Origin of the sequence: Pseudomonas sp. FW305-25 (genome assembly GCF_017351415.1) — a bacterium.
GTDB lineage: Bacteria > Pseudomonadota > Gammaproteobacteria > Pseudomonadales > Pseudomonadaceae > Aquipseudomonas > Aquipseudomonas chlororaphis.
This window is the reverse complement of record NZ_JACNDE010000001.1, coordinates 284,971-342,641: the sequence shown is the minus strand read 5'-3', so window position 1 is coordinate 342,641 and position 57,671 is coordinate 284,971. Positions and strand designations below refer to the sequence as shown.

Below are 57,671 nucleotides of genomic sequence, written 5' to 3'. Positions count from 1 at the left end.
AGCTCATGCAGCAACTGGCCCTTGTTGATCAAGACAAAACGCACGGTTTCGCCAGCCTTGATGTCCAGGCTCTTGGGGGTGTAGGACATGTCGTTCATGACCACTTCCACCGTACGCGTGGCCTTGGCCGCCGAGGCCGCCTGACCGAAATCGTAGGTCTGCGCCGGCGATGCCCAGGCCGGCGCACCCAATGCCAGCAAACACGCGGCCAGCGTCAACGAACGAGGTAAAACACCCTTGGACAAAAACATAATCGCACTCCAACAAGATGAGGTTCAGCTTGTGTGAAACTCTAAGGCCGCAGCGCTGCCAGCCAGCTGACTGCTAGATTACAACTTTGTCAGCTTGTGCCCTGCGGCCGTCACCCAGGGTATAAAGCCCGCGTTCCATTTGCCATGAGCCGCCCATGAAACTGCTGATCGTCGAAGACCAACCGAAAACCGGCCACTACCTGCGCCAGGGCCTGAGCGAGGCAGGCTTCAACGCCGAACTGGTGGCCGATGGCACCACCGGCCAACACCTGGCGTTGACCGGCGACTATTCCCTGTTGATTCTCGACGTGATGCTGCCGGGCCGCGATGGCTGGCAGATCCTGCAAGCCGTGCGCGGCGCCGGGCTGGAGATACCGGTGCTGTTCCTGACCGCGCGCGATGCCGTGGAAGACCGGGTCCACGGCCTGGAGCTGGGCGCCGACGATTACCTGGTCAAGCCTTTCGCCTTCTCCGAACTGCTGGCCCGGGTCCGCAGCCTGCTGCGTCGCGGCAGCTCCACGCCCCAGGAAACCACCCTGCAACTGGCGGACCTGCGCCTGGACCTGATTCGCCGACGGGTCGAACGCAACGGCCAGCGCATCGACCTCACCGCCAAGGAATTCTCGTTGCTGGAAATGCTCCTGCGGCGCCAGGGTGAAGTGCTGCCCAAGACGCTGATCGCCTCCCAGGTCTGGGACATGAACTTCGACAGCGACACCAACGTCATCGAGGTGGCGATCCGCCGCTTGCGCCTGAAGATCGATGACGATTACCCGAACAAACTGATCCACACCGTGCGTGGCATGGGCTACGTGCTCGAAGAGCGCCAGGCCTGATGCGCCGCTTGTCCCTGAGCGGCCGCCTGGCCTTGTTGTTCGCCGGCTGCACCGCGGTGGTTTCGTTGCTCGCCGGGGTGCTGTTCAGCCGCGCCAGCGAGGCGCACTTCATCGAACTCGACCAGCAACTGCTGGAGGGCAAGCTCATCGCCATGCGCAGTGCGCTGGAGGGCGCCGACACCCCGCAACGCTTTGCCGAACGCAAGGCGCAGTTGCAGGATGAACTCAGCCATCAACCGGACCTGACGCTGCGGGTCACAGGGGCGGACAGCGCCGTCTGGTTCGACAGCGCCAAGGCACTGCCGGCCACTTCGGCCCAGCCGAGCGGACTGCACAGTCTGCAACATGACGGCACCGCCTACCGTGTCTACAGTGCGGCCCTGGAGCCTGGCCAGGCCGGCTCGCCAGAGCTGACCCTGATGCTCGACATCACCCACCACCAGCACTTTCTGCAGCGTATGCAGCACCTGATCTGGCTGACCGTCGGCCTCTCGGCCCTGGCCACCGCGCTGCTCGGGGCCTGGGCCGCGCGCAGCGGCTTGCGTCCGCTGCGGCGGATGAGCGAGGTCGCCGCGGGCGTGTCCGCCAGCTCCCTGACCCAGCGCCTGCCGGAGCAGCAGATGCCCGGCGAACTGGCCGAACTGGCCCATGCCTTCAATGCCATGCTCGGGCGCCTGGACGACTCCTTCCAGCGCCTCTCCGCGTTCTCGGCAGACATCGCCCATGAACTGCGCACCCCGCTGTCGAACCTGCTGACCCATACCCAGGTCACCCTCACCCGCCCACGGGCGCTGGAAGACTATCGCGAAGCCCTGCACAGCAACCTCGAAGAGCTGCAATGGATGGCCCAGTTGGTCAACGACATGCTCTACCTGGCCAAGGCCGACCACGGCCTGCTGACGCCGAAACGCGAAGCCCTGGAGCTGGGAGAGGAAACCGACATGCTGCTGGAGTTCTATACGCCGCTGGCCGAAGACGCCGGTATCGCCCTGGGGCGCGAAGGTAGTGCGAAGATCCAGGGCGACCGCAGCATGTTGCGCCGCGCCCTTGCCAACCTGCTGGACAATGCCCTGCGCTTCACCCCGGCCGGCGGCGAAGTGCGGGTGCGACTTGGCGAGACCGCCAAGGGTTCATACCTGCGGGTGGAAAACACCGGCGAAGGCATTGCGCCTGAACGCTTGCCACGGCTGTTCGACCGCTTCTACCGCGTCGACCCGGCGCGCCATGAAGGCAGCAGTGAACATGCGGGCTTGGGACTGGCCATCACCCAATCGATCATCCGTGCCCATGGCGGGCAGATTCATTGCGAATCGGCGCAGGGCCGGACGAGCTTTGTGATTGAGTTGCCGAGGCAGGAATAGCGCAGGGCTGGCGAGCAAGCTCCCCCCATAGGAGCGAACTTGCTCGCGATAGCGAGATTACGAATAACGCAATGCAGTCGCCGGCTCGACCTTCGCCGCGCGCCAGGCTGGATACAGGGTCGCCAGGAAGCTCAGGACAAAACCCGCGGTGCAGATCAGGGCCACGTCGCCGCCCTGCAGCTCGGAAGGCAGGTTGCTGACGAAGTACACGTCGGAACTGAAGATGTGCTGGCCGCTGACCCGCTCCAGCCAACCCACCAGCGCACTGACGTTCAACGCCGCGATCACCCCCAGCACGCCGCCGATCAAGGTGCCGACGATACCGATCACCGTACCCTGGACCATGAAGATCGCCATGATCTGCCGTGGCGTGGCGCCGATGGTGCGCAGGATCGCGATGTCCGCACCCTTGTCATTCACCACCATGATCAGCGTGGCGATGATGTTGAACGCGGCCACGGCCACGATCATCAAGAGCAACAGGCCGATCATGGTCTTTTCCATCTTCATCGCACTGAACAGGCTGCCCTGGGTGTGGGTCCAGTCATCGGCCTTGAAGCCAGCGCCCAGGCTGGCCGCGATATCGCCGGAAACCTTGGGCGCGGCGTACAGGTCCTTGACCGCCAGGCGCACGCTCTGCACCTGGTTCGGCTGCCAGTGCTGCATCTCGGCGGCATCGGCCACATGGATCAGGCCCATGGAACCGTCGAGCTCGGCCCCGACCTTGAACACGCCGACTACGTTCAAGCGCTGCATGCGCGGGGTGATGCCGCCCGGCGCGGAGCTGATTTCCGGCACGATCAGGGTCAGCTTGTCGCCAACATTCAGGCGGAAACGCCGTGCCGTGATCTCACCGATCACCACCCCGAACTCGCCCGGCTTCAAGGCATCCAGACGGCCCTGGACGATGTGCTGGGCAACGATGGACACCTTGCCTTCCTGGGCCGGGTCGATGCCGCTGATCTGGATCGGCTGCATCGAGCCCTTGTAGGAGAGCATGCCTTCCATCTCGGTGAACGGCACCGCGGCCGTCACCTCGGGATTTTTCATCGCTGCGGCGGCCACCGGCTGCCAGTCGTCGATCGGTTTGACGCCGACGATGGTGGCGTGGGGCACCATGCCGAGGATGCGCGAGCTCATTTCGCGCTGGAAACCGTTCATCACCGACAACACCACGATCATCGCCAGCACGCCCAGGGCGAGGCCGATCATCGAGGTCATGGAGATGAAAGAAACAAAGCGATTGCGGCGCTTGGCGCGGGTATAGCGCGTGCCGATAAAGATCGATAACGGTCTGAACATTCGCTGGGGCACCGTATGGAAATTAAAGACCCGGCACCTGTTTCAGGCGCCGGGTTGCGACCAATCAGATGGGCGTCAGGAAACCTTCCTGCAGGTGCAGGACGCGGTCCATCTGGCGAGCCAGGTTCATGTCGTGGGTCACCACCAGGAACGCGGTACGCATCGAGGTGCTGAGTTCCAGCATCAAGTCCTGGATGCCTTGCGCGGTGTGGGAGTCGAGGTTGCCGGTCGGCTCGTCGAGCATCACCAGCCCTGGCTTGTTGACCAGGGCACGGGCGATAGCCACACGCTGGCGCTCACCACCGGACAGTTCCGCCGGCTTGTGTTCCAGGCGATGGGCCAGCCCTACCCGCTCCAGCAAGGCGGTGGCCCGCTGACGAGCTTCCGGGATCGCGGTCTTGCCGATCAGCAGCGGCATGCAGACGTTTTCCAGGGCGGTGAATTCCGGCAGCAGGTGGTGGAACTGGTAGACAAAGCCGAGGGCGCGGTTGCGCAGCAGGCCGCGGCCCTTCTCGCTCAGCGCCGAAAGCTCCTCGCCGTCGAGCCAGACGCTGCCCTTGGTCGGCGTGTCGAGGCCACCCAGCAGGTTGAGCAAGGTACTTTTGCCCGAACCTGAGGTACCGACGATCGCCACCCGCTCGCCCGGGTGCAACTCCAGTTGCAGGCCGGACAACACCACCACCGATTCCGGACCTTCCTCGTAGGACTTGCCCAGGTCGCGGCAGCTCAGAATTGCTTTTTCACTCATGCCCAACTCACTCATAACGTAGCGCCTCCGCCGGCTGGGTGCGCGCGGCACGCCAGGCTGGATACAGGGTGGCGAGGAAACTCAGGACCAGTGCCGCGCCGCAGACCATCAACACATCCTCGGCCATCAGTTGCGATGGCAGGTAGTCGATGAAGTACACGTCGGCATTGAGGAATTTGTGCCCGATCAAGCCTTCGAGGGCGGAGATCGCCGCGCTCACGTTCAACGCCGCGAACATCCCGACCACGGCGCCGATCAAGGTACCGATCACGCCGATCACCGTGCCCTGGACCATGAAGGTCGCCATGATGCTGGCCGGCGTCGCACCCAGGGTACGGAGGATCGCGATATCGCCCTTCTTGTCGTTCACCACCATCACCAGGGTGGAGATGATGTTGAAGGCGGCCACGGCGACGATCAGCAGCAACAGCAGGCCGATCATGGCTTTTTCCATGCGGATGGCCTGGTACAGGTTGCCGTGGGTACGGGTCCAATCACGGGCGTAGTACTGGTTCTCGCCCAGTTGCTCGGCAATTTCCCAGGCGGTGCGTGGCGCCAGGAACAGGTCGTCGAACTTCAGGCGCAGGCCCTGCACCTGGTCCGGTTTCCAGCGGTGCAGGCGGCCCAGGTCGTCGAGGTTGGTCAGGCCCAGATAGCCGTCCAGCTCGCCGGCGCCGACATGGAAGATGCCGACCACGGTAAAACGCTTCATGCGCGGGAACATCCCGGCCGGGGTCACCGTGACCTCGGGCGCGACAAAGGTCAGCTTGTCGCCCAGGCCAACCCCCAGCTTGGTCGCGGCCTTGTCGCCGATCACGATGCCGAAGCTGCCGGGGGCCAGGTCGTCCAGCTTGCCCTGCTTCATGAAGTTATCGATGATCGAAACCTGGCGTTCCTTGGCCGGATCGATGGCGTTGAGCAGGACTTTCTGCACCTGGCCGTTATTGGTCAGCAACCCCTGCATCTGGGTGAACGGCGCAACCGCCAGCACCTTGGGGTTCTGCTTGACCTTGTCGGCCAGGCCTTGCCAGTCGCTGATCGGCTCACCGGATTCGATGGTCGCGTGGGGCACCATGCCCAGCACGCGGGTGCGCATCTCATGGTCGAAGCCGTTCATCACCGACAGCACGACGATCATCACGACCACGCCAAGGGCGAGTCCGATCATCGAGGTCAGGGAAATGAATGACACGAAATGATTGCGGCGCTTTGCACGGGTATAACGCGTGCCAATAAATACGAAGAGAGGTCTGAACATGTCGGGGCTTGTTCGGAGGAAAAGAAGACGTCCTTGTGGCGGGTCCTGGTAAGCAGCTTTACACTCAGACCACCGCCGCTACCATGGGTTCGCCATGTCGACATTAGATGAAGAAGATCGCCGCGAATACTACCGTATCGAGGACACGATCGCACTGGAAATTAGCCCCTTGTCCGCCCACGAAGCGGCGAGCAAGGAAGTGTTGCAGGATGCGTCGCCGCTGTTCAACCTGCTCAGCGAACTGCATCTGAGCGAATTCGAATCGCAGCACCTGCTGCGCCAGGTCAGCGAGCGTGACCGGACCCTGGCCAACTACCTCAAGTCCATGAACAAGCGCATCGACCTGCTCAGCCAGGTGGTGGCGCAAACTGTGCTCGGCAAGTTCGGCGAGCCGCAGCGGGTGATTCTCTCCGAAGGCGGCATCGAATTCGAACATCACCTGTCCTACCCGGCCGGCACCCACCTGGCGGTCAAGCTGCTGCTGATGCCCCAGGCCTTGGGCCTGTTGTTGCGGGCCAAGGTCACCCATTGCGAAACCCGCAGTTTCGGCACGTTCGAAATCGGCACCGAGTTCGAATCATTGACCGACGCCCAACGCCAGTTGCTGGCGCGCTATATCCTGCAGAAGCAAGCCCAGGAACGTCGCCAGGCCCGAGAGCAGAACGACCCGGCAGCCGATTGACCTGCGGCCCCACCTCGCAGCACTGACCATCTAATGGAAAAATTTCCGTGAAGGAGCAATCGTGACCCTGATTTATGGCCACCGCGGCGCTAAAGGCGAAGCACCGGAAAACACCCTGACCAGCTTCCAGCAGTGCCTCAAGCATGGCGTGCGCCGCTGCGAACTGGACCTGCACCTGTCCATGGACGGCGAGTTGATGGTGATCCACGACCCGACCCTCAAGCGCACCACCGACCGCCGCGGCAAGGTGGTCGAACACAGCGCCGAAGAACTGGTGTCCTATGACGCTCGCAAGGGCGGCCCGGGCTGGGTCACGCCCTGCCCGATCCCGCGCCTGGAAGAACTGTTCGAAAAATGCGACTTCGAGCACTGGCAGCTGGAGGTCAAGAGCGCTTCGCGCACTCGTGCCGCCACCACGGTGCTGGCGATTCGCGAGATGGCGCAGCGTTTCGGCCTGCTGGACAAGGTCACCGTCACCTCCAGCTCACGGGAAGTGCTCAAGGCGGCTGTCGAATTGACCCCGGATCTGTCCCGCGGGCTGGTCGCCGAATACGCCTGGCTCGACCCGTTGAAGGTCGCGCAAAGCTACGGCTGCGAGATTCTGGCGCTGAACTGGACACTCTGCACCCCCGAGCGGCTGCAACGGGCGCAGCGTCAGGGCTTGCATGTGTCGGTATGGACAGTCAACGAGCCTGCGCTGATGCGCAGGCTCGCCGACTTCGGCGTAGACAGCCTGATTACAGACTTTCCCGGTTTGGCCAGCGCCACGCTCGAGAGTTACTGAAATCGGTCTCCCCGGCCGGCTCAGGCCACCGGCCGGAGTCGCTCAAAAAAGCCGGTTGAGGCCGTCGTAAGCGGCTACCCGATAGGCTTCGGCCATGGTCGGGTAGTTGAACGTGGTGTTGACGAAGTACTTCAGGGTATTGAGTTCGCCCGGCTGGTTCATGATCGCCTGGCCGATGTGCACGATCTCCGAAGCCTGGTAACCGAAGCAGTGCACGCCCAGGACTTCCAGGGTTTCGCGGTGGAACAGGATCTTCAGCATGCCTTGCGGCTCACCGGCGATCTGCGCGCGGGCCATGCTCTTGAAGAAAGCCTTGCCCACTTCGTACGGCACCTTGGCCTGGGTCAGTTCCTGCTCGTTCTTGCCGATCGAACTGATCTCCGGAATGGTGTAGATCCCGGTCGGCACGTCGTTGACGAAGCGCCAGCTGCCGTTGTCGACGATGCTGCCGGCGGCCGAACGCCCCTGGTCATGGGCGGCACTGGCCAGGCTCGGCCAGCCGATCACGTCGCCGGCGCCGTAGATGTTCGGCACGCAGGTGCGGTAGTTCTCGTCCACCTCGATCTGGCCACGGCTGTTGACCTTGACCCCGATGTTTTCCATGCCCAGCCGGTCGGTATTGCCGGTCCGGCCATTGCACCAGAGCAAGGCGTCGGCCTTGATCTTCTTGCCCGACTTGAGGTGCAGGATCACGCCATTGTCGAGGCCTTCGACGCGGTCGTATTCCTCGTTGTGGCGCACGGTGATGTTGTTGTTGCTGAAGTGGTAACTCAGCGCCTGGGAGATCTCGGAGTCCAGGAAGCTCAGCAACTGGCCGCGGTTGTCCACCAGTTCGACCAGTACCCCCAGGCCACTGAAGATCGAGGCGTATTCACAACCGATCACGCCAGCGCCGTAAACGATGAGTTTGCGCGGAGTGTGGCCGAGGCTGAGGATGGTGTCGCTATCGTAGATACGCGGGTGGTGGAAATCGATATCGGCCGGGCGATACGGACGAGAGCCGGTGGCGATGATGATGTGCTTGGCCACCAGCTTCTCGACCACGCCGTTGGCGCAGACCACTTCGATGGTCTGCTCGTCGGCGAAGCTGCCGGTGCCGAAGAACACGTCGACCCGGTTACGCGCGTAGTAGCCGGTGCGCGAGGCGACCTGCTTGGAGATGACCTTCTCGGCGCTTTTCAATACGTCGGGGAACGAGAACCAGCGTGGCTCGCCAATGGCCCGGAACATCGGGTTGGTGTTGAACTGCATGATCTGCCGGACCGAGTGACGCAAGGCCTTGGACGGGATGGTGCCCAGGTGGGTGCAGTTACCACCGACCTGGCGACGGCTATCGACCATCGCTACCTTGCGCCCAGCTTTTGCGGCGTTCATCGCCGCACCTTCTCCAGCGGGGCCTGAACCCAGCACCACTACGTCGTAGTTGTAGACAGCCATGCGTACTCCTCAGAACAGGCCGCGGCACCCGATGTGGCACCTGCGGCTAAATCATGCCGCGGCCAGCGGCATGAAGGATCAATTTGGCTCGGTTACGAACCCGGGCACAGTCTATAGAAGCGTCAACGCCGCGCACATTAACCCTTGGTCGCGTCGCCGGCTACTTTTGCCTGCGACATCGCGCCGCGGCACCGCGCAAGATTACTGCTTTTGTCCGGCAAACAGGCGATCAAACGCGCGGTTGCTGCGTGTGACGAAGCCTGTATCGGCGCGAATCACAAAAAATACGGCGATATCGTGTTTTTCCGCGTAATCCCAACCGCGCTCGGGACCGAGGATCAGCAGCAGGGTCGACAGACCATCGGCCATCACGGCCGCGGGATGAATCACCGTGACCGAAGCCAGCCCATGCTCGACAGGCCTGCCGGTGCGGGCGTCGAAGGTGTGGGAATAACGCTGTCCGTCGCGCTGGAAATAATTGCGGTAGTCGCCGGAAGTCGAAACCCCATAACCATCGACGGCGATGACCCGCTCGGCCAGCTGTCGATCGTCCCGCGGCTCCTCCAGGGCAATGCGCCACGCCGAACCGTCGGGTTTCCTGCCGACTGCCTTGAGTTCGCCAGTGGCTTCGACCAGGTAACTGTCGATGCCCATTTCCGCGAGCCTGGCGGCAATCCGGTCCACCGCATGACCGGCGGCGATGCTGTTGAAATCCACCTCGACCGCGGCGTCCTTGCACAGCTGGTCGCCCTCGATACGCAAATGGGTATAGCCGACTCGCTGCCGCACCTGCGCCAGCGCCGTATCGCTCGGCACCGCCTCCCCGCGCCCCTGCGGACCGAAGCCCCAGAGGTTGAGCAACGGCTCGACCGTCAGATCGAAGGAGCCCTGGCTGTCCCGCGACAGCTGCTGGCCAACCTCGATCAATCGCAGGACCGCCGCCGGCATCGCCTGGCAGCTATTGGCCGGCAGATCGTTGAAGCGCTCGATGTCCGAGTCGCTGCGATAGGTCGACATCTGCCGGTCGATCTGCGCAAGTATCCGCTCGACCTGGGCCTGCACCTCACTCGGCGCGGCCAGCCCTGCCCGCCTCACGTACTTGATCGAGTAGGTGCTGCCCATGGTCGGGCCGCCAAAGCTTTCCAGCGAATCGCCCCGGCCGCATCCGGCCAGGGCCATTGCCAGAACGACAGGAAGCCACCCTCGCACCCAAGATCCACCCAGCAAGACTTCGCCTCCCGACAATCGATTTCCCTCTCGGTTTCGTCCGACCAGGGCGGGCCATTATGCGGCAGCCAGCGCGGATTTGATGCAGGCCGAACCCGGCTCATCGCGAGCTCGCTCCTGCGGGGTCATTCCGCGAACCGGCTGGCAATAAATCCCGAGCCGTCCATCTACTTAGCAAGCAAGCTAAGAGTTTTTGTTGCCTCGGCAGACTCATACACATATTGTTACAAACTGTCTGGCCTGCGGCTTAGCCGCCCCAGACCGTGCAGCCAGGATGGATAACGACCAGGGATCGCTAACAAAATAGCCAAAGTGAGTGAATAAAATGTCCACGACCACGGGCAAAGGCAAGGCGATCTTTCGCGTTGTCAGCGGCAACTTTCTGGAGATGTTCGACTTCATGGTCTACGGCTTTTACGCCACGGCCATTGCCAAGACCTTCTTCCCTGCCGACAGTGCTTTCGCGTCATTGATGCTGTCGCTGGCGACCTTCGGCGCTGGCTTCCTGATGCGCCCTCTGGGTGCGATCTTTCTTGGCGCTTATATCGACCGTCATGGCCGGCGCCGGGGCCTGATCATCACCCTGCTACTCATGGCCGCGGGCACCGTGCTGATCGCCTGCGTCCCGGGTTATGCCACCCTCGGCGTCGCCGCGCCGTTGCTGGTGCTGCTCGGCCGCTTGCTGCAGGGCTTCTCTGCCGGGGTGGAACTGGGTGGCGTCTCGGTTTACCTGGCGGAAATCTCCACCCCGGGCCGCAAGGGCTTCTTCGTCAGCTGGCAATCGGCGAGCCAACAGGCCGCCGTGGTCTTCGCTGGCCTGCTGGGCGTTGGCCTGAACCACTGGCTGAGCCCGGAACAAATGGGCGACTGGGGCTGGCGCATGCCGTTCCTGGTGGGCTGCATGATAGTGCCGGCGATCTTCATGATCCGTCGTTCGCTGGAAGAAACCCCGGAGTTCCAGGCACGCAAGCACCGCCCAACCCTGCGGGAAATCATCCGCTCCATCGGCCAGAACTTCGGCATCGTCCTGGCCGGCATGGCACTGGTAGTGATGACCACTGTGTCCTTCTACCTGATCACCGCCTACACCCCGACCTTCGGCAAGGCCGAATTGCAGCTGTCAGACCTGGACGCTCTGCTGGTCACCGTGTGCATCGGCCTGTCGAACTTCTTCTGGCTGCCGGTGATGGGCGCCGTATCGGACAAGGTCGGGCGCAAGCCGCTGCTGCTGGCGGCGACCGTCCTGGCGATCCTCACAGCTTACCCGGCCCTGTCCTGGCTGGTGGCCAACCCGAGTTTCAGCCACCTGCTGATCGTCGAGCTGTGGCTGTCCTTCCTCTATGGCTCGTACAACGGCGCCATGGTGGTGGCTCTCACCGAAATCATGCCGGTTGAAGTGCGCACCACCGGCTTCTCCCTGGCCTACAGCCTGGCCACCGCCACCTTTGGCGGCTTCACGCCGGCGGCCTGCACCTACCTGATCCATGCGCTGGACAACAAGGCGGCGCCGGGGATCTGGCTCAGCGGCGCAGCGGTGCTGGGCCTGATCGCGACCCTGGTGCTGTTCCGCGGCAACAAGCATGAACTGCGCACCGCGCAGGCATCAGTAGTGGGTGGCGCCTGATCGACCGTCTTCGCGGGCAAGCCTCGCTCCTGCAGGTTATGCGTCAGTTCTGAAATCGCATACGCCCCGTAGGAGCGAGGCTTGCCCGCGAAAAGGCCCGCCCAATCAACTCATCCCTCCAGCCATCAAACGCCACAAACAAAAACGCCCCGACAAGTCGGGGCGTTTTTGTTTGTGGCTAAGGCTTAGCGCGGGAACGCAGGCGGGTTCACACCGGCCATGTCTTCCATCACGCGAACCACCTGGCAGCTGTAACCGAATTCGTTGTCGTACCAGACGTACAGAACAACGCGGTTATCCTGGGTGATGGTCGCTTCAGCGTCCACCACACCGGCGTGGCGCGAGCCCACGAAGTCGGTGGAAACCACTTCCTGGGAATTGACGAAGTCGATCTGCTTGTGCAGGTCGGAGTGCAGCGCCATGTAGCGCAGGTACTCGTTCATCTCTTCACGGGTAGCGGCTTTCTCAAGGTTCAGGTTGAGAATGGCCATCGACACGTTTGGCGTCGGAACGCGGATCGCGTTACCGGTCAGCTTGCCGGCCAGTTCAGGCAGGGCCTTGGCGGCAGCGGTGGCAGCACCGGTCTCGGTGATTACCATGTTCAGCGCGGCGCTACGGCCACGACGATCGCCCTTGTGGAAGTTGTCGATCAGGTTCTGGTCGTTGGTGTACGAGTGAACGGTTTCGACGTGACCGTTGACGATGCCGAACTTGTCGTTCACGGCCTTGAGCACCGGCACGATGGCGTTGGTGGTGCAGGAAGCGGCGGAAACGATCTTGTCGTCAGCGGTGATTTCGGCGTGGTTGATACCGTGAACGATGTTCTTCAGCTTGCCTTTGCCAGGCGCGGTCAGAACGACACGGTCGATACCCGGGCAGGCCAGGTGCTGACCCAGACCGTCGGCGTCACGCCATACACCGGTGTTGTCCACCAGCAGCGCGTCTTTGATGCCGTACTGGGTGTAGTCCACCTCGGTCGGGTTCTTCGCGTAGATAACCTGGATCAGGTTGCCGTTGGCGGTGATGGTGTTGTTGGCTTCGTCGATGGTGATGGTGCCGTTGAACGAACCGTGCACCGAATCGCGACGCAGCAGGCTGGCGCGCTTGGTCAGGTCGTTTTCGGCGCCTTTGCGCACCACGATGGCGCGCAGGCGCAGGCCGTCGCCACCACCGGTTTTCTCGATCAGGATGCGCGCCAGCAGACGGCCGATACGACCGAAGCCGTACAGGACCACGTCGGTGCCTTTGCGGGGCGAAGCGTTTTGCTGGCCAACCACGTCAGCCAGTTCTTCGCGAACGAATTGCTCGGCGGTGCGGCCATTGCCTTCGTTACGGAATTTGAACGCCAACTTGCCCAGGTCCACCGAAGCCGCGCCGAGCTTGAGCTCGCTCATGGCCTTGAGCAGTGGGAATGTTTCGTGGACGGAGAGTTCGCTATCGTCGGAAGAGCGATGGCGAGCAAAGCGGTGAGCTTTGAGAATCGCGATGACAGACTGGTTGATCAGGCTGCGGCCATAGATCGAACTCACCACATTGTTATTGCGGTAGAGCTGACCGATAAGCGGAATCATCGCTTCTGCGAGCGCTTCACGGTCGATCCATTCACCAAGACACTGGTCGGGCTTCTGAGTCACGGGAACCTTCCACATGTAGGGGCTGAAAAAAGGGGCTACATTATGCAGCCGAGTCCCCTGCGTAGCAATGCGCGCCTGTCGCGCGGAACGTAACAAAAACCCATCCGGAAAAAACACACCCCGCTCCAGCCCAGTAAATACGCGGGTTCCAGAAAGGCCTCATTTTGCGCGGTATCCCAGCGTTGTCTGTAACCCTCCGTAACACCGCCCCGATTCGGCACTACATTTCCCGCCAAGAAACGCGTTTTTTTGTCATAACCACTACATTTTCCGCAACCGCGTAATAGACACATCAGCAACTGACAGCCGGTACGCCGGACCGCTACAATTACCGACTTTGTCGCAACGCTGGAGCTCAACCTTCCGTGCCCGTTCTGCGTCTACCGCAACTCCCTGCCGCCGCCGGCAAACAGCACTGGGGCAATCTGCCCGGTGCCGCCCTCAGCCTCGCCATTGCCGAGGCTGCCAGCGCCGCCAAGCGCTTCACCCTGCTGCTGACCGCCGACAGCCAAAGTGCCGAACGGCTGGAGCAGGAGCTGAGTTTCTTCGCCCCGGATTTGCCCGTGCTGCATTTCCCGGACTGGGAAACCCTGCCCTACGACCTGTTCTCGCCGCACCAGGACATCATCTCCCAGCGGATCGCCAGCCTGTACCGGCTGCCGGAGCTGGAGCATGGCGTGCTGGTGGTGCCGATCACCACGGCCCTGCATCGCCTGGCGCCGACCAAGTTCCTGCTGGGCAGCAGCCTGGTGCTGGACATCGGTCAGAAGCTGGATGTCGAACAGATGCGCACTCGCCTGGAAGCCAGCGGCTATCGCTGTGTCGACACGGTCTACGAGCACGGCGAGTTCGCGGTGCGCGGCGCCCTGATCGACCTGTTCCCGATGGGCAGCAAACTGCCTTATCGCATCGACCTGTTCGACGATGAAATCGAGACCCTGCGCACCTTCGATCCGGAAAACCAGCGCTCCATCGACAAGGTCGATTCGGTGCGCCTGCTGCCGGCGAAAGAATTCCCGCTGCAAAAAGAAGCCGTCACCCGCTTCAAGGCCCGTTTCCGCGAACGCTTCGACGTCGATTTCCGCCGCTGCCCGATCTTCCAGGACCTGAGCAGCGGGATCACTCCGGCCGGTATCGAGTATTACCTGCCGCTGTTCTTCGAAGACACTTCGACCCTGTTCGACTACCTGCCCCAGGACACCCAGGTGTTTTCCCTGCCGGGCATCGAGCAGGCGGCCGAAAACTTCTGGAACGACGTGCGCAACCGTTACGAAGAACGCCGCGTCGATCCGTCCCGTCCTTTATTGCCACCCGCCGAGTTGTTCCTGCCGGTGGAAGACTGCTTCGCCCGCCTGAAAAGCTGGCCGCGGGTGGTCGCCAGCCAGCAGGACATCGAGGCCGGTGGCGGCCGCGAGCGCTTCCCGGCACAGCCCCTGCCCAACCTCGCCATTGAAGCCAAGGCCAATCAGCCGCTGGCGGCCCTGGCGAATTTCCTCGATGAGTTCTCCGGACGCGTGCTGTTCACCGCCGAATCCGCCGGGCGCCGCGAGGTGCTGCTGGAGTTGCTGGAACGCCTGAAGCTGCGGCCGAAGACCGTCGACAGCTGGCCGGACTTCGTCGCGGGCAAGGATCGCCTGGCGATCACCATCGCACCGCTGGACGAAGGCTTGCTGCTGGACGATCCGGCCCTGGCGCTGGTGGCCGAAAGCCCGCTGTTCGGCCAGCGCGTGATGCAGCGCCGGCGCCGGGAGAAACGCGCCGACGCCAACAACGATGCAGTGATCAAGAACCTCACCGAGCTGCGCGAAGGCGCGCCGGTGGTGCATATCGATCATGGCGTGGGCCGCTACCTGGGCCTGGCCACCCTGGAAATCGACAACCAGGCCGCCGAATTCCTCACCCTCGAATACGCCGAGGGCGCCAAGCTCTATGTGCCGGTGGCCAACCTGCACCTGATCGCCCGCTACACCGGTAGCGACGACGCCCTGGCGCCGTTGCACCGCCTGGGTTCGGAAACCTGGCAGAAAGCCAAGCGCAAGGCCGCCGAACAGGTGCGCGATGTCGCCGCCGAACTGCTGGACATCTACGCCCGCCGCGCGGCCCGCGAAGGTTATGCCTTCGCCGACCCGAAAGCCGACTACGCCACCTTCAGCGCCGGCTTCCCGTTCGAAGAAACCCCCGACCAGCAAACCACCATCGAAGCGGTGCGCGAGGACATGCTCGCGGCCAAGCCAATGGACCGCCTGGTCTGCGGCGACGTCGGCTTCGGCAAGACCGAAGTGGCGATGCGCGCCGCTTTCATCGCCGTGCACGGCGGCAAGCAAGTGGCGATCCTGGTGCCCACCACCCTGCTCGCCCAGCAGCACTACAACAGCTTCCGCGACCGCTTCGCCGACTGGCCGGTGACCGTGGAAGTGATGAGCCGCTTCAAGTCCGCCAAGGAAGTGAATGCTGCGGTGGCCGACCTGGCCGAAGGCAAGATCGACATCGTCATCGGCACCCACAAGCTGCTGCAGGACGATGTGAAGATCAAGAATCTCGGGCTGGTGATCATCGACGAAGAGCACCGCTTCGGCGTGCGCCAGAAAGAACAGCTCAAGGCCCTGCGCAGCGAGGTCGACATCCTGACCCTGACCGCGACGCCGATTCCGCGCACGCTGAACATGGCGGTGTCGGGCATGCGCGACCTGTCGATCATCGCCACGCCACCGGCCCGACGCCTGTCGGTGCGCACCTTCGTCATGGAGCAGAACAAGAGCACGGTCAAAGAGGCCCTGCTGCGCGAGCTGCTGCGTGGCGGCCAGGTCTACTACCTGCACAACGATGTGAAGACCATCGAGAAATGCGCCGCCGACCTCGCCGAACTGGTGCCGGAAGCGCGCATCGGCATCGGCCACGGGCAGATGCGCGAACGCGAACTCGAACAGGTGATGAGCGACTTCTACCACAAGCGCTTCAACGTGCTGATCGCCTCGACCATCATCGAGACCGGCATCGACGTGCCGAGCGCCAACACCATCATCATCGAGCGCGCCGACAAGTTCGGCCTGGCCCAGCTGCACCAGTTGCGCGGCCGGGTCGGTCGCAGTCACCACCAGGCCTACGCCTACCTGCTGACGCCACCGCGCCAGCAGATCACCCCGGACGCGGAAAAGCGCCTGGAGGCGATCGCCAACACCCAGGACCTCGGCGCCGGCTTCGTGCTCGCCACCAACGACCTGGAAATCCGCGGCGCCGGCGAACTGCTGGGGGATGGTCAAAGCGGGCAGATCCAGGCGGTGGGCTTCACCCTTTATATGGAGATGCTCGAGCGCGCGGTGAAAGCCATCCGCAAGGGCGAGCAGCCGAACCTCGACCAGCCCCTGGGTGGCGGTCCGGAAATCAACCTGCGCCTGCCGGCACTGATTCCCGAAGACTACCTGCCGGATGTGCATGCGCGACTGATCCTGTACAAGCGCATCGCCTCGGCCACCGACGAGGACGGCCTGAAGGACCTGCAAGTGGAGATGATCGACCGCTTCGGCCTGCTGCCGGAACCGACCAAGAACCTGGTACGCCTGACCCTGCTGAAACTGCAGGCCGAGCAACTGGGCATCAAGAAGGTCGACGGCGGCCCGCAGGGCGGTCGTCTCGAGTTCGCCGCCGATACCCCGGTGGACCCGCTGGCGCTGATCAAACTCATCCAGGGCCAACCCAATCGCTACAAATTTGAAGGCGCCACGCTGTTCAAATTCATGGTGCCGATGGAACGCCCGGAAGAACGCTTCAACACATTGGAGGCGCTGTTCGAGCGCCTCACCCCGAAAACTGCTTGAAGGACGCCCCATGCGCCTGCTTCGCTCACTGACCTTGCTTCTGACCCTGGTCGCTCCCTCGGCGTTTGCCGACATGTATCAGGTCGAAATGATTCTGGTCCGGCAGAACGCGGTTCCCGCCATCGTCAGCCGCGCCGCCCCCGAAGACTGGGCCGCCGGCGCCCAACGCCTGGGCGCCGACAGCCAGCGCACCCCGGCGCTGGGTGGCGTGGTCGAGAAACTCACCGCCAGCGGTGACTACAGCGTGCTGATGCACAAGGCCTGGCAACAGGCGCTGGACGAAAACCCGGTGAAAGTCGCGGTCAGCGAGGGCCAGGAACAGTTCGGCCAGTTCCCGATCGAGGGCACCCTGACCCTCAAGCTCGGGCGCTTCACCGATGTGGATGCGCAGTTCTGGGTCAACCGGATCGACAGCAACGGCCTGGTGACCGCCAGCGAACGCCTGAAACAGGAAAGCCACACCAAGAACGGCCAGCTCAACTACCTCGACAACGGCCACCTGGCCCTGCTGATCAAGATCACCTCGCTGTCGGCCCCCACGCCGCGCGAGGCGCCGCCTGAAATCGTGGACTGACAGAAGTCCCTATGCCCCCGACCCTGACCAAACCCCTGGCACCTTCCTGGGTCAGCCGATTCAAGGAACAAGCCCTGGAGCGTGGCCGCCGCTACGCCCTGGAGAACCGCGTCAGGATCGTCCAGGCCGGCGACAGCGTCATCACCGCCAGTTGCGAGGGTTCGGGGGGCAACGTCTATCGACAGACCATCAGCCTGCGCGAGTCGGCCAAGAACACCTTGCTGATGGTCGAAGCTTCCTGCACCTGCCCGGTGCGCAGTAATTGCAAACACATTGCCGCGGTGCTGCTGAAAATCGAGGAGACCCTGGCCTACCCGGCGGCGGCGAAAGACGCCGAGCTGCTGGAAAAACTCCAGGCCGTCCTGGAAAACCGCAGCCCCGCCCCGCTGCCGCAACAGATCGTCGACAACGTGCAACCGGTGCCCCGGCTGTGGCTGGCCAGTATCGAGTTCAGCGCCTTCGAACCGCGCAACGGCAAGATGCAGCGCTACATCCAGCACCGTGCCGCACTGTCGTTCAGCTACCTGGAGGAATACGTCAGCGGGCAGAAGAACGCCGACGTGGTGATTCGCCAGGAACACCAGACCCTGCGCATCAAGCGCCAGCCGGAAGTCGAACAACGCTATCGCGAACAGCTGCGAGCGCTGGGTTTCAAGATCGCCACCCGGCAAAGCAAGGCCCTGCCGGAAAGCGCCGGCGAGCTGTATGAAATGGTCAACGACAGCGCCTGGCTGACCTTCACCCTCAACGAACTGCCCAAGCTGCGCACCCAGGGCTGGGAGCTGCAGATCGACGACGACTTCGGCTTCGACCTGACCGCCGTGGACGACTGGTACGCCACGGTGGACGAAGCGCCGGGGCGCGACTGGTTCGACCTGGAACTGGGCATCATCGTCAACGGCGAGCGCCTGAGCCTGTTGCCGATCCTGCTCAACCTGATGCGCTCCCACACCGAGATCCTCAACCCGGAACGCCTGGCCAGACGCCGCGACGACGAACTGATCCTGGTGAACATTCCCGGGCGCCCCAACTCGCCCAACGGCCCCCTGCAAGTGGCCCTGCCCTATGGCCGGCTGAAGCCGGTGCTGGCCACCCTGGGCGAGTTCTATCTGCAGGAACCCGGCGAAACCACACTGCGCCTGAGCAGTGCCGACGCGACCCGCCTCAATCCGCTGGAAGACCTGCCCCTGCTCTGGGAAGGCGGCGAACACATCCGTTCCTTCGCCCAGCGGCTGCGCGACATCAAGGACTACTCGGCCCCCGCGCCGGCGGGCCTGAACGCCACGCTGCGCCCCTATCAGCTCGAAGGCCTGAGCTGGATGCAGTCCCTGCGCCAGCTGGAAGTCGGTGGCATCCTGGCCGACGACATGGGCCTGGGCAAAACCCTGCAGACCCTGGCCCATGTGCTCAGCGAAAAGAACGCCGGGCGCCTGGATCGGCCGTGCATGGTGGTGATGCCCACCAGCCTGATCCCCAACTGGCTCGACGAGGCGGCGCACTTCACGCCGCAACTCAAGGTCCTGGCCCTGTATGGCGCCGGCCGCCATAAGCACTTCCCCCGGCTGAGCGACTACGACCTGATCCTGACCACCTACGCGCTGCTGCCCAAGGATGTCGAGCAACTCGCCGCCCTGCCCCTGCATGTCCTGGTGCTGGATGAGGCGCAATACATCAAGAACCCGTCGAGCAAGGCGGCCCAGGCCGCGCGTGCGCTCAATGCCCGGCAGCGCCTGTGCCTGAGCGGCACGCCGCTGGAGAATCACCTGGGCGAGCTGTGGTCGCTGTTCCATTTCCTGTTGCCCGGCTGGCTGGGGGACGTGAAGAGCTTCAATCGCGACTACCGCGTGCCGATCGAAAGGCACGCCAGCGAAGTGCGCCTGCAGCACCTCAATGGGCGGATCAAGCCCTTCCTGTTGCGCCGCACCAAGGAACAGGTAGCCACCGAGCTGCCACCCAAGACCGAGATCATCCATTGGGTGGAGCTCAATGAAGCCCAGCGCGATGTGTACGAAACCATGCGCCTGGCCATGGACAAGAAAGTCCGCGACGAGATCACCCGCAAGGGCGTGGCCCGCAGCCAGATCATCATTCTTGAAGCGTTGCTGAAACTGCGCCAGGTGTGCTGCGACCTGCGACTGGTCAACGAAGACGCGGTGCCGGCGCGAGGCAGCTCCTCCGGCAAGCTCGACAGCCTGATGGAGATGCTCGAGGAACTGTTCGACGAGGGTCGGCGCATCCTGCTGTTCTCGCAATTCACCTCGATGCTGAGCCTGATCGAAGCCGAACTGAAGCGCCGCAATGTCGCCTACGCCCTGCTGACCGGACAGACTCGCGATCGCCGCACGCCGGTCAGGGACTTCCAGGGCGGAAAGCTGCAGATCTTCCTGATCAGCCTGAAAGCCGGCGGCGTCGGCCTCAACCTGACCGAAGCCGACACCGTGATCCACTACGACCCCTGGTGGAACCCGGCCACGGAAAACCAGGCCACCGACCGCGCCTATCGGATCGGCCAGGAGAAGCCGGTGTTCGTCTACAAGCTGATTGCCCGCGGCACCGTGGAAGAGAAAATCCAGCACCTGCAGCAGGAGAAGTCCGACCTGGCTGCGGGCGTACTGGATGGGCGCAAGGCCGGGGACTGGAAGCTGCAGAGCGAAGACATTGAAGCCCTCTTCGCCCCGCTGCCCGACAAGAAAGGCGGACGCTGATCTGGAGCCGCTGGCGCAGCCTGCGATCGGCTGAGCAGCAGACGTAAATACCGCGGGAGCGCTGCGCGCTCGATTGCAGCCTGCGGCAGCGGCTACGGATTTGCCGCGAGGACCCGCGCCAGCGTCGCCTGCACCTTGCCCATGCCGTCCTCCAATGCCTGTTCGATCTCGGCCATGGTAATCACCGTCGCGGACTTGCCTGCCGCCGGGTTCACCACCAGCGCCAGGCAGGCGTAATCCAGCTCCAGCTCACGGGCCAGCGCCGCTTCCGGCATGCCGGTCATGCCGACGATGTCGCAGCCGTCACGCTCCAAGCGGGCGATCTCCGCCACGGTTTCCAGGCGCGGCCCCTGGGTGCAGGCGTACACGCCCTGATTGCTGAATTCGCAGCCTTCGGCGGCCAGCGCGGCAATCAATTGCTGGCGCAGCGACTCGCTGTAGGGATAGCTGAAGTCGATATGGGTAATCTGCTCCAGGTCGTCGGCAAAATAGGTGTGCTCACGACCGCTGGTGTAGTCGATCAGCTGATGCGGCACGCAGAAATGCCCGGAGCCCATCGCCGGATGAATGCCACCCACCGCGTTGACCGCCAGAATCGCCTCGGCGCCAGCCTGCTTCAGCGCCCAGAGATTGGCCCGATAGTTCACCTGATGCGGAGGGAAGCGATGGGGATGACCGTGACGCGCCAAAAACAGCACCTCGCGACCGACGTATTCACCCTTCTGGATATCCGCCGACGGAGCGCCATAGGGCGTATCCAGGGGCAAGGATTGGTGAATGCTCAAGCCTTTAAGCCGGGTCAGGCCGGTACCGCCGATAATCGCGTAAACCGTCATCGCAAAAGCCCTTAATCGATCAGTTGGGCATCTTTGAGTACGCCGAGCGCCGCCAGCCAACGCGGATCCTGACGATAGTCGGTGCAGGCAAACGCCTGGCCACGCATCCGCGCAATACGCGCCGACGGCGTCACTTTCAGACGCTGGGCCGCGCTCAGGGCCAGCTCGGCCGCCGCCCGGTCGTTGCACACCAGGCCCATGTCGCAACCGGCCGACAGCGCCGCTTCGATCCGGCTCGCGGCATCGCCCACCACATGAGCACCGGCCATCGACAGATCATCACTGAAGATGACACCGTCGAACTGCAATTCACCGCGCAGGATCTCCTGCAACCAACGGCGGGAGAACCCGGCTGGCTGGGCATCGACCTGAGGGTAGATGACGTGAGCCGGCATCACCGCCGCCAGCTGCTTGCTCAGGCGCGCGAAAGGCACCAGGTCCTTGGCGCGAATCTCGTCGAGGCTGCGCTCGTCATTGGGGATCGCCACATGGGAGTCCGCCTCGGCCCAGCCGTGCCCGGGAAAATGCTTGCCCGTGGCCGCCATGCCGGCGCTGTTCATGCCACGGATAAAGGCGCCTGCCAGCAAGGCGGCGCGCTCGGGGTCGCCCTCGAAGGAACGGGTGCCCACCACGGCGCTGCGCTGATGATCGAGGTCCAGCACCGGCGCGAAGCTCAGGTCCAGGCCGACGGCCAGCACTTCGGTGGCCATGATCCAGCCGCACTGCTCGGCCAGGTACTCGGCATTCGGATTGTCGGCGATGGCGCGCATGGCCGGCAGCCGCACGAAGCCCTGGCGCAGGCGTTGCACGCGACCGCCCTCCTGGTCCACCGCCAGCAGCAGGTCCGGGCGAATCGCCCGGATGGACGCGCTCAACTCACGCACCTGTCGCGGATGCTCGATATTGCGGGCAAAGATGATCAGCCCACCCACTTCGGGCTGGCGCAGGAGTTGGCGATCTTCAGCCGTCAGCCAGGTACCGGCGACATCCACCATCAAGGAGCCTTGCAGGCCTGTGGTCATAGCAATTCCTTAGTAACAAAGTGCGCGCACGGCACCGCAAAGGGTGCTGGCGTGGCGCGGACGCACGAGTCCATTGCCGGCGGCAAGGCCCGGCAAGCGACGATCGGCGAAAGGTGTGAAGAGAGGTAGGAAACGAGAGTCGACATGGGCGGCTAGCTTAGCGGATGTAAGCTGCCGCGCCCACCCGGACGGTCAGGCCTTGGCGACCGCCGGAGTCGATTTGCTGCGCGGCTTGAGCTGCGCCGTGGCCATGGCATCGTCGGTGACGCCGGTTTCGGCGCGCATGCCGGCCGCAAGGAATGGCACCATCAGGCGCATTACCTGCTCGATCGAGGTATTGACCCCGAAGTCGGTCTCGGCAATCGCACGCAAGGCCTTGATCCCCGACATGCTGAAAGCCGCCGCTCCCAGCATGAAGTGCACACGCCAGAACAGTTCGATCGGCGGGATGCGCGGCGCGGCTTCGTTGACCAGCAGCATGTAGCGGCGGAACACCTTGCCGTACATGTCTTCCAGGTAACGCCGCAAGTGCCCCTGGCTCTGGCTGAAGGCCAGGCCCAGAAGGCGCATGAAAATGGACAGGTCGTTGCCGCTGCGAGGCTGGACCACCAAAGCCTGCTCGACGAGGATTTCCAGCAGCTCTTCGAGGCTTGGCTTGCTGTCCGGCTTCGCCGAACGCCGCTCCAGCTCACGGTCGAGGCTGACGCAGAACGGCCCGAGGAAGCGCGAGAACACCGCCTGGATCAGGGCCTTCTTGGAACCGAAATGATAATTCACCGCCGCCAGGTTGACGCCGGCCTTGCTGGTGATCAGCCGCAATGAGGTTTCGGCAAAACCTTTTTCCGCGAACAACTGCTCGGCAGCATCGAGAATGCGTTCAACGGTTTCCGACTGGGCCATGGCTACTCCGCCTGACAAACACTTGTTTGAAACATACGTTTCAGCCCCAGCCTTGTCAAGCCTGCCTGTCCGTTTTGCGGCCGGTCAGTCAGCTATTTAATCATACCTGCCGCTTCCTGTAGCCAGCCACACGACACCAGGCATGCGCAGCGGCGACCCGACCGTCCAGCGGCGATTGGAAAAAGGAGGATTGCCAAGCGGCATTCACTGTATATAATTCCAGTCACTGTATAAAAAGACAGAGCGATCGATATGCTAAAACTGACGCCACGCCAAGCTGAGATTCTGGCTTTTATCAAACGTTGCCTCGAAGACAACGGCTACCCACCGACCCGCGCGGAAATCGCCCAGGAACTGGGTTTCAAGTCGCCCAACGCCGCTGAAGAACACCTCAAGGCGCTGGCCCGCAAGGGCGCAATCGAAATGACTCCAGGCGCCTCCCGCGGCATTCGCATCCCGGGGTTCGAAGCCAAGCCCGACGACTCCAGCCTGCCCATCATCGGCCGGGTTGCCGCCGGTGCTCCAATTCTCGCCGAGCAGCACATCGAAGAGTCCTGCAACATCAATCCGGCCTTCTTCCATCCACGTGCCGACTACCTGCTGCGGGTTCACGGCATGAGCATGAAGGACATCGGCATCTTCGATGGCGACCTGCTGGCCGTGCATACCACTCGCGAGGCCCGCAACGGCCAGATCGTCGTCGCCCGCATTGGCGACGAAGTCACCGTGAAACGCTTCAAGCGCGAAGGCAGCAAAGTCTGGCTGATTGCTGAAAACCCTGAGTTCGCCCCTATCGAAGTCAACCTGAAAGATCAGGACCTGGTGATCGAAGGCTTGAGTGTCGGCGTCATTCGCCGCTAAAGGAGGCTGTATGCAGTTCCCTCACACACCACAGCATGCACAACTGCCACTGTTCGAAGCGTTCATGGCCCAACCCCTGGCGCCTATCCTCAAAGAGGTCGTCGAATCGCCCTGGAGCAACGAACCGGAAGCCTTCAGTGAACTGTCGTTACGCGGTGCCGCTGGGAATTGCCTGAGCCTGCTGGCGCCCATCCTCAGGGAACTGAGCCAGGACCAGGATGCGCGCTGGCTGACATTGATTGCCCCACCGGCCAGCCTGACCCAGGCCTGGTTGCGCGATGCCGGCCTGAACCGCGAACGAATTCTGCTGCTGCACCCGCGCGGCGCCCAAAGCGCGCAACAACTGGCTTGCGAGGCGCTGCGCCTGGGACGCAGCCACACCGTTGTCAGCTGGCTCAACCCGTTGAACAGCAGCGCCCGTCAACAGCTCATCAGCGCAGCCCGCACGGGCGACGCACAAAGCCTGAATATTCGTCTGGGCTGACCGCTAGAAGCGTCGATGGACACGCTTGAATGACACAAGGCTTCTCCAGGATTGAGAAGCCGGAAGGAGGCGACGAACGACAGCAAAAAAACCGACAAACGGACTCAGTGAAGAATCCGTGGCCCCTCTTCTTTCTCCAATTCGCCTTCAACCAGGCGACCCGCCATCTGCACACCCACGCTCAACATGGCCTTGGCCACCTCGACATGCTGGCCTTGCAAGAAAGCTTTGGCATCCTCTGAAAAGTCCAGAGTGACCAGAGAACCCTCGTCCTCGGCCCTGCGCAGCTCGATACGACCGTCTGGCAATTCGACAATTTCTAGAAAGGACGTTGGCATAAAGGTCTGTTCTCCACGAAAGGCCGGGATTATATCAGTCATCACCCCGACCTCGCGCGGGCCCAAACGGTTTTCTTTATTGGCCTGGCGTTACAAACAGGCATTTGCCATCAGAAATTCGGCTTGTAATCAAAACTCGCGGCGGCTTCCTTATCGGAAAACGGCGTAATAGCCTGCTTCTTGTTGATGACCGCGTTGACCATCGAACTGGGGAACATCTGGATGCAGTTATTGAACTCCTCGACGGTCCGGTTGAAGACCGTAACGGCGGCTGCAATGTTCGCCTGCTGTTCGACGATTTCCTTCATCAACCCACTGACGATTCCCGCCGCCTTGAGTTCCGGATAGGCCTCAAAGGCCATGTTCAGCCCCCCCACCAGTTCCCTAGTGGCCATCTGCGTCGACTTCAGCGCCTCCCCACTGGCCGCCTCAGGCAACCTTCCGAGGGCCGAACGCAGGCCCACCACTTTCTCCAGCACGTTGCTTTCATAGATCTTGAAGCTGGAAGCCTGTTCCTCCAGGGCATCCAGCACCTTGATCTTCTGCCGCTCATACACGAGCACATCGGCCCATGCGCGCTGAGCGCGGTTCCCTGCGCCGACAATCTTGTTGTAGTAATACCAGAGGAGCCAGGCCACCAGTATCGCTGTAAGAAGGATGATCATTTACTGCTCCATGTCCTGCGTTCTTTTCTTCGGTAGATTGAAATTGTCGTCATGCAACTCGGCAAACTGGTGCAACAGCTCCAGCACCGGTCTCAGGCGCGGCATCGTCGCCCCCTGCATCAAGCCGGCATGAAAGGCGACCGGCTCCGCAAGGCTTACCGCCGAGGTAGCGATGCCGACCACATCATCATTGTTGAAGCTCACGCATAGGCGGCTCTGGGAGGAAAACTCGAAACTGACGTCTTTCAGCTCCTTGGCGATCTGCAGCAGCTTGAGCACGGTGACCGGCGTGGCGAAAGTCGCGCAGGCCATCTCCGTCGCGCCAGTCAGGGTGAAGGCAGAATTGAATTCCCGGGTCGTGGTCTTGTAGAGATGCTCGCGATCCATGGCTCGATGCTTGTCACCACGAACGGCAACCTCGGCCGCCCAGGGAAAGTCGAACACCAGGCTATAGCGGTCATATCCAACATAGCGGGTTCTGGTTTCCCTTCGAGAACCGCCCTTGCCATCGGAAACCGATACTTCGTAGGTTTCCATATCGACGTAATGCAGATGGTGGAAAGCGTAAGGCAGATCGTGCACCGCACCGTTATAAACGCCCAGCAGCGTGTTCTTGAGCTCACGGGAATAGTTACCCCGACGATAGTGCGCAAACTCATTCATCATCACAGCCAGAGTGAAAACCCCCGAAGCCGACGCATCATCTACGCCAGCGCTGAGCAGAGCCGCTTTGCGAATGATCTTCTGCGATAGCGCCTTCACCACATCCGGATGAATGAAGTGGTTGGCGCCGCGCCGGCGCATCAGGTAGATCCCGGGAATCAGCAACGGCCAGACCAGTATTCCGGCAATGCACAGGCACCAGGCCAGTTTTTTTGAATTGGGATCTGAACGACTAAGGACAATAGGTTCGGGAAAATCGCGAATCTGCTCCACCGCCTTGAGCAGATCCCGGGACGAAGCGGCCGCGTCCGCCAGACGATCGACACGATCGAACAGCGCAGGCAGCGCATTCGTCTCTGTAGCTGAAGCCATTACTCATCCTTGAATGATTGGTCGTACTCGAAGATATCCGCTAGCGGCGGCTCAACACTCATTCAGGCCGTCACGGAAGCGAATCGCCAAAGCCTTGAGGTTCTGACGCCATTGCTCCAGCTCTTCCCGGCTCAGCTGCGGTGCCTGCTCTTCTTCATCGAGGTTCACTGCGACAATCAACGGCTGGGTGACATCGCCCTTGGGTTTATGCGGCACCCGCGGTGGCTGGAACATCGCCGAATGGGCGGCCAGCAGCTTCGCCAGCCAGGTCTCTGGGTTATGGGCCAGCTCCACCAGCTCGGCCAGCTCGGGGATGGCGATGCTTTCCAGCACCTCACGGGTCAGCAGCAGCTCCGCGCGGGGCGCATTGGCCTGTGGGAGGCGATAGAAGCCGGCGATTTCATGGCACAAGCCAAGCAGCGCACCGTACAGGTGAAACAACACTGACTCTCGTCCCGCCTGCACCAGCGCCTGAGCATTCATTGCCCCGCCCGCTTCGGCTCGCGCCAAGGCTTCCAGCGACAGGCCGGCGAAATAAATTTTCTGGTTGGTACGGGTATAGAGTTCGTGGGCCATGACGGCAATCTCCACAACGAATAGATACAGCAAGCTGGCCTTACAGTGTCATGGAACACTCCAGCCCACCGCAAGCCCAAAAGAAAGGCCGCGTACCCTTGAGAGGTTTACGCGGCCTTTTCAGAAGCGTCCGATGCGGACCTTAACGCTTGTCTTCGACCTTCCAGCTACCACCGTCGTAGAACGCGCGCCAACCAGTCGGCTTGCCATCGACTTCGGTCTGCACGTACTGCTCCTTGGTTTTGCGGCTGTAACGGATCACCGCCGGGCGACCGTCCGGGTCCTTCTTCGGCGCTTCGCAGAGGAAGTGATACTTCGGATCGATCTCGTCCTTGTGCGGGATCAGCTCGAGCACCAGCGGTGCGCGGGTTTCACGGTTTTTCGGGAACTGGCTGGCCGCCAGGAACAGACCCGATGCCCCATCGCGCAGGATGTAGGTGTCGTTGACCTTCTCGCATTTCAGCTCGGGCATCTTCACCGGATCCATCTTCGGTGGCGCCGCGTCACCGCTCTTGAGCAGCTTGCGGGTGTTCTTGCAGGTCGGGTTGGTGCACCCGAAGAACTTGCCGAAACGGCCGGTCTTGAGCTGCATCTCGCTGCCGCACTTGTCGCATTCCAGGCTCGGACCTTCGTAGCCCTTGATGCGATAGCTACCCTCTTCGATCTCGTAGCCCGCGCAATCCGGGTTGTTACCGCAGATGTGCAGCTTGCGTTTCTCGTCCAGCAGATAAGCGTCCATCGCCGTGCTGCAGATCGGGCAACGGTGCTTGCCGCGCAGTACCAGTGACTCGGATTCACCCTCGTCGTCCGCGGCGATCTCGTCGCCCGGCACCAGATTGACGGTAGCCTTGCAGCGTTCTTTCGGCGGCAGGCTGTAACCCGAACAACCGAGGAATACACCAGTGGACGCGGTGCGAATCTGCATCGGACGGCCACAGGTGAGGCACGGGATATCGGTCATCACCGGCTGGTTGGCGCGCATGCCGCTGTCGCTGCCTTCGGCCACTTCGAGCTTCTTCTTGAAGTCACCGTAGAACTCGTCGAGGACGTTTTTCCAGTCGCGCTCGCCCTGGGCCACGTCATCGAGGTGCTCTTCCATACCGGCGGTGAAGCCGTAGTCCATCAGGTTGGAGAAGCTCTCGGACAGACGCTCGGTGACAATGTCGCCCATCTTTTCCGAATAGAAACGACGGTTGTGCAACGCCACGTAGCCGCGATCCTGGATGGTGGAAATGATCGCCGCGTAGGTCGAAGGACGACCGATGCCACGTTTTTCCATTTCCTTGACCAGGCTGGCTTCGGAGTAACGCGCCGGCGGCTTGGTGAAGTGCTGGCTCGGATCGAGCTTGATCAGTTTCAGCACATCGCCCTGCGCCATGTCCGGCAGGACATCGTCGTCGCCCGGCTTGCTCATCTGCGGCATGACCCGGGTGTAACCGTCGAACTTGAGGATGCGGCCCTTGGCACGCAGCTCGAAGCCGCCAGCGGCGACGCTGACGGTGGTCGACAGGTATTGCGCCGGGAGCATCTGGCAGGCCACGAACTGGCGCCAGATCAGCTCGTAGAGGCGCTCGGCGTCACGCTCCATGCCCGACAGCTTGCTTGGATGGGTGTTCACGTCGGACGGACGAATCGCTTCGTGCGCCTCCTGGGCCCCTTCCTTGCTGCTGTAGAAGTTCGGCGAGGACGGCAGGTATTTGTTGCCGAACTCTTCTTCGATATAGGTCCGCGCCATCGTCAGGGCATCAGCCGAGAGGTTGGTCGAGTCGGTACGCATATAGGTGATGTAGCCGGCTTCATACAGACGCTGGGCCATCATCATGGTTTTCTTCACCCCGAAGCCCAGGCGGTTGCTTGCGGCCTGTTGCAGGGTGGAAGTAATGAAGGGGGCCGACGGTTTGCTGCTGGTCGGTTTGTCTTCGCGCTTGGCGATGGTGTAGGTCGACGCCTTGAGCTTCTCCAGCGCCGCCATGGCCTGGGCTTCGTTCAGCGGCTTGAAGGCCTCGCCGTTTTCCCGCGCCACTTCGAAGCGCACATTGGCGCCCTTGGCGGTGCCGAGGTCGGCATGAACTTCCCAGTACTCTTCAGGGATGAAGGCACGAATTTCGCGCTCACGCTCCACCACCAGCTTCACCGCCACCGATTGCACGCGACCGGCAGACAGGCCGCGGGCGATTTTCGCCCACAGCAGCGGTGAGACCATGTAACCCACCACGCGGTCGAGGAAACGACGCGCCTGCTGAGCGTTGACCCGATCGATATCCAGCTCGCCCGGCTGGGAGAAGGCTTCCTGGATCGCCTTCTTGGTGATTTCGTTGAACACCACGCGCTTGTAGCGGCTGTCATCCCCACCAATGGCTTCCCGCAGGTGCCAGGCAATGGCCTCCCCTTCGCGGTCCAAGTCCGTTGCGAGATAGATGGTGTCAGCATCCTTGGCGAGCCGGCGCAGCTCTTCGATGACTTTTTCCTTGCCTGGAAGGATCTCGTACTTGGCTTTCCAGCCGTGGTCCGGATCGACTCCCATGCGCGAGACCAGCTGCTTGCGCGCCTTCTCCTTGGCCGACAGCGCCGGTGCTTCACCAGCAGCCGCCTTGCCACGCTTGGCGGCAGGCTCTTTGGCGGCGCTCGCCGAACCACTGGTGGGCAGGTCTCGGATATGGCCGATACTCGACTTCACCACGTATTGGTTACCCAAGTACTTGTTGATGGTCTTGGCCTTAGCCGGGGATTCCACAATGACCAGCGATTTGCCCATGGATCGGAAAATTCCTGAATTCGAGAAGTGAGAGGCGGTTGGCGCCTGACGCGGCACCGCTATATATAGTGGCAACAAGGTGAGGTCAAGCGCAGGGTTCTGCGCGACCTCAGCTTAAGGCTGCGAAAAAAGACTGGGTTCGGCCTGCACCAAAGCAAAGCGTGGCACCTGCTCGCCGTCAACCTCGACCGACTCCAGGAACATGCTCAAGGGGCGCACCCAAAAGCCGTAATCGCCATACAGGGCTTGATAGAACACTACTTCCTCTTCCGTCTCGGAATGCCGCGCCACGCTGAAAACGCGGTACTGCGGTCCCTTGTAATGCTGATAGAGCCCGGGTTGTAATTGCATGTTCTGGCCCTCGTGCAAAATAAAAAATATAAATCTTCAGAAAAACAAAAACCGGGGCACTGGGCCCCGGCTTCCATCAACGCAACGCTTAAACGCGTTCGAAGACGGTGGCAATGCCCTGGCCAAGGCCAATGCACATGGTGGACACGCCAAAGGTGCCGCCATTCTGCTTCATGACATTGAGCAAGGTGCCGGAGATACGCGCACCGGAACAGCCAAATGGGTGACCCAGGGCGATCGCGCCGCCGTGCAGGTTAACCTTCTCGTTCATCTTGTCGAGCACTTTCAAATCTTTCAGCACCGGCAGAGCCTGCGCCGCGAAAGCTTCGTTGAGCTCGAAGAAGTCGATATCGGTGATTCCCAGGCCCGCGCGCTTCAGTGCTTTCTGCGTGGCCGGTACTGGACCATAGCCCATGATCGCCGGATCCACACCCGCCACCGCCATCGAGCGGATCACCGCCAGCGGCTGGATGCCCAGGTCCTGGGCACGCTGCGCCGACATCACGATCATGCACGAAGCACCGTCGGTGATCTGCGACGAAGTACCGGCCGTCACGGTGCCGCCCTTCGGATTGAAGGCCGGCTTGAGGGCCGCCAGGCTTTCCAGGGTGGTCTCGGGACGAATGGTCTCGTCGTAGTCGAACAGTTTCAGGAAACCGTTCTCGTCGTAACCCTGCATCGGGATGATTTCGTCCTTGAACTTGCCTTCCACCGTCGCCTTGTGGGCGAGTTGGTGGGAGCGCAGGCCGAAGGCATCCTGTTGCTCACGGGTAATGCCGTGCATCTTGCCGAGCATCTCGGCAGTCAGGCCCATCATGCCCGAGGCTTTCGCCGCGTACAGGGACATGTGCGGGTTCGGGTCGACGCCGTGCATCATGCTCACGTGGCCCATATGCTCGACGCCGCCAACCACGAAGACGTCACCGTTGCCGGTCATGATCGCCTGGGCGGCGGTGTGCAGCGCGCTCATCGACGAGCCACACAGACGGCTGACGGTCTGGCCGGCCGAGGTGTGCGGGATCTGGGTCATCAGCGACGCCATGCGCGCGATGTTCCAGCCCTGCTCCAGGGTCTGGTTCACACAGCCCCAGATCACGTCTTCGACTTCCGCCGGATCGACCTTGGCGTTGCGTTCCAGCAATTTGCTGATCAGGTGCGCCGACATGTCTTCGGCGCGGGTATTGCGGTGCATGCCGCCCTTGGAGCGGCCCATCGGAGTACGACCGAAGTCGACAATCACGACGTCTCTAGGATTCAAGCTCATATATTCACTCTCGCTCTAGTAGGGGGCGCTTAACCGAAGAAGCTCTGGCCGTTCTTGGCCATCTCGCGCAGCTTCGCGGTCGGGTGGTACAGCGCGCCCAGATCGGCGTACTGGTCGGCCAGGGCAACGAACTGGGCAACACCGATCGAGTCGATGTAGCGCAGCGCACCGCCACGGAATGGAGGGAAACCAATACCGTACACCAGGCCCATGTCGGCTTCGGCCGCGGTTTCGACGATGCCGTCTTCCAGGCAACGAACGGTTTCCAGGCACAGCGGGATCATCATCCAGTTGACGATATCCTCGTCAGTGACTTCGCGCTGCTCGTACACGATAGGCTTGAGCACTTCCAGCACCGACGGGTCGGCCACTTTCTTCTGCTTGCCTTTCTTGTCGGCCTCGTAGGCGTAGAAACCCTTGCCGTTCTTCTGACCCAGGCGCTTGGCTTCGTAGAGCACATCGATAGCCGAACGACGGTCGTCTTTCATGCGATCCGGGAAACCTTCGGCCATCACGTCACGACCGTGGTGACCGGTGTCGATACCGACCACGTCCATCAGGTACGCCGGGCCCATCGGCCAGCCGAATTTTTCCATGACCTTGTCGATGCGCACGAAGTCCACGCCGGCGCTGACCAGCTTGGCGAAACCGCCGAAGTACGGAAACAGCACGCGGTTGACCAGGAAGCCCGGGCAGTCGTTGACCACGATCGGGTTCTTGCCCATTTTCTTGGCGTAGGCAACGGTGGTGGCCACGGCCAGCTCGCTGGACTTCTCGCCACGGATGACTTCGACCAGCGGCATCATGTGCACCGGGTTGAAGAAGTGCATGCCGACGAAGTTTTCCGGACGCTTGAGGGCCTTGGCCAGCAGGCTGATGGAAATGGTCGAGGTGTTCGAAGCGAGGATGGTGTCCTCCTTGACCTGGTCTTCGACTTCGGCCAGAACCGCTTGCTTGACCTTAGGGTTCTCGACGACCGCCTCGACCACCAGGTCGACGTGGCCGAAGTCACCGTAGGACAGCGTTGGGCGAATGCCGTTCAGCACTTCGGCCATCTTCGCCGCGGTCATGCGACCTTTATCGACACGGCCGACCAGCAGCTTGGCGGCTTCCGCCAGGCCTTGCTCGATACCGTGTTCGTTGATGTCTTTCATCAGGATCGGCGTGCCTTTGGACGCCGACTGGTAGGCGATACCGCCACCCATGATGCCGGCGCCGAGTACGGCGGCCTGCTTCACGTCCTGAGCGATTTCGTCGTAGGCCTTGGCCTTTTTCTTCAGTTCCTGGTCATTCAGGAACAGGCCGATCAGGCTCTGCGCGGCAGAGGTCTTGGCCAGTTTGACGAAGCCTGTTGCCTCGACTTCCAGCGCCTTGTCACGACCGAAGTTGGCGGCTTTCTGGATGGTCTTGATGGCTTCGACCGGCGCCGGGTAGTTCGGGCCAGCCTGGCCGGCGACAAAACCCTTGGCGGTTTCGAAGGACATCATCTGTTCGATGGCGTTGAGCTTGAGCTTTTCCAGCTTCGGCTGACGCTTGGCCTTGTAGTCGAACTCGCCGGAGATGGCGCGCTTGACGGTGGCCAGGGCCGCTTCATGCAGTTTTTCCGGAGCGACGACAGCGTCGACCGCACCGACTTTCAGTGCGTCTTCAGCACGGTTTTCCTTGCCGGCGGCAATCCATTCGATGGCGTTGTCGGCACCGATGATGCGTGGCAGGCGAACGGTACCGCCGAAGCCCGGGTAGATGCCCAGTTTGACTTCCGGCAGGCCGATCTTGGCGCTGGAGGACATGACGCGATAGTCAGCTGCCAGGCACATTTCCAGACCGCCGCCCAGCGCGATGCCATTGATCGCGGCAACGGTCGGAACGTTGAGGTCTTCGAAATCGCTGAAAATCTTGTTGGCTTCGAGGTTGCCTGCGACAAGCTCTGCATCCGGCAGCTTGAAGTTGTCGACAAATTCGGTGATGTCGGCGCCGACGATGAAGACGTCCTTGCCACTGCTGACGATCACACCCTTGACCGACGCATCTGCCTTGATGGCGTCCACGGCCGAACGCAATTCGTTCAGGGTAAGACGGTTGAACTTGTTGACGGACTCACCCTTGAGGTCGAAATTCAATTCGACGATGCCACTTTCAAGAGCCTTAACCGTGATGGCTTTACCTTCGTAAATCATCAACTGATCTCCACGATATGGAAGCTGAACAGTACACGTCGGACGCTAACTTCTGACTCGGCAGCGACGTTTCCATCGATGCTACGCCAATCCGCCAGGCACACCCGCCAACGCGATAGTCGGGATTCTGGAAGAGCCGTCTGGTAATACAAACGCTCAATTCATACGCCCGTTTGATTTGGGTACGCCACATTCAGGCAAAATCCGACAATTGTCAATCGCCCAAAAGGTTGTTTGAAACGCGACTTCTTAGTCATTCCAGACGGGCACGCACCATCAACAAGCCTGCTCATCTCAGGACATTCATAGAATCAATCTTTAGAAAAGTCGCCCTAATACGTCGCCCCCATAACCGATTCGCGGCTACGCTGGCACAATCCTGGAGCAAAAATATGGATGTCTAGCCGAAAACCAGGCGTAAGATCAGCGACAACTCTCATCCCCCGCCGCTCAGAACCAGGGGATCAGAAAGGATTTACCGGCCTGCCTGGCCAACCCAGCCCGACCTTGTCGGGCTTTTTATTGCCTGCTTTTCAATAACCTGTGCCATTGCGGCGCAGGTCATGCTTCACGCCAGCGCCTTGAGCACTGCGGCAATGTCTTGCAAAACACTGGCTTCGCCACGTTCGCCCCAATACAAGACGATCATCTGCCGGTCGGCCTCGACCTTGAACACGTTGGCCGGCAGCGTGCGAAAGTGCTCGAGCAAGGCAGGATCCACACAGACTTCCCGCCATTGGTTGACCCACACGCCCGGCGCACTTTGCCAGTAGGCCCAGCAGGCCGGTTGTGTGCCGCGCCGCGGCCGATGGTATTGCGCACAGGGGCTTGGAGGCTGCGGATCCATCCAGTGCGGCCACTCCTGAGGCGCCAGTTGCATGCCCAGGCCCATGCGGCGCGCCTCCATGCGCAGGGCTATCTGCCCGCTCTGGCGGCGCGACGGGCGCAGCCATGCCAGCGGGCTCAACACCACCGCGAGGATTGACACCACTATCCAGACCGTCATATCTGTACTCCCGATTCTTGATGAGCCGATTGATCCAGGTCGGAACCAATCCGCTTGAAACCAGCCATACTTGAAGCTATTGCAATCCTCAGGAGGAGCACCTCATGCCCTACCACCATATTCTGGTCGCCGTAGATCTAACCGAAGAGTGCGATCCTGTTATCCACCGGGCTCGCGAGCTGTCGGTCAGCAACAGCGCCAAATTGTCCCTGGTGCATATTGTCGAGCCGATGGCCATGGCGTTCGGCGGCGACGTACCGATGGACCTGTCCCAATTGCAACAGCAGCAGTTCGACCAGGCCAAGGAACGTCTCGATCGCCTCATCACCAAATACCCTGAGCTGTCCAAGGAATACAGCCACCTGACCTATGGCCAGCCACGCCAGGAAATCCATCATCTGGCCAAGGAACAGGAATGCGACCTGATCGTGGTCGGCAGCCATGGCCGGCACGGCCTGGCGCTGCTGCTGGGCTCGACCGCCAATGACGTGCTGCACGGTGCCCCTTGCGACGTGCTGGCCGTGCACCTGGTCAAACGCTGAGCCCGCCGGCGGAATTCTCCGCCCGCACCGGCCCTGCAAAAAGCCCGACATGAATGTCGGGCTTTTTTATTGCCGCCAGGTCACTCAGGCATCCAGCTCGGCCCAACGCTCGACCATCACATCCAGTTCAGCATTGAGCTGTTCCAACTGGGCGATGACCGCCGTGGTCTCGGCCGCAGGACGCTGATAGAAGCCAGCGTCGGCCATTTCCGCTTCCACGGCGGCGATCTGCTGCTCCATGGCTTCGATCTGGCCAGGCAACGCCTCGAGCTCGCGCTGCAACTTGTAGCTGAGCTTCTTCTTGGCCGCAGGCGCTTCCTGCGCCGCGGCAGGTGCCGCCGCCACAGGCGCAACCACCGCCGAGTTCAGCTCGGCCTTGCCCGACTTGTTCTCGGTCACGCCCAGCAGGCGTGGCGAACCGCCTTGGCGCAACCAATCCTGATAACCGCCGACGTATTCGCGAACCTTGCCTTCACCTTCGAACACCAGGGTGCTGGTGACCACGTTATCGAGGAATGCCCGGTCGTGGCTGACCATCAGCACGGTGCCCTGGAAGGTCAGCAGCACTTCTTCCAGCAGCTCAAGGGTTTCCACGTCCAGGTCGTTGGTCGGTTCGTCGAGCACCAGCAGGTTGGCCGGTTTGCTGAACAGCTTGGCCAGCAACAAGCGAGCACGCTCGCCACCGGACAGCGCCTTGACCGGCGTGCGGGCACGCTGCGGGCTGAACAGGAAATCCCCCAGGTAGCTGAGCACGTGGCGGCTCTGGCCATCGATATCGATAAAGTCGCGACCTTCGGCGACGTTGTCGATCACGGTCTTTTCCAGGTCCAGCTGGTGACGCAGTTGGTCGAAGTAGGCCACGTCGATACGCGTCCCCTCCTCGACCTTGCCGCTGCTCGGCACCAGGCCGCCCAGCATCAGTTTGAGCAGCGTGGTCTTGCCGGTACCGTTGGCGCCGAGCAGGCCGATACGGTCGCCGCGCTGCAGGACCATGGAGAAATTCTTGACCAGGAACGGACCGCCCGGATGAGCGAAGCTCACGTCTTCGAGCACCATGACCTGCTTGCCGGACTTGTCGGCGGTTTCCAGCTGGATATTGGCCTTGCCGGTACGCTCGCGACGCTCGCTGCGCTCGACACGCAGGGCCTTGAGGGCACGCACGCGGCCTTCGTTACGGGTACGGCGGGCCTTGATGCCTTGGCGAATCCAGACTTCTTCCTGGGCCAGGCGCTTGTCGAACAGCGCGTTGGCCGTCTCTTCAGCCGCCAGCACGGCCTCCTTGTGTACCAGGAAGCTGGCGTAGTCGCCGTTCCAGTCGATCAGCCCACCACGGTCCAGCTCGAGAATCCGGGTTGCCAGGTTCTGCAGGAAGGAACGGTCGTGGGTAATAAAGAGGACGGCGCCCTGGAAGTCCTTCAGGGCTTCTTCCAGCCAGGCGATGGCGCCGATATCCAGGTGGTTGGTCGGTTCGTCGAGCAGCAGCAGGTCCGGTTCGGACACCAGGGCCTGGGCCAGCAGGACGCGACGACGCCAGCCACCGGACAACTCGGCGAGGGTCTTGTCGGCCGGCAACTGCAGGCGGCTCAGGGTGCTGTCCACCAGGGTCTGCAAGCGCCAGCCATCACGGGCTTCGAGGTCATGCTGGACGTGCATGAGCTTTTCCAGATCGGCATCGGTGACGATGTTCTGGCTCAGGTGGTGATACTGCGCCAGCAATTCGCCAACACCATCGAGGCCCTGGGCGACCACGTCGAACACCGTCCGCTCGTCGGCCACCGGCAATTCCTGCGGCAATTCGCCGATTTTCAGACCGGGCGCGCGCCATACGGAACCGTCGTCGGGCTTCTGATCGCCCTTGACCAGCTTCAGCATGCTGGATTTGCCAGTGCCGTTGCGGCCGATGATGCACACCCGCTCACCACGGGCGATCTGCCAGGACACCTTGTCCAACAACGGCATAGCGCCGAACGCAAGGGACACATCGCTGAATTTGAGCAGGGTCATGAGCTTCTCCAAAAACCGGGCGCGCATTCTACCTGAGTTGAGGCCTCAGAAGGCCGGCATTTTCACTCCTGAAGCACCCTGAACAACATTTGCAGCGAACTGGCGACAAGAGGCCGGCAAAGCTTTCACCCGCTGCTGGCAAAAGGCTAAGCTAGGGAATAATCAGTGTTGGCATTGTCGGCACTTGTCATGATTTCTCTGCCCGGATGTCTCATGCGCAGTCGCCTTTTCAGCCTTTTATCCTGCCTGCTTCTTTCTGCCTCTGCCGTGCACACCGCTCAGGCCGCGGACCTCTCACTCCAGCGTCAATATTACGATGAAGCCAAGCGCGCCCTGGCCAAGGGCGACTCCGGCCCGTATTTCCGCTACAGCCAGGTCCTGGCCGACTACCCGCTCGAGCCCTATCTGGCCTATGACGAACTGACCGCCCGGCTAAAGACCGCCAGCAACGCCGAGATCGAAAAGTTTCTCCGTGAACACGGCGACCTGCCCCAGGCCAACTGGATGAAACTGCGCTGGTTGCGCTGGCTGGCCGAACGCGGCGACTGGGCCACCTTCGTCAAGTATTACGACCCCAAGCTCAACTTCACCGAGCTGGACTGCCTGAACGCGCAATACCAGCTGGGCCACAACCTCAAGGCCGAAGGTTACGCCGCCACCGACAAGCTCTGGCTCAGCGGCAAATCCCTGCCCGCCACCTGCGACGCGTTGTTCGCCCAGTGGGCCGCCGAAGGCCAGTTGACCGAACAGAAGCGCTGGCAGCGCGCCAAGCTGGCCGCCGAGGCCCGCAACTATCCGCTGGCCAATAGCCTGGTCAACAGCATGACCACCCTCGCCCCTCAGGGCCGGCTGCTAGTAGACGTTGCCCAGAAGCCCGAACTGCTCAGCCAGCCGTCGCGCTTCACTCCAGCCAGCGAAGCCATGTCCGACGTGGTCGGCCTGGGTCTGCGCCGCCTGGCCCGCCAGGATCCGGACAGGGCCATGGCCCTGCTCGACGGTTATGCCAGCAGCATGCATTTCTCCCGTGACGAAAAAGTGGCGATCGCCCGGGAAATCGGCCTGACCCTGGCCCGGCGCTTCGACAGCCGTGGCCTTGAAGTGATGACCAAATACGATCCCGAGCTGCGCGACAACACGGTTTCCGAATGGCGCCTGCGCCTGCTGTTGCGCCTGGCTCGCTGGGAAGACGCCTACCAGCTGACCCGCAAGCTGCCCCAGGACCTGGCGACCACCAACCGCTGGCGCTACTGGCAAGCGCGCAGCCTGGAATTGGCCGAACCGCAGAACCCCCAGGCCCAGGCCCTCTACAAAGGCTTGGCCAACGAGCGCGATTTCTATGGTTTCCTCGCGGCCGACCGTACCCAGCTGCCTTATCAGCTGAACAACAAACCGCTGGTGCTCAGCCAGCAAGTGATCAACAAGGTGCGCAATACGCCCGGCGTGCGGCGCGCCCTGGAGTTTCATGCCCGTGGCCAGATCGTCGATGGCCGGCGTGAGTGGTACCACGTCAGCCGTCATTTCAACCGTGACGAAATGGTTGCCCAGGCCAAGCTGGCCTATGACCTGAAATGGTACTTCCCGGCCATTCGCACCATCAGCCAGGCGAAGTACTGGGACGACCTGGACATCCGCTTCCCGATGGCCCACCGCGACACCCTGGTGCGCGAAGCCAAGGTCCGTGGCCTGCACTCGAGCTGGGTCTTCGCGATCACCCGCCAGGAAAGCGCGTTCATGGACGACGCTCGTTCGGGCGTCGGTGCGGCCGGCCTGATGCAACTGATGCCCGGCACCGCGAAGGAAACCGCACGCAAGTTCAGCATCCCGCTGGCCTCGCCACAACAAGTGCTGAACCCGGACAAGAACATCCAGCTCGGCGCCGCCTACCTGAGCCAGGTGCACAGCCAGTTCAACGGCAACCGGGTGCTCGCCTCCGCCGCCTACAACGCCGGCCCCGGACGCGTGCGCCAATGGCTCCGTGGCGCCGACCACCTGAGCTTCGACGTCTGGGTGGAGAGCATTCCGTTCGACGAAACCCGCCAGTACGTGCAGAACGTGCTGTCCTATTCGGTGATCTACGGCCAGAAGCTCAATTCGCCACAGCCACTGGTGGATTGGCATGAGCGGTATTTCGACGATCAGTAAGCGATAACGCCTCATAAAAAATGCCCGCAGCGATGCGGGCATTTTCGTTTCCAGCGCAAGTTCAGGACACAGACTGGCCATCGCTGAACTGCAAGGCTGCCAGGCGCGCATACAGTGGATTGCTGGCGATCAGCTCCTGATGGGTGCCCACCGCCACCAGCCGGCCCTGATCCATCACCGCGATCCGGTCGGCGTTTTTCACCGTGGCCAGGCGATGGGCGATCACCAGGGTGGTGCGATTCTTCATCAGGCTCGGCAAGGCTTGCTGGATCAAATGCTCGCTCTGGGCATCCAGGGCGCTGGTGGCTTCATCCAGCAACAGGATCGGCGCATCCACCAGCAGCGCCCGGGCAATCGCCAGGCGCTGGCGCTGGCCGCCGGACAGTCCCAGCCCCGCGTCGCCGAGATGGGTCCGGTAACCCTCGGGCATGTTCTCGATGAAGTCATGGGCGTAGGCGATCCTTGCCGCCTCCCTGACCTGCTCCGGGGTGGCCGAGGGTTTGCCATAACGAATGTTCTCCTCGATGCTGCCGAAGAACAGCGCCGGGCTTTGCGACACCAGGGCAAAACAGCGACGCACATCCTGCGGGTCGAGCTGGGTCAAGGGCACGCCATCGAGCAGGATGCGCCCCTGCTCCGGGTCGTAGAAGCGCAGCAGCAGATCGTAGAGGGTCGACTTGCCCGCCCCCGACGGCCCGACCAGCGCCAGGGTTTCCCCCTCGTGGATAGTCAGGCTCAAGCCATCGACGGCGTAACTGTCCGGACGCGACGGATAAGAGAAGCGCAAGTTCTCCAGCACCAGTTCGCCCCGCACCCGCTCGGGCAAGCTGGCCGGGCCGTCGCTCGGCGGCTGGATCAGGTTTTCCGAACGCAGCAACTCGGCAATCCGCTCCGCCGCGCCGGCGGCCCGTTGCAGCTCACCGATCACCTCGCTCAGGGTGCCGAAGGCACTGCCGACGATCAGGCTGTAGAAGACAAAGGCCGCCAGCTCGCCACTGGAAATACGCCCGGCGATCACATCCATGCCGCCGACCCAGAGCATCACCCCGACCGCCCCCAGCACCAGCACGATCACCAGGGTGATCAACCAGGCGCGCTGGACGATACGCCGGCGCGCGGTGTTGAACGCCTCTTCCACCGTCTGGGCAAAACGTTGCTCATCCTGGGGCTGGTGGTTATAGGCCTGGACGGTCTTGATCTGGCCCAGGGTTTCCGCCACGTAGCTGCCGACATCGGCGATACGGTCCTGGCTCAAGCGCGACAGGCTGCGCACCCGGCGGCCGAAAATCAGGATCGGCGCCAGCACCAGGGGCAAGGCGATCACCACGATGCTGGTGAGCTTGGGGTTGGTGACAAACAGCAGCACGATGCCGCCGATGACCATCAGCGCATTACGCAAAAACAGCGAGAGCGACGAGCCGATCACCGATTGCAGCAAGGTGGTATCGGCGGTCAGCCGCGACTGGATCTCCGAGCTGCGATTGTTCTCATAGAAGCCCGGGTGCAGGTAGATCAGATGGTTGAACACCTGCCGACGGATGTCCGCCACGCAGCGCTCGCCAATCCATGACACCAGGTAGAAACGCACGAACGTCCCCACCGCCAGCCCCAGCACCAATAACAGAAACAGGCCGATGGACTGGTTGAGCAAATCCGGCGACCCGGTCATGAAGCCCCGGTCCACCAACAGGCGGATGCCCTGCCCCATGGACAAGGTGATGCCCGCGGTCACCACCAGCGCCAGCAACGCCCCCAGGGCCTGCCAGCGATAAGGCGCGATGAAACGACTGGCCAGGCGAATCGCCCGGCGTTGACGCGAAGAAAGCATGAAGTTCATCCGGGAGCACACCTGGGAACGGCCCCGCCCCATTCACCGCCGCGTGACCCAGCAAGGCGATGAGGTTGAGCGCTGTTTGTCGGAACCGATTTTCCTGGAAGCTGATTCTTGGAACCTGCATTTCCTGAAACTTGGGTAAATCAAAATGAGTCAGGTTAATTATGTCCGCCAACACTAGAGCCTAGATGCTATTGGTCTAAGGTCCGAGTGGAAGTCCACAGACATTTCTGTTGGACTGAGGACTCCCCGGATAGAAAACGCCGTAGTGGGACCTTGCAGGGAGTTGTCACAGCTTGGTCACCTGGCGGTTTTAAAGTAAGCGCACAACCTGATGAGGAGACAGGCCATGTCCTTGCAAAACAGCAGCAATGACAAGATTGAAGTGATTCGTACCCACCCCGACCAGTCTCTGGGATGCGCCATCATCGACGCTCAGGGTCGCGAAGTACCAATCACCGAAGACATGATCCAGAACGCCTGCCGCGAACTGGAAAAGCGACTGGTCAAGCCTGCGCAGCAAGATTGACACATAGCCTCACGTCCTCTTGACCCGGCCCTGAAGCCGGGTTTTTTATGCCTGCCGGATTCCTTGTCGCCCCGTCACAAACGACCGGGCCCGAACCATCAACGAACCGACACCGCGCCCAAGGCCGAGACGATCTGCTGCAAGCCTGGCGCTTCGCCCTGGATGCGCACGGCCAACCCATCGATTTCACGGCGCGGCGGATAACCCTTGCGCAACGCATCGAAGGCCGCGCGCTGCTCGGCCACGCTGCCCACCAGGCTGCGGCGAAAATCCGCATCGTCGCGCCGCGGGTCGTAGACCGCTCGGCAGATCATCGCCAGGGACCAGGCCGGATCGCTATGGGCATCGAGGCTCACCTCCAACAACCATGGCCGAGGCAGCAGGTCGCGCAAATGAATCGCTTGCGGCTGCCCAAGGTAATCGCACAGCGCCTGATAGATCTGCGCCGTCCCACGCTGCCGGCCATCGAGGCTGTAACCGGCGATGTGCGGCGTAGCCAGTACGCACAGCTCGGCCAGGGCCACGTCGACCTGGGGCTCGCCCTCCCAGACATCCAGCACCGCCTGCAGGTCTTCACGCTCGAGCAGCACTTCACGCAGGGCAGTGTTATCCACCACCGCGCCACGGCTGGCGTTGATCAGCCAGGCACCGGGGCGCAGTTGCCGCAGGCGCTGCTTGTCCAGCAGGTGCCAGGTCGGCAGCTCGCCGGCCTTGGTCAAGGGGGTGTGCAGGCTGATGACATCGCACTGGGCGAGGATCTGTTCCAGGCTGACGTAGTCGCCACCTTCCGCCACCTGCCGTGGCGGGTCGCAGACCAGGACCTTCCAACCCAGGCCGCGCAGCACCTCGATCAGCCGTCCACCGACCTCGCCCGCGCCCACCACGCCGTAAGTGCGTTGCGTCAGGTCGGCGCCTTCGATTTCCGCCAGGGTCAGCAGGCTGCCCAGCACATAGTCGACCACCCCGCGCGCATTACAGCCTGGAGCGCTGGACCAGCGAATGCCCGCCTCCTGGAAATACTCGAGGTCCAAATGGTCGGTGCCAATGGTGCAGGTACCGACAAACCGCACTTGGCTACCCTCGAGCAGGGCACGGCTGACCTGGGTCACCGAACGCACCAGCAGCACATCGGCGCCCTCGATGGCGGCGCGGTCGATGGCCCGCCCCGGGAAACGGCGGATCTCGCCGAAGCCGGCAAAAAAGGCATCGAGCAGGGGAATATTTTCGTCGGCAACAATCAGCATGGCAGGCTCCTTTCGCGGAGCCGCAGTTTAGGCGTAGAAGGCCATTTTCGGCCAGCAAGCAATCCACTCCGTCAACCGCCGCCAGCACTTACAAATCGACAACAGAGGTTTTTTCCTGACTCATCCGTCAATGCGTAGAATACGCCGCCCTGCGCATCAACCCTGTGGACGCTTCGCCTGTGAATTCCGTGACCAATACTCCTGCCACTTCCCTCAACCGCCCAGCCCGGGTGCGCCTTGAACTGCGCAGCCTGCTGGCCCTGGCCTTGCCGATCATGATCGCGCAGCTGGCGACCACGGCCATGGGCTTCGTCGATGCGGTGATGGCCGGACGGGTCAGCCCACGGGACCTGGCGGCCGTGGCGCTGGGCAACTCGATCTGGATCCCGGTGTTCCTATTGATGACTGGCACCCTGCTGGCCACCACGCCCAAGGTGGCCCAGCGGGTCGGCGCCGGCACCTATGGCGAGATCGGCCCGATCGTGCGCCAGGCGCTGTGGCTGGCCCTGGCGGTCGGCCTGAGCGCCAGCCTGATTCTGGTCAATGCCGAGCCGGTGCTGCACCTGATGAAGGTCGACCCGACGCTGATCGGCCCCTGCATGGAATACCTGCACGGCATTGCCAGCGGCCTGCCGGCGGTGGCGCTGTATTACGTGCTGCGTTGCTGCAGCGATGCCCTGGGCCGCACCCGGCCAAGCATGGTCATCGGCCTGTTCGGCCTGGCCCTGAACATCCCCATCAACTACGTGTTCATTTATGGCCACCTCGGCGTGCCGGCCATGGGCGGCGTCGGTTGCGGCTGGGCCACGGCCATCGTGATGTGGGCGATGATGCTGGCCATGGCGGGCTGGACCCGCTGGGCCCCGGCCTACCAGAGCAGCCAGCTGTTCAAGCGTTTCGACTGGCCGCAATGGGCGGTGATCAAGCGTTTGCTGAGCGTCGGCCTGCCGATCGGCATCGCGGTGTTCGCCGAATCGAGCATCTTCGCGGTGATCGCCCTGCTGATTGGCAGCCTCGGCGCCACGGTGGTGGCCGGGCACCAGATCGCCCTCAACATCAGCTCCCTGCTGTTCATGATTCCGTATTCCCTGGGCATGGCGGTCACGGTGCGGGTCGGCCAGGCCCTGGGCGCAGGCAACCCGTATCAGGCACGCTTCGCCGCCGGCGTCGGCCTGGGTGCGGCGCTGGCCTTCGCCCTGTTCTCCGCGAGCCTGATCCTGCTGCTGCGTGAGTCCATCGCCTCGATCTACACCCCGGACACCGCGGTAATCCAGGTGGCGGCGATGCTGATCGTGTATGCCGCGCTCTACCAGTTCTCCGACGCGATCCAGGTGATCTGCGCCGGCGCGCTGCGTGGCTACCAGGACACCCGGGTGACCATGGTCCTGACGCTGCTCGCCTACTGGGGCATCGGTTTGCCGGTGGGGTATGTGCTGGGGCTGACCGACTGGTTCGGCCCTGCCAGCGGCCCGAGCGGGCTGTGGGAAGGCTTGATCGCCGGCCTGAGTTGCGCGGCGCTGATGCTGTCGATCCGCCTGGCGCGCAGCGCGCGCAAGCGGATCCGCATCAGCCGGGCGGTGGATTAACCGGACTTCTTGCGAATCCAGTACAGATAGGTGCCGGCCTCTTCCTGCTGTGCGACCAGTTCATGGTCGAGGAACACGCAGAACTTGGGGATGTCGCGGCGGGTCGAGGGATCGGTGGCGATCACCTTGAGCAGGCCGCCGGGCTGCAGGTCACGAATATGCTGGTGCAGCATCATGACCGGCTCCGGGCAATTGAGCCCGGTGGCGTCCAGCGTGCCGTCGACCGGCGTATCGATGATTTGACTCATAACTCACTCCTGAAACTGGCCGGCATTGTCGCGCAATGCCGGCATCGACGCTATCTGTGACATTGCGCCGCAACCACGATCAACGGGCCTTGGGCTTCTTTTCATCCAGCCGGCGCAGGTGGCAGGTCACTTCTTCGCGGTCGTGGTACAGCTGCTTGCAGCCAATGACCACACGAATGCCGCGGGCCTTGAAGCCGTCCTCGATCCGCTCGAGCAAGCGCTTCACTTCCGCGTAACGCTGCTTCATCGGCAGCTTCAGGTTGACCACCGCTTCGCGGCAGTGTCCCTCACCGATCCAGGTTTCCAGCAAGGCCGCGTTGCGCGCCGGCTTCTCGACGATGTCGCAGACCATCCAGTCCACCGGCTGCTTGGGCTTGAAAGTGAAACCGTCGGCCATCAGGTGCTGCACCAGGCCGGTGTCCATCAGGCTTTCGGCCATAGGCCCGTTATCGACAGCGGTGACCAGCATGCCGCGGTTGACCAGTTGCCAGGTCCAGCCACCCGGGGCGGCGCCCAGGTCGACGCCAGTCATGTCGCCGTGCAGACGCTCGTCCCACTGATCGCGAGGAATGAAATGATGCCAGGCCTCCTCCAGCTTCAGGGTCGAGCGGCTAGGCGCCTCACGGGGGAACTTCAGGCGCGGAATGCCCATCGGCCACATGGCCGAATTGCCTGCGTCCGCCAGGCCGACAAACACCTCGCGGCCGCTTTTGAAGGTCAGCAGCAAACGCGGCTTGCCAGCATCGTCCACCAGCTTGCCGGCCGCCGTCAGGGCCTTGCGCAGCGGTGCTTCGAATTTCTTGCAGAAGTTCGACAGCTCCTTGCCGTCATTGGTATCCAGCACTTCCAGCCACAGGCTGCCGCAGGTCGGGAAGCTCGCCAGGTGGGCCAGGATCACGCTGATGCGGTCGGTTTCCGGCAGATCGACGAAGACGCCCCGCGCCCATTGCCGCGGGAAGATCAGCTCGGCGAAACGCAGCTCGCGCATCAGGCGCTCGGCGCCGTCTTCCCCGCTGCACACAAACTCGGCACAGGCGGTGCTCGGCTTGGCCTTGGCGTACCCGGCCACGTTCAGGCGCGCGGCATGGTCGGCGATCTCGGAACAGACTTCGCCTTCGAAGCCCGGCCGGCAGTGCATAAAGAGGGTGTTCATCGAATCTCCTGGGCAATGGGCAATGAATCATGCGCAAACCTGCCCGAAGTGCGCGCAAAGCCTGTCACGAAAACCGGCGCATGATAGCCGAGTTCGGAACCTTGGACTTGTCCATAGAGTCCAGTTATTAGCCAGCTACTGAAAACAGGGCTAGGTTAAGAGCTCTGCCCGTCCCGTCAGGTCCGTAGCCGTGCGGACCAAAAGGAGTGATTCAATGCCGTCCCTCGATAGCCTGAAAACCCTTAAAACATTAAAAATCGACGACAAGACCTACCACTACTTCAGCCTGCCGGAAGCCGCCAAGCGCCTTGGCGATCTCGACAAACTGCCGATGTCGTTGAAAGTCCTGCTGGAAAACCTGCTGCGCTGGGAAGACGAAAAGACCGTCACCGGCACCGACCTCAAGGCCCTCGCCGCCTGGCTCAAGGAGCGCCGCTCGGATCGCGAGATCCAGTACCGCCCGGCGCGGGTGCTGATGCAAGACTTCACCGGCGTGCCGGCGGTGGTCGACCTGGCGGCCATGCGCGCGGCCATGGCCAAGGCCGGCGGCGACCCGCAACGCATCAACCCGCTGTCGCCGGTGGACCTGGTGATCGACCACTCGGTGATGGTCGACAAGTTCGGCAGCAACACCGCCTTCGAACAGAACGTCGACATTGAAATGCAGCGCAACGGCGAACGTTATGCCTTCCTGCGCTGGGGCCAGAGCGCCTTCGACAACTTCAGCGTGGTGCCGCCGGGCACCGGCATCTGTCACCAGGTCAACCTGGAATACCTGGGCCGCACGGTCTGGACCAAGGACGAAGACGGCCGCACCTACGCCTTCCCCGACACCCTGGTCGGCACCGACTCCCACACCACCATGATCAACGGCCTCGGCGTACTCGGCTGGGGCGTGGGCGGCATCGAGGCCGAGGCGGCGATGCTCGGCCAGCCGGTGTCGATGCTGATTCCGGAAGTCATAGGTTTCAAACTGACCGGCAAGCTCAAGGAAGGCATCACCGCCACCGACCTGGTGCTGACCGTCACCCAGATGCTGCGCAAGAAAGGCGTGGTCGGCAAATTCGTCGAGTTCTATGGCGATGGCCTGGCCGACTTGCCGCTGGCCGACCGCGCCACCATCGCCAACATGGCCCCGGAATACGGCGCCACCTGCGGCTTCTTCCCGGTGGATGACGTCACCCTGGAATACCTGCGCCTGTCCGGCCGCCCGGACGCCGTGGTGAAACTGGTGGAGGCCTACAGCAAGACCCAGGGCCTGTGGCGCCTGCCGGGCAAGGAGCCGGTATTCACCGACAGCCTGGCGCTGGACATGGGCACCGTGGAAGCCAGCCTGGCCGGGCCGAAGCGGCCGCAGGACCGGGTCTCGCTGCCCAACGTCGGCCAGGCCTTCACCGACTTTCTCGATCTGCAGTTCAAGCCCACCAGCAAGGAAGAAGGCCGCCTGGAAAGCGAAGGCGGTGGCGGCGTGGCCGTGGGCAGCGCCGACCTGATAGGCGAAGTCGATTACGCCCACAATGGTCAGACCTACCGCCTGAAAAACGGTGCGGTGGTGATCGCCGCCATTACCTCCTGTACCAACACCTCCAACCCCAGCGTGATGATGGCCGCCGGCCTGGTGGCGAAAAAGGCTGTGGAAAAAGGCCTCAAGCGCAAGCCCTGGGTGAAGAGTTCGCTGGCCCCGGGCTCGAAAGTGGTCACCGACTACTACAAGGCCGCCGGGTTGACCCAATACCTCGACGCCCTCGGCTTCGACCTGGTGGGTTATGGCTGCACCACCTGCATCGGCAACTCCGGCCCCTTGCCGGAGCCGATCGAGAAAGCCATCCAGAAAGCCGACCTGACCGTCGCCTCGGTGCTGTCCGGCAACCGCAACTTCGAAGGCCGGGTGCACCCGCTGGTGAAAACCAACTGGCTGGCCTCGCCGCCGCTGGTGGTGGCCTATGCCCTGGCCGGCAGCGTGCGCATCGATATCAGCAGCGAACCGCTGGGCGAAGACAAGGACGGCAAGCCGGTCTACCTGCGCGACATCTGGCCGAGCAGCCAGGAAATCGCCGAGGCCGTCACCCAGGTCAATACCCGGATGTTCCACAAGGAATACGCCGAGGTGTTCGCCGGCGATGCCCAGTGGCAAGCCATCGAAGTACCGCAAGCCGCGACCTACGTGTGGCAGGCGGATTCCACCTATATCCAGCATCCACCCTTCTTCGACGACATCGCCGGCCCGCTGCCGGTGATCAAGGATATCGAGGGCGCGCGGGTCCTGGCGCTGCTGGGCGACTCGGTGACCACCGACCACATTTCCCCGGCCGGCAACATCAAGGCCGACAGCCCGGCCGGCCGCTACCTGCGCGAGCAGGGCGTGGAACCGCGGGACTTCAACTCCTACGGCTCGCGTCGCGGTAACCACCAGGTGATGATGCGCGGCACCTTCGCCAACATCCGCATCCGCAACGAAATGCTCGGCGGCGAAGAAGGCGGCAACACGATCTACATCCCCACCGGCGAGAAACTGGCGATCTATGACGCGGCCATGCTGTACCAGCAATCGGCTACGCCGCTGGTGGTGATCGCCGGCCAGGAATACGGTACCGGCTCCAGCCGCGACTGGGCCGCCAAGGGCACCAACCTGCTGGGGGTCAAGGCGGTGATCGCCGAGAGCTTCGAGCGCATCCACCGCTCCAACCTGGTGGGCATGGGCGTGCTGCCGCTGCAGTTCAAGCTCGACCAGAACCGCAAGAGTCTGAACCTCACTGGCAAGGAAACCCTGGATATCCAGGGCCTGACCGGTGTCGAGCTGACACCGCGGATGAACCTGACCCTGGTGATCACCCGCGAGGATGGCAGCCAGGAAAAGGTCGAGGTGCTGTGCCGCATCGACACCCTGAACGAAGTGGAATACTTCAAGTCCGGCGGGATCCTGCACTACGTCCTGCGGCAACTGATCGCCGCGTAACGCCATGCTGCAACACCAACACCGCCTACGGGCGGTGTTTTTGTTTCACTTATTCATCGCCCGCGCCTCGTTATACTGGCCGCCCGCTCGTTCTATCCAGTAACCGCCGACGCAGGTTGCGCGAGCGCGCTGATTCCATTCTTTTCGCAACAAGGATTTCACATGACTGTTCTGCCATGGATGTACCTGGCACTTCTCTCCATTGGTTACGCCCTGGCCCTGAGCTACGGCCAACTGGGCCTGCTGGCGGCGGTTTCCGTCGCCTTGCTGCTGTGCGCGGGCTTTGCCGTGCGCCAGCAGAAAAGCCCTTACGCGCGCTACCTGGGACACGGCCTGTTCGTGGTGCTGGCCCTGGCGCTGGCCATGCACTGGCTCCCCGGTTTCTACAATGGCCGGGCGATCGGCCCGGAACGCTTCACCGCCGATGCCGTGCCGTTTTCCATGTACCTGAACCAGGACAAGCCGCTGATCGGCTTCTGGCTGTTGCTGGTCTGCCCCTGGATCATCGGGCGCCGCTCGCTGCGCCTGTCCCTCTATACCACTGCCCTGGCCTTGACCCTGACCGCCCTGGCGGCCCTGGGCGGCGCGGTGTTGCTGGGCATCATCAGTTGGGCGCCGAAATGGCCGGACCAGGCCTGGCTGTGGGTGCTGAACAACCTGCTGCTGGTCACCCTGGTGGAAGAAGCGCTGTTCCGTGGCTACATCCAGGGCGGCCTGAGCCGTCGCCTCAAGCACCTGCCCTATGGTGAAAACCTGGCGCTGATGTGCGCGGCCCTGCTGTTCGGCCTGGTGCATGTGGGCGCCGGCTGGCAATGGTGGCTGCTGGCGAGCATCGCCGGGGTCGGCTACGGCCTGGCCTACCGTTTTGGCGGCCTGGGCGCCGCGGTGGCCACCCATTTCGGCTTGAACCTGCTGCACTTCGGGCTGTTCACCTACCCGATGCTCGCGGGTTGACCTTGGCCAAGCCGGGGCTCCCTGGACGGGCCTCGGCTTCGCCGCCTCCCCTCGCCCCTGCTTGCAAAATAAATAAGGCATCTGTCAATGAGGCACTTCTCAAATTACTGAAAAAAACCTCAATAATTGGCGAAGGCCGCCGACAACCTATCAAAGCCTTGCGGATAGAAAAACCATGCGTAACAACCAGCCCGTCACCCAGCGCGAACGTACCTTTCCGACTCAGCAACGGTTGATCTCCACCACCGATGCCAAAGGCGTGATCACCTACTGCAACGATGCCTTCGTTGAAATCAGCGGGTTTTCTCGTGAGGAACTGGTCCGCGCACCGCACAACCTGGTCCGTCACCCCGACGTCCCGGCCGCGGTGTTCGCGCACATGTGGGCCACCCTGAAACAAGGCTTGCCATGGATGGGCATTGTCAAGAATCGCTGCAAGACCGGTGACCATTACTGGGTCAACGCCTACGTGACACCGGTCTTCGAAGGCCAGCAAGTGGTCGGCTACGAGTCGGTGCGGGTCAAGCCCACCGCCGAGCAGATCCGCCGCGCCGAAGCGCTTTACCAACGCATCAACCAGGGCAAGTCGGCCATTCCGAAACGCGACAAATGGCTACCGATACTTCAGGACTGGCTGCCATTCATCCTGATCAGCCAGCTGAGCTTCCTGATTGGCGCCTGGCTCAACTCTTCCTGGGGCTTTGCCCTCGCCGCCGGCCTTTGCGTGCCGCTCGGCCTGCTCGGGCTGAGCTGGCAACAGCGCGGCCTCAAGCGTTTGCTGCGCCTGGCCGAACAGACCACCTCCGACCCGCTGATCGCCCAGATGTACACCGACAGCCGTGGCGCCCAGGCGCGCCTGGAGATGTCGATCCTCAGCCAGGAAGCCCGCCTGAAAACCTGCCTGACCCGCCTGCAGGATACCGCCGAGCACCTCAACGAGCAGGCGCGGCAGTCCGACACCCTGGCGCACAACAGCTCCAGCGGCCTGGAACGCCAGCGCGTGGAAACCGAACAGGTGGCCACCGCGGTCAACCAGATGGCCGCCACCACCCAGGAAGTGGCCAGCCACGTGCAGCGCACCGCCGACGCCACCCAGGAAGCCAATCGCCTCACCGGGCGCGGTCGCGACATCGCCGGGGAAACCCGCGAAGCGATCCAGCGCCTGTCGGTGGTGGTGGGCGAAACCGGCCTGACCGTGACCCAGCTGGCCAAGGACAGCGACGAAATCGGTGGCGTGGTCGATGTGATCAAGGGCATCGCCGACCAGACCAACCTGCTGGCGCTGAACGCGGCCATCGAAGCGGCTCGCGCCGGGGAAATGGGCCGCGGCTTCGCCGTGGTGGCCGACGAGGTTCGCCAACTGGCGCAACGCACCAGCGAATCCACCGGACAGATCCACACCCTGATCGCCAAGCTCCAGCAAACCGCCAGCACGGCGGTGCAGACCATGGACGCCGGACACCGTCAGGCCGAGGAAGGCGTGGCCCGGGTGCTGGAAGCCGACCAGGCGCTGGTGGGAATCAGCGAAGCGGTGGCCAACATCACCGACATGACCACCCAGATCGCCGCCGCCACCGAAGAGCAAAGCGCCGTGGCCGAGGAGATCAGCCGCAACATCAGCACCATCGCCCAACTGGCCGACCAGACCTCGGAGCAGGCGCAGCATTCGGCGCAACTCAGCGAAGAGCTGACCCGCACCGCCAACACGCAGTACTCGTTGGTCGAACGCTTCAACCGCTAAACCGAAGCCAGACAAAAAACCCGGAAGGTTCGCCTTCCGGGTTTTTTATTGCCTGTTTTCCAGCACCACGCGCGTCTTCTGTATCTGTAGGAGCGAAGCTTGCTCGCGAAGGAGCTTGGCAGCCGCCACCGTTGTCGCCTTGAAAAACAATCGCGAGCAATCAAGCGTCGACCGGATGCTCCTACAGAAGAGTCGTTCAGCCATTCAACTGGCACAAGACCTCGGCGACCTTCCGCGCCGCCGCTTCCAGGTGCTGCTCATGGGTGAAGCCTGAGGCCTTGAGCGGTTTCAGGTCATGGTCGGCCGCCGTCAGCCAGAACAGCTCGATAGCCGGTGCCAGCGCATAGGCTTCGACCGCCGCCCGGTTACCGAGGGCGTCGCGCTCGCCCTGGACGATCAGGGTCGTGGTGCGCAATTCGGCCAGGTGAGCGACCCGCGGTTTCTCCGGCTTGCCGGCGGCATAAAACGGATACCCCAGGCACACCAGCGCATCGGCGCCCAGCTCGTCGGCGAGCAAACTGGCCATGCGCCCGCCCATGGACTTGCCGCCAATGGCCAACTGCCCAGCGACATGAGGTCGCACCTGGGCATAGACCTCGCGCCAGCACTCCAGCAGCTTCGGCGCCGGGTTAGGCGGCCGTTTGCCACCATCGAGGCGACGCTGGGCCATGTAGGGAAACTCGAAGCGCAGGACGTTGACCCCATGCGCCGCAAGGCGTGCGGCCATATCGTTCATGAAAGCGCTGTCCATCGGCGCGCCAGCGCCATGGGCCAGGATCAGGGTCAGCGGTTCGCCGGCCGGCGACGGCTGCGCGACATCCCAGAGCCAGCCCCGTTCCTGCACGCACTGCGCCCATTGATCCCCGTCAATAACAGCCCCTTGCCGTTTGCCCATGCTTACCTCGCTTTTAGTCTGCCTATAACTCCAGAAGAAGTGAGCGCGCCTTGCCGTGCGCAGTCGCTTTCACTTCAGCTGAACCGTGGATGGGGAACCATGAACACTTCTATCAGTACCGCCTACAACTACAAGGTGGTCCGCCAATTCGCCATTATGACGGTGGTGTGGGGCATCGTCGGCATGGGGCTCGGGGTTTTTCTCGCTGCCCAGTTGGTCTGGCCCGAACTCAACTTCAACCTGCCCTGGACCAGTTTCGGTCGCCTGCGCCCGTTGCACACCAACGCGGTGATCTTCGCCTTTGGCGGCTGCGCCTTGTTCGCCAGCTCCTTCTACTCGGTGCAACGCACCTGCCAGACCCAGCTGTTCGCGCCGAAAATCGCCGCGTTCTGCTTCTGGGGCTGGCAGCTGGTAATCCTCCTGGCGGCCATCAGCCTGCCGCTGGGCTACACCAGCTCCAAGGAATACGCCGAGCTGGAATGGCCGATCGACATCCTCATCACCATCGTCTGGGTGGCGTACGCCATCGTGTTCTTCGGCACGGTGATGAAGCGCAACACCAAGCACATCTACGTCGGCAACTGGTTCTTCGGCGGTTTCATCATCACCGTGGCCATCCTGCACATCGTCAACAACCTGGAACTGCCCGTCAGCCTGACCAAGTCCTACTCGGTGTATGCCGGTGCGACCGACGCCATGGTGCAATGGTGGTACGGCCACAACGCGGTGGGCTTCTTCCTGACCGCGGGTTTCCTGGGGATGATGTACTACTTCGTACCCAAGCAGGCCGAGCGTCCGGTGTATTCCTATCGCCTGTCCATCGTGCACTTCTGGGCGCTGATCACCCTGTACATCTGGGCCGGCCCGCACCACCTGCATTACACCGCGCTGCCGGACTGGGCGCAGTCCCTGGGCATGGTGATGTCGCTGATCCTCCTGGCACCGAGCTGGGGCGGCATGATCAACGGCATGATGACTCTGTCGGGTGCCTGGCATAAGTTGCGCAGCGACCCGATCCTGCGGTTCCTGGTGGTGTCCCTGGCGTTCTACGGCATGTCGACCTTCGAAGGTCCGATGATGGCGATCAAGACCGTCAACGCCCTCTCCCACTACACCGACTGGACCATCGGCCACGTCCACGCCGGCGCCCTGGGCTGGGTGGCGATGATTTCCATCGGCGCGCTGTATCACATGATCCCGAAAGTCTTCGGTCGCCAGCAGATGCACAGCATCGGCCTGATCAACGCGCACTTCTGGCTCGCCACTATCGGCACCGTGCTCTACATCGCCTCGATGTGGGTCAACGGCATCGCCCAGGGCCTGATGTGGCGCGCCGTCAACGAAGACGGGACGCTGACCTACTCCTTCGTCGAAACCCTGGTGGCCAGCCACCCAGGCTTCATCGTGCGGCTGGTCGGTGGCGCGATCTTCCTCTTCGGCATGTTGCTGATGGCCTACAACACCTGGCGCACCGTGCGCGCGGCCCAGCCTGCCGAAATCACCGCCGCTGCGCAGATGGCCTGAGGAGTCCGCCATGAAACACGAAGTCATCGAGAAAAACGTCGGCCTGCTGATGCTGCTGATGGTATTTGCCGTAAGCATCGGCGGTCTGACCCAGATCGTCCCGCTGTTCTTCCAGGACGTCACCAACAAGCCGGTGGAAGGCATGAAGCCCTACACCGCCCTGCAGCTGGAAGGCCGCGATATCTACATCCGCGAAGGCTGCGTCGGTTGCCACTCGCAGATGATCCGTCCGTTCCGCGCCGAGACCGAACGCTACGGCCACTACTCGGTCGCCGGTGAAAGCGTCTGGGACCACCCGTTCCTGTGGGGTTCCAAGCGTACCGGTCCGGACCTGGCCCGGGTCGGCGCCCGCTACTCCGACGACTGGCACCGCGCGCACCTGTACAACCCGCGCAACGTGGTGCCCGAGTCGAAGATGCCGGCCTACCCATGGCTGGTCACCCAACAGGTCGACAGCAGCCACACCGAGACCAAGCTGCGCGCCATGCGCACCCTCGGCGTGCCGTACAACGACGACGATATCGCCGGTGCCGTCGCCTCCCTCAAGGGCAAGACCGAGATGGATGCCCTGGTCGCCTACCTGCAAGTGCTTGGCACTGCGATCAAGAGCAAGAGGTGAGCCATGGTTCTTGAACTCGATAGCGGCATGATCCGCGGGCTCGGCACGCTGGTGGTGATGATTGCCTTCATCGGCCTGTCGATCTGGGTCTTCAACGCCAAGCGCAACCCGGAGTTCGCCCAGGCGCGCCTGCTGCCCTTCGCCGACGAACCTTCGCCGCAAGTGCACGGCAATCCATCTGATGACGCTCAATCCGAAGAGCACGCGACAAGGAGCATTCGGCCATGACCACCTTCTGGAGTACGTACATCTGCGTACTGACCATAGGCAGCCTGATCGGCCTGACCTGGCTGTTGATCGGCACGCGCAAGGGCGAGACCAAGGGCAGCGTCGACCAGACCATGGGCCACAGCTTCGACGGCATCGAGGAGTACGACAACCCGCTGCCGCAGTGGTGGTTCATGCTGTTCGCCGGCACCCTGGTGTTTTCCGTCGGCTACCTGATCCTCTACCCGGGCCTGGGCAACTGGAAAGGCATCCTGCCCGGCTATGAAAATGGCTGGACCGGCGTGCACGAGTGGGAAAAGGAAATGGACAAGGCAGACGCCAAGTTCGGCCCGATCTTCGCCAAGTTCGCCGCCATGCCCGTGGAAGAAGTGGCCAAGGATCCGCAGGCGCTGAAAATGGGCGGACGCCTGTTCGCTTCCAACTGCTCGGTGTGCCACGGCTCGGATGCCAAGGGAGCGTTCGGCTTCCCTAACCTGGCCGACAACAACTGGCGCTGGGGCGGCAACGCCGACACCATCAAGGCCACCATCATGGGCGGTCGCATGGCGGCCATGCCGGCCTGGGGTGAAGTGCTGGGCGAGGACGGGGTGAAGAACGTCGCGGCCTATGTGCGTCACGAACTCGCCGGCCTGCCGTTGCCCGCCGACAGCAGCGCCGACCTGGTCGCCGGCAAGCAGGCGTTCAGCACTACTTGCGTCGCCTGTCACGGCGCCAACGGCCAGGGCACGGAAATCATGGGCGCGCCGAACCTGACGCAACCGGCGGGCTTCATCTACGGCACCAGCCTGACCCAGCTGCAACAGACCATTCGCCATGGTCGCCAGGGCCACATGCCGGCGCAGAGCGAACTGCTGGGCAACGACAAGGTGCAGCTGCTCGCGGCCTACGTCTACAGCCTGTCCCACAACGCGGCCAGCCAGCCGCAGACCGAGACCCCAAGCGAGCAATAGCCGCTCCACCCACTGCCGCATCGCTCGATGCGGCAGTTCCCTGCCTCTGCGCGACCAAGTGTCGCACCCTCTCTCCCCTCTGCCTTTCCACTCTCCGGATTCAGGTCTAAGCTGCTTCGCAGTGGACTGGCAATGGCCGGTCACAGACCAGAAGTAGCCGCTCCATTCGAAGCCGTCGTTCGAGGACAGGCCGCAAAGGCTGGTGTATACCGGCTGTCGTGCCACTTACCGTCTGTCGCTCGCTCAATGGCTTTCCACACACCCGGTTACAACTGACCTGTACCCCCTCGCCTTTTTCATCCGCTGCGACATTTTGTCCTGGGCCGATTTTGTCCTTACTCCGCGCATGGAAAGGCCGCAGAATCAGCTTTTGAAAGCATTGACCCAGGTCATGGCGCGTTGCAATGACCCCCTGCTTTCTCCATACTTGCGGCCGATTTTTACTCCTAATAAAACACCCAAACCGTGGAACCTTAGAATGAGCACAGCAATCAGTCCGACTGCTTATAACTATAAGGTAGTCCGCCAGTTCGCCATCATGACGGTGGTCTGGGGGATCCTTGGCATGGGGCTCGGTGTCTTCATCGCCTCGCAACTGGTCTGGCCGGAGTTGAACTTCGGTCTGCCATGGACGACCTTTGGACGCCTGCGCCCGCTGCACACCAACCTGGTGATTTTCGCCTTCGGTGGATGTGCGTTGTTTGCCACTTCTTACTACGTCGTGCAGCGAACCTGCCAAACGCGACTGATTTCCGACAGCCTGGCGGCCTTCACCTTCTGGGGTTGGCAAGCCGTGATCGTCGGCGCGATCGTTACCTTGCCGCTGGGTTACACCACCACCAAGGAATACGCGGAACTGGAATGGCCCCTGGCTATTCTGCTGGCCATCGTCTGGGTCACCTACGGTCTGGTGTTCTTCGGCACCATTGTCAAGCGCAAGACCAAGCACATCTACGTGGGTAACTGGTTCTACGGTGCCTTCATCGTGGTCACCGCGATGCTGCACATCGTCAACCACGCTTCCCTGCCGGTCAGCTTCTTCAAGTCCTACTCGGCCTACTCGGGCGCGACCGACGCCATGATCCAGTGGTGGTACGGCCACAACGCGGTGGGCTTCTTCCTGACCACCGGCTTCCTGGGGATGATGTACTACTTCGTGCCCAAACAGGCCGAGCGTCCGATCTACTCCTATCGCCTGTCCATCGTGCACTTCTGGGCGCTGATCACCCTGTACATCTGGGCCGGTCCGCACCACCTGCACTACACCGCGCTGCCAGACTGGGCGCAGTCCCTGGGCATGGCCATGTCGATCATCCTGCTGGCGCCAAGCTGGGGCGGCATGATCAACGGCATGATGACCCTCTCGGGCGCCTGGCATAAGCTGCGCACCGACCCGATCCTGCGGTTCCTGGTGGTGTCCCTGGCGTTCTACGGCATGTCGACCTTCGAAGGTCCGATGATGGCGATCAAGACCGTCAACTCGCTGTCGCACTACACCGACTGGACCATCGGCCACGTACACGCCGGCGCTCTGGGCTGGGTAGCGATGATCTCCATCGGCGCCCTGTACCACATGATCCCGAAAGTCTTCGGTCGCCAGCAGATGCACAGCATCGGCCTGATCAACACCCACTTCTGGCTGGCAACCATCGGCACCGTGCTCTACATCGCCTCGATGTGGGTCAACGGCATCACCCAGGGCCTGATGTGGCGTGCAATCAACGATGACGGCACCCTCACCTACTCCTTCGTCGAAGCCCTGCAGGCCAGCCACCCTGGTTTCATCGTGCGCGCCCTGGGCGGTGCGTTCTTTGCCGCCGGCATGCTGTTCATGGCGTACAACGTGTTCCGCACCGTTCGCGCCTCGAACCCGGCTGAAGCTGAAGCCGCCGCTCAGATCTCTGTAGTTGGAGCTCACTGATGAAGCATGAAGCAGTAGAGAAGAATATCGGCCTGCTGGCCTTCTTCATGGTCATCGCCGTCAGCATCGGCGGCCTGACCCAGATCGTCCCGC

Annotated in this window: 48 protein-coding genes (2 of these 48 only partly in view); 23 read left to right on the top strand and 25 right to left on the bottom strand. The window is 62.4% G+C overall.

Translation table 11 applies throughout. The features are described from left to right. Positions 1-251, bottom strand: partial view of a plastocyanin/azurin family copper-binding protein gene (locus tag J4E58_RS01550; RefSeq protein WP_087088576.1) — the 5' portion only. 304 nt of this gene lie to the left of the window's left edge; only the first 251 of its 555 coding nucleotides appear in the window; its start codon is at positions 249-251; its stop codon lies beyond the left edge, outside the window. A gap of 155 nt (positions 252-406) precedes the next feature. On the opposite strand from J4E58_RS01550, the gene J4E58_RS01545 reads away from it, so the two are divergent. Both J4E58_RS01545 and J4E58_RS01540 read left to right on the top strand, forming a co-directional pair. Beyond that, the gene (locus J4E58_RS01545; RefSeq protein ID WP_007926961.1) at positions 407-1,087 is read left to right on the top strand and encodes a heavy metal response regulator transcription factor; all 681 of its coding nucleotides are present in this window, start codon (positions 407-409) and stop codon (positions 1,085-1,087) included. Next, positions 1,087-2,448 (top strand): heavy metal sensor histidine kinase, encoded by a 1,362-nt coding sequence (locus tag J4E58_RS01540; RefSeq protein WP_087088578.1) that lies wholly within the window; start codon positions 1,087-1,089, stop codon positions 2,446-2,448. Before J4E58_RS01545 ends, J4E58_RS01540 begins: the two co-directional genes overlap by 1 nt. A gap of 57 nt (positions 2,449-2,505) precedes the next feature. Here J4E58_RS01540 and J4E58_RS01535 read toward each other — a convergent pair whose 3' ends face one another. The 3 genes from J4E58_RS01535 to J4E58_RS01525 all read right to left on the bottom strand — a co-directional run bounded on the left by J4E58_RS01535 (position 2,506) and on the right by J4E58_RS01525 (position 5,756). Beyond that, positions 2,506-3,750 (bottom strand): lipoprotein-releasing ABC transporter permease subunit, encoded by a 1,245-nt coding sequence (locus J4E58_RS01535; RefSeq protein WP_053260313.1) that lies wholly within the window; start codon positions 3,748-3,750, stop codon positions 2,506-2,508. A gap of 64 nt (positions 3,751-3,814) precedes the next feature. Then, positions 3,815-4,498: a lipoprotein-releasing ABC transporter ATP-binding protein LolD gene (gene lolD, locus J4E58_RS01530; protein WP_164523762.1), complete on the bottom strand. Its 684-nt coding sequence runs from the start codon at positions 4,496-4,498 to the stop codon at positions 3,815-3,817. 7 nt (positions 4,499-4,505) lie between these two features. Continuing rightward, a complete protein-coding gene (locus J4E58_RS01525; protein WP_087088579.1) occupies positions 4,506-5,756 on the bottom strand; it encodes a lipoprotein-releasing ABC transporter permease subunit in 1,251 nt (416 codons plus the stop codon). 94 nt (positions 5,757-5,850) lie between these two features. Between J4E58_RS01525 and J4E58_RS01520 the strand changes: the two genes are divergently transcribed. Both J4E58_RS01520 and J4E58_RS01515 read left to right on the top strand, forming a co-directional pair. After that, positions 5,851-6,438, top strand: a complete 588-nt coding sequence (locus J4E58_RS01520) for a PilZ domain-containing protein (protein ID WP_007926941.1) — start codon at positions 5,851-5,853, stop codon at positions 6,436-6,438. A gap of 61 nt (positions 6,439-6,499) precedes the next feature. Further along, positions 6,500-7,222, top strand: a complete 723-nt coding sequence (locus tag J4E58_RS01515; RefSeq protein ID WP_007926940.1) for a glycerophosphodiester phosphodiesterase — start codon at positions 6,500-6,502, stop codon at positions 7,220-7,222. A 42-nt stretch (positions 7,223-7,264) separates the two neighbouring features. Here the strand turns inward: J4E58_RS01515 and sthA are convergent, their stop codons facing one another. Continuing rightward, positions 7,265-8,659, bottom strand: a complete 1,395-nt coding sequence (gene sthA, locus J4E58_RS01510) for a Si-specific NAD(P)(+) transhydrogenase (RefSeq protein ID WP_007926939.1) — start codon at positions 8,657-8,659, stop codon at positions 7,265-7,267. Between the two features lie 201 nt (positions 8,660-8,860). Beyond that, the gene (locus tag J4E58_RS01505) at positions 8,861-9,838 is read right to left on the bottom strand and encodes an FAD:protein FMN transferase (protein WP_087088581.1); all 978 of its coding nucleotides are present in this window, start codon (positions 9,836-9,838) and stop codon (positions 8,861-8,863) included. Positions 9,839-10,211: 373 nt separating this feature from the next. Here J4E58_RS01505 and J4E58_RS01500 point away from each other — a divergent pair, with 373 nt between their 5' ends. Continuing rightward, positions 10,212-11,510 (top strand): MFS transporter, encoded by a 1,299-nt coding sequence (locus tag J4E58_RS01500; RefSeq protein WP_087088583.1) that lies wholly within the window; start codon positions 10,212-10,214, stop codon positions 11,508-11,510. A 185-nt stretch (positions 11,511-11,695) separates the two neighbouring features. Here the strand turns inward: J4E58_RS01500 and J4E58_RS01495 are convergent, their stop codons facing one another. Then, a complete protein-coding gene (locus tag J4E58_RS01495) occupies positions 11,696-13,159 on the bottom strand; it encodes a glyceraldehyde-3-phosphate dehydrogenase (protein WP_007921292.1) in 1,464 nt (487 codons plus the stop codon). 350 nt (positions 13,160-13,509) lie between these two features. On the opposite strand from J4E58_RS01495, the gene mfd reads away from it, so the two are divergent. From mfd to J4E58_RS01480, 3 genes are read left to right on the top strand one after another with little or no spacing between them, the layout of a single operon-like run. Next, a complete protein-coding gene (gene mfd / locus J4E58_RS01490; protein ID WP_007921294.1) occupies positions 13,510-16,959 on the top strand; it encodes a transcription-repair coupling factor in 3,450 nt (1,149 codons plus the stop codon). A gap of 10 nt (positions 16,960-16,969) precedes the next feature. Then, positions 16,970-17,533, top strand: a complete 564-nt coding sequence (locus J4E58_RS01485; protein WP_087088585.1) for a CsiV family protein — start codon at positions 16,970-16,972, stop codon at positions 17,531-17,533. Positions 17,534-17,544: 11 nt separating this feature from the next. Next, positions 17,545-20,238, top strand: coding sequence for a DEAD/DEAH box helicase (locus J4E58_RS01480; protein ID WP_087088587.1), 2,694 nt, complete (start codon positions 17,545-17,547; stop codon positions 20,236-20,238). A gap of 92 nt (positions 20,239-20,330) precedes the next feature. Here J4E58_RS01480 and J4E58_RS01475 read toward each other — a convergent pair whose 3' ends face one another. The 3 genes from J4E58_RS01475 to J4E58_RS01465 form a co-directional block, all read right to left on the bottom strand. Next, a complete protein-coding gene (locus J4E58_RS01475; protein ID WP_087088589.1) occupies positions 20,331-21,074 on the bottom strand; it encodes an S-methyl-5'-thioinosine phosphorylase in 744 nt (247 codons plus the stop codon). An 11-nt stretch (positions 21,075-21,085) separates the two neighbouring features. Continuing rightward, positions 21,086-22,084 (bottom strand): beta-N-acetylhexosaminidase, encoded by a 999-nt coding sequence (nagZ, locus tag J4E58_RS01470; RefSeq protein ID WP_172962985.1) that lies wholly within the window; start codon positions 22,082-22,084, stop codon positions 21,086-21,088. Positions 22,085-22,288: 204 nt separating this feature from the next. Further along, positions 22,289-22,996, bottom strand: a complete 708-nt coding sequence (locus tag J4E58_RS01465; protein WP_007921300.1) for a TetR/AcrR family transcriptional regulator — start codon at positions 22,994-22,996, stop codon at positions 22,289-22,291. Positions 22,997-23,248: 252 nt separating this feature from the next. Here J4E58_RS01465 and lexA point away from each other — a divergent pair, with 252 nt between their 5' ends. Together lexA and sulA are read left to right on the top strand one after the other, a co-directional pair. Beyond that, positions 23,249-23,857 carry a transcriptional repressor LexA gene (gene lexA, locus J4E58_RS01460; RefSeq protein ID WP_087088593.1) on the top strand — a complete coding sequence of 203 codons (609 nt, stop codon included), beginning with the start codon at positions 23,249-23,251 and terminating at the stop codon, positions 23,855-23,857. Positions 23,858-23,867: 10 nt separating this feature from the next. Continuing rightward, complete coding sequence (gene sulA, locus J4E58_RS01455; RefSeq protein ID WP_007921302.1) at positions 23,868-24,341, top strand: SOS-induced cell division inhibitor SulA; 474 nt, start codon at positions 23,868-23,870, stop codon at positions 24,339-24,341. Between the two features lie 104 nt (positions 24,342-24,445). On the opposite strand, the gene J4E58_RS01450 is transcribed toward sulA, so the two are convergent. From J4E58_RS01450 to J4E58_RS01410, 9 genes are all read right to left on the bottom strand, one after another. Next, positions 24,446-24,679: a hypothetical protein gene (locus tag J4E58_RS01450; protein ID WP_009042980.1), complete on the bottom strand. Its 234-nt coding sequence runs from the start codon at positions 24,677-24,679 to the stop codon at positions 24,446-24,448. Between the two features lie 110 nt (positions 24,680-24,789). Beyond that, positions 24,790-25,344 (bottom strand): LemA family protein, encoded by a 555-nt coding sequence (locus J4E58_RS01445; protein ID WP_007921304.1) that lies wholly within the window; start codon positions 25,342-25,344, stop codon positions 24,790-24,792. After that, entirely contained in the window at positions 25,345-26,379 is a 1,035-nt protein-coding gene (locus J4E58_RS01440; protein WP_087088595.1) for a hypothetical protein, read from the bottom strand. Between the two features lie 51 nt (positions 26,380-26,430). After that, positions 26,431-26,955 (bottom strand): DUF6586 family protein, encoded by a 525-nt coding sequence (locus J4E58_RS01435; RefSeq protein WP_007921306.1) that lies wholly within the window; start codon positions 26,953-26,955, stop codon positions 26,431-26,433. A 142-nt stretch (positions 26,956-27,097) separates the two neighbouring features. Then, a complete protein-coding gene (gene topA / locus J4E58_RS01430) occupies positions 27,098-29,710 on the bottom strand; it encodes a type I DNA topoisomerase (RefSeq protein ID WP_007921310.1) in 2,613 nt (870 codons plus the stop codon). Positions 29,711-29,824: 114 nt separating this feature from the next. Then, positions 29,825-30,061, bottom strand: coding sequence for a DUF1653 domain-containing protein (locus tag J4E58_RS01425; RefSeq protein WP_007921312.1), 237 nt, complete (start codon positions 30,059-30,061; stop codon positions 29,825-29,827). Positions 30,062-30,149: 88 nt separating this feature from the next. Next, positions 30,150-31,325, bottom strand: a complete 1,176-nt coding sequence (gene fadA, locus J4E58_RS01420) for an acetyl-CoA C-acyltransferase FadA (RefSeq protein ID WP_053260302.1) — start codon at positions 31,323-31,325, stop codon at positions 30,150-30,152. Between the two features lie 29 nt (positions 31,326-31,354). Further along, the gene (gene fadB / locus J4E58_RS01415; RefSeq protein ID WP_087088597.1) at positions 31,355-33,502 is read right to left on the bottom strand and encodes a fatty acid oxidation complex subunit alpha FadB; all 2,148 of its coding nucleotides are present in this window, start codon (positions 33,500-33,502) and stop codon (positions 31,355-31,357) included. Positions 33,503-34,070: 568 nt separating this feature from the next. Further along, positions 34,071-34,508 carry a hypothetical protein gene (locus tag J4E58_RS01410; RefSeq protein ID WP_087088598.1) on the bottom strand — a complete coding sequence of 146 codons (438 nt, stop codon included), beginning with the start codon at positions 34,506-34,508 and terminating at the stop codon, positions 34,071-34,073. A 104-nt stretch (positions 34,509-34,612) separates the two neighbouring features. On the opposite strand from J4E58_RS01410, the gene J4E58_RS01405 reads away from it, so the two are divergent. Beyond that, the gene (locus J4E58_RS01405) at positions 34,613-35,050 is read left to right on the top strand and encodes a universal stress protein (RefSeq protein WP_007921319.1); all 438 of its coding nucleotides are present in this window, start codon (positions 34,613-34,615) and stop codon (positions 35,048-35,050) included. Between the two features lie 84 nt (positions 35,051-35,134). Here J4E58_RS01405 and J4E58_RS01400 read toward each other — a convergent pair whose 3' ends face one another. After that, complete coding sequence (locus J4E58_RS01400; protein WP_062826190.1) at positions 35,135-37,054, bottom strand: ATP-binding cassette domain-containing protein; 1,920 nt, start codon at positions 37,052-37,054, stop codon at positions 35,135-35,137. A 213-nt stretch (positions 37,055-37,267) separates the two neighbouring features. On the opposite strand from J4E58_RS01400, the gene J4E58_RS01395 reads away from it, so the two are divergent. Next, the gene (locus J4E58_RS01395) at positions 37,268-39,196 is read left to right on the top strand and encodes a transglycosylase SLT domain-containing protein (protein ID WP_087088600.1); all 1,929 of its coding nucleotides are present in this window, start codon (positions 37,268-37,270) and stop codon (positions 39,194-39,196) included. Between the two features lie 61 nt (positions 39,197-39,257). Here the strand turns inward: J4E58_RS01395 and J4E58_RS01390 are convergent, their stop codons facing one another. After that, entirely contained in the window at positions 39,258-41,033 is a 1,776-nt protein-coding gene (locus J4E58_RS01390) for an ABC transporter transmembrane domain-containing protein (protein ID WP_162136160.1), read from the bottom strand. 346 nt (positions 41,034-41,379) lie between these two features. On the opposite strand from J4E58_RS01390, the gene J4E58_RS01385 reads away from it, so the two are divergent. Continuing rightward, entirely contained in the window at positions 41,380-41,559 is a 180-nt protein-coding gene (locus tag J4E58_RS01385; RefSeq protein WP_007921326.1) for a PA1571 family protein, read from the top strand. A 98-nt stretch (positions 41,560-41,657) separates the two neighbouring features. On the opposite strand, the gene pdxB is transcribed toward J4E58_RS01385, so the two are convergent. Next, a complete protein-coding gene (gene pdxB, locus J4E58_RS01380) occupies positions 41,658-42,803 on the bottom strand; it encodes a 4-phosphoerythronate dehydrogenase PdxB (RefSeq protein ID WP_087088602.1) in 1,146 nt (381 codons plus the stop codon). A 179-nt stretch (positions 42,804-42,982) separates the two neighbouring features. Between pdxB and J4E58_RS01375 the strand changes: the two genes are divergently transcribed. Beyond that, positions 42,983-44,389: an MATE family efflux transporter gene (locus J4E58_RS01375; protein ID WP_087088604.1), complete on the top strand. Its 1,407-nt coding sequence runs from the start codon at positions 42,983-42,985 to the stop codon at positions 44,387-44,389. Here the strand turns inward: J4E58_RS01375 and tusA are convergent. Further along, on the bottom strand, positions 44,386-44,637 hold the full coding sequence (tusA, locus tag J4E58_RS01370; RefSeq protein WP_007921329.1) for a sulfurtransferase TusA: 252 nt from the start codon (positions 44,635-44,637) through the stop codon (positions 44,386-44,388). The two genes, J4E58_RS01375 and tusA, sit on opposite strands and share 4 nt — an antisense overlap. 79 nt (positions 44,638-44,716) lie before the next feature. After that, positions 44,717-45,790 carry a 23S rRNA (cytidine(2498)-2'-O)-methyltransferase RlmM gene (gene rlmM / locus J4E58_RS01365; protein ID WP_087088606.1) on the bottom strand — a complete coding sequence of 358 codons (1,074 nt, stop codon included), beginning with the start codon at positions 45,788-45,790 and terminating at the stop codon, positions 44,717-44,719. A 214-nt stretch (positions 45,791-46,004) separates the two neighbouring features. On the opposite strand from rlmM, the gene acnA reads away from it, so the two are divergent. The 3 genes from acnA to J4E58_RS01350 all read left to right on the top strand — a co-directional run bounded on the left by acnA (position 46,005) and on the right by J4E58_RS01350 (position 51,441). After that, complete coding sequence (gene acnA / locus J4E58_RS01360; RefSeq protein WP_087088608.1) at positions 46,005-48,746, top strand: aconitate hydratase AcnA; 2,742 nt, start codon at positions 46,005-46,007, stop codon at positions 48,744-48,746. Between the two features lie 162 nt (positions 48,747-48,908). Continuing rightward, positions 48,909-49,700: a CPBP family intramembrane glutamic endopeptidase gene (locus J4E58_RS01355; RefSeq protein WP_087088610.1), complete on the top strand. Its 792-nt coding sequence runs from the start codon at positions 48,909-48,911 to the stop codon at positions 49,698-49,700. Positions 49,701-49,875: 175 nt separating this feature from the next. Then, on the top strand, positions 49,876-51,441 hold the full coding sequence (locus J4E58_RS01350; RefSeq protein ID WP_007921342.1) for a PAS domain-containing methyl-accepting chemotaxis protein: 1,566 nt from the start codon (positions 49,876-49,878) through the stop codon (positions 51,439-51,441). A gap of 196 nt (positions 51,442-51,637) precedes the next feature. Here the strand turns inward: J4E58_RS01350 and J4E58_RS01345 are convergent, their stop codons facing one another. Continuing rightward, positions 51,638-52,336 (bottom strand): alpha/beta family hydrolase, encoded by a 699-nt coding sequence (locus J4E58_RS01345; protein ID WP_087088612.1) that lies wholly within the window; start codon positions 52,334-52,336, stop codon positions 51,638-51,640. Between the two features lie 99 nt (positions 52,337-52,435). Here J4E58_RS01345 and ccoN (J4E58_RS01340) point away from each other — a divergent pair, with 99 nt between their 5' ends. The 6 genes from ccoN (J4E58_RS01340) to ccoO (J4E58_RS01315) form a co-directional block, all read left to right on the top strand. Then, the gene (gene ccoN, locus J4E58_RS01340; protein ID WP_009042964.1) at positions 52,436-53,860 is read left to right on the top strand and encodes a cytochrome-c oxidase, cbb3-type subunit I; all 1,425 of its coding nucleotides are present in this window, start codon (positions 52,436-52,438) and stop codon (positions 53,858-53,860) included. Positions 53,861-53,870: 10 nt separating this feature from the next. Further along, complete coding sequence (ccoO, locus tag J4E58_RS01335) at positions 53,871-54,479, top strand: cytochrome-c oxidase, cbb3-type subunit II (RefSeq protein ID WP_007921349.1); 609 nt, start codon at positions 53,871-53,873, stop codon at positions 54,477-54,479. Positions 54,480-54,482: 3 nt separating this feature from the next. After that, a complete protein-coding gene (locus J4E58_RS01330) occupies positions 54,483-54,707 on the top strand; it encodes a cbb3-type cytochrome c oxidase subunit 3 (protein ID WP_007921351.1) in 225 nt (74 codons plus the stop codon). Further along, complete coding sequence (gene ccoP / locus J4E58_RS01325) at positions 54,704-55,657, top strand: cytochrome-c oxidase, cbb3-type subunit III (RefSeq protein WP_007921353.1); 954 nt, start codon at positions 54,704-54,706, stop codon at positions 55,655-55,657. Before J4E58_RS01330 ends, ccoP begins: the two co-directional genes overlap by 4 nt. A 478-nt stretch (positions 55,658-56,135) precedes the next feature. Next, the gene (ccoN, locus tag J4E58_RS01320; protein WP_007921354.1) at positions 56,136-57,578 is read left to right on the top strand and encodes a cytochrome-c oxidase, cbb3-type subunit I; all 1,443 of its coding nucleotides are present in this window, start codon (positions 56,136-56,138) and stop codon (positions 57,576-57,578) included. Then, on the top strand, positions 57,578-57,671 hold the 5' end (the start) of the coding sequence (gene ccoO, locus J4E58_RS01315; protein WP_009042961.1) for a cytochrome-c oxidase, cbb3-type subunit II. 515 nt of this gene lie beyond the right edge of the window; 94 of the gene's 609 nt are visible here — the first part of the coding sequence; the start codon lies at positions 57,578-57,580; the stop codon falls past the right edge of the window. The genes ccoN (J4E58_RS01320) and ccoO (J4E58_RS01315) overlap by 1 nt, the downstream gene beginning before the upstream one ends.

Excerpts from the sequence above, each read along its gene's own strand:
- J4E58_RS01400 (WP_062826190.1), bottom strand. The coding sequence starts at position 37,054 with ATGACCCTGCTCAAATTCAGCGATGTGTCCCTTGCGTTCGGCGCTATG.
- fadB (WP_087088597.1), bottom strand. The coding sequence starts at position 33,502 with ATGATTTACGAAGGTAAAGCCATCACGGTTAAGGCTCTTGAAAGTGGC.
- J4E58_RS01465 (WP_007921300.1), bottom strand. The coding sequence starts at position 22,996 with ATGGCCCAGTCGGAAACCGTTGAACGCATTCTCGATGCTGCCGAGCAG.
- J4E58_RS01500 (WP_087088583.1), top strand. The coding sequence starts at position 10,212 with ATGTCCACGACCACGGGCAAAGGCAAGGCGATCTTTCGCGTTGTCAGC.
- J4E58_RS01505 (WP_087088581.1), bottom strand. The coding sequence starts at position 9,838 with ATGGCCCTGGCCGGATGCGGCCGGGGCGATTCGCTGGAAAGCTTTGGC.
- lexA (WP_087088593.1), top strand. The coding sequence starts at position 23,249 with ATGCTAAAACTGACGCCACGCCAAGCTGAGATTCTGGCTTTTATCAAA.
- J4E58_RS01355 (WP_087088610.1), top strand. The coding sequence starts at position 48,909 with ATGACTGTTCTGCCATGGATGTACCTGGCACTTCTCTCCATTGGTTAC.
- J4E58_RS01445 (WP_007921304.1), bottom strand. The coding sequence starts at position 25,344 with ATGATCATCCTTCTTACAGCGATACTGGTGGCCTGGCTCCTCTGGTAT.
- J4E58_RS01480 (WP_087088587.1), top strand. The coding sequence starts at position 17,545 with ATGCCCCCGACCCTGACCAAACCCCTGGCACCTTCCTGGGTCAGCCGA.
- J4E58_RS01525 (WP_087088579.1), bottom strand. The coding sequence starts at position 5,756 with ATGTTCAGACCTCTCTTCGTATTTATTGGCACGCGTTATACCCGTGCA.
- J4E58_RS01350 (WP_007921342.1), top strand. The coding sequence starts at position 49,876 with ATGCGTAACAACCAGCCCGTCACCCAGCGCGAACGTACCTTTCCGACT.
- J4E58_RS01475 (WP_087088589.1), bottom strand. The coding sequence starts at position 21,074 with ATGACGGTTTACGCGATTATCGGCGGTACCGGCCTGACCCGGCTTAAA.
- J4E58_RS01450 (WP_009042980.1), bottom strand. The coding sequence starts at position 24,679 with ATGCCAACGTCCTTTCTAGAAATTGTCGAATTGCCAGACGGTCGTATC.
- J4E58_RS01330 (WP_007921351.1), top strand. The coding sequence starts at position 54,483 with ATGGTTCTTGAACTCGATAGCGGCATGATCCGCGGGCTCGGCACGCTG.
- rlmM (WP_087088606.1), bottom strand. The coding sequence starts at position 45,790 with ATGAACACCCTCTTTATGCACTGCCGGCCGGGCTTCGAAGGCGAAGTC.
- topA (WP_007921310.1), bottom strand. The coding sequence starts at position 29,710 with ATGGGCAAATCGCTGGTCATTGTGGAATCCCCGGCTAAGGCCAAGACC.
- J4E58_RS01425 (WP_007921312.1), bottom strand. The coding sequence starts at position 30,061 with ATGCAATTACAACCCGGGCTCTATCAGCATTACAAGGGACCGCAGTAC.
- J4E58_RS01390 (WP_162136160.1), bottom strand. The coding sequence starts at position 41,033 with ATGAACTTCATGCTTTCTTCGCGTCAACGCCGGGCGATTCGCCTGGCC.
- sthA (WP_007926939.1), bottom strand. The coding sequence starts at position 8,659 with ATGGCTGTCTACAACTACGACGTAGTGGTGCTGGGTTCAGGCCCCGCT.
- tusA (WP_007921329.1), bottom strand. The coding sequence starts at position 44,637 with ATGAGTCAAATCATCGATACGCCGGTCGACGGCACGCTGGACGCCACC.
- J4E58_RS01540 (WP_087088578.1), top strand. The coding sequence starts at position 1,087 with ATGCGCCGCTTGTCCCTGAGCGGCCGCCTGGCCTTGTTGTTCGCCGGC.
- J4E58_RS01385 (WP_007921326.1), top strand. The coding sequence starts at position 41,380 with ATGTCCTTGCAAAACAGCAGCAATGACAAGATTGAAGTGATTCGTACC.
- acnA (WP_087088608.1), top strand. The coding sequence starts at position 46,005 with ATGCCGTCCCTCGATAGCCTGAAAACCCTTAAAACATTAAAAATCGAC.
- pdxB (WP_087088602.1), bottom strand. The coding sequence starts at position 42,803 with ATGCTGATTGTTGCCGACGAAAATATTCCCCTGCTCGATGCCTTTTTT.
- sulA (WP_007921302.1), top strand. The coding sequence starts at position 23,868 with ATGCAGTTCCCTCACACACCACAGCATGCACAACTGCCACTGTTCGAA.
- J4E58_RS01535 (WP_053260313.1), bottom strand. The coding sequence starts at position 3,750 with ATGTTCAGACCGTTATCGATCTTTATCGGCACGCGCTATACCCGCGCC.
- ccoN (WP_007921354.1), top strand. The coding sequence starts at position 56,136 with ATGAGCACAGCAATCAGTCCGACTGCTTATAACTATAAGGTAGTCCGC.
- J4E58_RS01435 (WP_007921306.1), bottom strand. The coding sequence starts at position 26,955 with ATGGCCCACGAACTCTATACCCGTACCAACCAGAAAATTTATTTCGCC.
- J4E58_RS01405 (WP_007921319.1), top strand. The coding sequence starts at position 34,613 with ATGCCCTACCACCATATTCTGGTCGCCGTAGATCTAACCGAAGAGTGC.
- ccoP (WP_007921353.1), top strand. The coding sequence starts at position 54,704 with ATGACCACCTTCTGGAGTACGTACATCTGCGTACTGACCATAGGCAGC.
- ccoN (WP_009042964.1), top strand. The coding sequence starts at position 52,436 with ATGAACACTTCTATCAGTACCGCCTACAACTACAAGGTGGTCCGCCAA.
- J4E58_RS01520 (WP_007926941.1), top strand. The coding sequence starts at position 5,851 with ATGTCGACATTAGATGAAGAAGATCGCCGCGAATACTACCGTATCGAG.
- lolD (WP_164523762.1), bottom strand. The coding sequence starts at position 4,498 with ATGAGTGAAAAAGCAATTCTGAGCTGCCGCGACCTGGGCAAGTCCTAC.
- J4E58_RS01440 (WP_087088595.1), bottom strand. The coding sequence starts at position 26,379 with ATGGCTTCAGCTACAGAGACGAATGCGCTGCCTGCGCTGTTCGATCGT.
- J4E58_RS01410 (WP_087088598.1), bottom strand. The coding sequence starts at position 34,508 with ATGACGGTCTGGATAGTGGTGTCAATCCTCGCGGTGGTGTTGAGCCCG.
- J4E58_RS01545 (WP_007926961.1), top strand. The coding sequence starts at position 407 with ATGAAACTGCTGATCGTCGAAGACCAACCGAAAACCGGCCACTACCTG.
- fadA (WP_053260302.1), bottom strand. The coding sequence starts at position 31,325 with ATGAGCTTGAATCCTAGAGACGTCGTGATTGTCGACTTCGGTCGTACT.
- J4E58_RS01395 (WP_087088600.1), top strand. The coding sequence starts at position 37,268 with ATGCGCAGTCGCCTTTTCAGCCTTTTATCCTGCCTGCTTCTTTCTGCC.
- J4E58_RS01495 (WP_007921292.1), bottom strand. The coding sequence starts at position 13,159 with ATGTGGAAGGTTCCCGTGACTCAGAAGCCCGACCAGTGTCTTGGTGAA.
- ccoO (WP_007921349.1), top strand. The coding sequence starts at position 53,871 with ATGAAACACGAAGTCATCGAGAAAAACGTCGGCCTGCTGATGCTGCTG.
- J4E58_RS01345 (WP_087088612.1), bottom strand. The coding sequence starts at position 52,336 with ATGGGCAAACGGCAAGGGGCTGTTATTGACGGGGATCAATGGGCGCAG.
- J4E58_RS01485 (WP_087088585.1), top strand. The coding sequence starts at position 16,970 with ATGCGCCTGCTTCGCTCACTGACCTTGCTTCTGACCCTGGTCGCTCCC.